General features: G+C 73.8%; 48 protein-coding genes and 3 tRNA genes (1 of these 51 only partly in view). 26 read left to right on the top strand and 25 right to left on the bottom strand.

Annotated elements, in window-relative coordinates:
• Positions 1–127: 127 nt before the first annotated feature.
• The 5 genes from ACFZBD_RS22705 to ACFZBD_RS22725 form a co-directional block, all read right to left on the bottom strand.
• Positions 128–871 (bottom strand): hypothetical protein, encoded by a 744-nt coding sequence (locus ACFZBD_RS22705; RefSeq protein ID WP_391142254.1) that lies wholly within the window; start codon positions 869–871, stop codon positions 128–130.
• Positions 868–2310: an ATP-binding protein gene (locus ACFZBD_RS22710; RefSeq protein WP_391142257.1), complete on the bottom strand. Its 1443-nt coding sequence runs from the start codon at positions 2308–2310 to the stop codon at positions 868–870. Before ACFZBD_RS22710 ends, ACFZBD_RS22705 begins: the two co-directional genes overlap by 4 nt.
• The gene (locus tag ACFZBD_RS22715; protein WP_391142259.1) at positions 2307–2990 is read right to left on the bottom strand and encodes a response regulator; all 684 of its coding nucleotides are present in this window, start codon (positions 2988–2990) and stop codon (positions 2307–2309) included. Before ACFZBD_RS22715 ends, ACFZBD_RS22710 begins: the two co-directional genes overlap by 4 nt.
• A 152-nt stretch (positions 2991–3142) precedes the next feature.
• Complete coding sequence (gene murJ, locus ACFZBD_RS22720) at positions 3143–4957, bottom strand: murein biosynthesis integral membrane protein MurJ (RefSeq protein ID WP_391142261.1); 1815 nt, start codon at positions 4955–4957, stop codon at positions 3143–3145.
• Entirely contained in the window at positions 4954–6126 is a 1173-nt protein-coding gene (locus ACFZBD_RS22725) for a peptidoglycan bridge formation glycyltransferase FemA/FemB family protein (protein WP_391142264.1), read from the bottom strand. Before ACFZBD_RS22725 ends, murJ begins: the two co-directional genes overlap by 4 nt.
• Positions 6127–6328: 202 nt before the next feature.
• Here ACFZBD_RS22725 and ACFZBD_RS22730 point away from each other — a divergent pair, with 202 nt between their 5' ends.
• Positions 6329–7513 carry an Ig-like domain-containing protein gene (locus tag ACFZBD_RS22730; RefSeq protein WP_391143304.1) on the top strand — a complete coding sequence of 395 codons (1185 nt, stop codon included), beginning with the start codon at positions 6329–6331 and terminating at the stop codon, positions 7511–7513.
• A gap of 150 nt (positions 7514–7663) precedes the next feature.
• On the opposite strand, the gene ACFZBD_RS22735 is transcribed toward ACFZBD_RS22730, so the two are convergent.
• Positions 7664–8320 carry a pirin family protein gene (locus ACFZBD_RS22735; RefSeq protein WP_391143307.1) on the bottom strand — a complete coding sequence of 219 codons (657 nt, stop codon included), beginning with the start codon at positions 8318–8320 and terminating at the stop codon, positions 7664–7666.
• A gap of 60 nt (positions 8321–8380) precedes the next feature.
• On the opposite strand from ACFZBD_RS22735, the gene ACFZBD_RS22740 reads away from it, so the two are divergent.
• The 5 genes from ACFZBD_RS22740 (at position 8381) to fabF (ending at position 13282) form a co-directional block, all read left to right on the top strand.
• On the top strand, positions 8381–9562 hold the full coding sequence (locus ACFZBD_RS22740) for a helix-turn-helix domain-containing protein (RefSeq protein ID WP_391142267.1): 1182 nt from the start codon (positions 8381–8383) through the stop codon (positions 9560–9562).
• A gap of 89 nt (positions 9563–9651) precedes the next feature.
• On the top strand, positions 9652–10587 hold the full coding sequence (locus tag ACFZBD_RS22745; protein WP_391142269.1) for an acyltransferase domain-containing protein: 936 nt from the start codon (positions 9652–9654) through the stop codon (positions 10585–10587).
• Positions 10588–10603: 16 nt separating this feature from the next.
• Complete coding sequence (locus ACFZBD_RS22750) at positions 10604–11635, top strand: beta-ketoacyl-ACP synthase 3 (RefSeq protein ID WP_391142271.1); 1032 nt, start codon at positions 10604–10606, stop codon at positions 11633–11635.
• Between the two features lie 57 nt (positions 11636–11692).
• Positions 11693–11941, top strand: a complete 249-nt coding sequence (locus ACFZBD_RS22755) for an acyl carrier protein (RefSeq protein ID WP_215067269.1) — start codon at positions 11693–11695, stop codon at positions 11939–11941.
• 78 nt (positions 11942–12019) lie between these two features.
• Positions 12020–13282, top strand: coding sequence for a beta-ketoacyl-ACP synthase II (fabF, locus tag ACFZBD_RS22760; protein ID WP_391142275.1), 1263 nt, complete (start codon positions 12020–12022; stop codon positions 13280–13282).
• Positions 13283–13376: 94 nt separating this feature from the next.
• Here the strand turns inward: fabF and ACFZBD_RS22765 are convergent, their stop codons facing one another.
• Positions 13377–13871, bottom strand: a complete 495-nt coding sequence (locus ACFZBD_RS22765; protein ID WP_391142278.1) for a DUF3145 family protein — start codon at positions 13869–13871, stop codon at positions 13377–13379.
• 271 nt (positions 13872–14142) lie between these two features.
• Between ACFZBD_RS22765 and ACFZBD_RS22770 the strand changes: the two genes are divergently transcribed.
• Together ACFZBD_RS22770 and ACFZBD_RS22775 are read left to right on the top strand one after the other, a co-directional pair.
• On the top strand, positions 14143–15045 hold the full coding sequence (locus tag ACFZBD_RS22770) for an SGNH/GDSL hydrolase family protein (protein WP_391142281.1): 903 nt from the start codon (positions 14143–14145) through the stop codon (positions 15043–15045).
• A gap of 10 nt (positions 15046–15055) precedes the next feature.
• On the top strand, positions 15056–15982 hold the full coding sequence (locus ACFZBD_RS22775; protein ID WP_391142284.1) for an aldose epimerase family protein: 927 nt from the start codon (positions 15056–15058) through the stop codon (positions 15980–15982).
• Between the two features lie 142 nt (positions 15983–16124).
• On the opposite strand, the gene ACFZBD_RS22780 is transcribed toward ACFZBD_RS22775, so the two are convergent.
• The gene (locus ACFZBD_RS22780; protein ID WP_391142286.1) at positions 16125–18587 is read right to left on the bottom strand and encodes a glycoside hydrolase family 3 C-terminal domain-containing protein; all 2463 of its coding nucleotides are present in this window, start codon (positions 18585–18587) and stop codon (positions 16125–16127) included.
• Positions 18588–18750: 163 nt separating this feature from the next.
• Between ACFZBD_RS22780 and ACFZBD_RS22785 the strand changes: the two genes are divergently transcribed.
• The 3 genes from ACFZBD_RS22785 to ACFZBD_RS22795 all read left to right on the top strand — a co-directional run bounded on the left by ACFZBD_RS22785 (position 18751) and on the right by ACFZBD_RS22795 (position 21549).
• Entirely contained in the window at positions 18751–19332 is a 582-nt protein-coding gene (locus tag ACFZBD_RS22785) for a TetR family transcriptional regulator (RefSeq protein WP_391142288.1), read from the top strand.
• A gap of 155 nt (positions 19333–19487) precedes the next feature.
• Complete coding sequence (locus ACFZBD_RS22790; protein ID WP_391142291.1) at positions 19488–20774, top strand: pyroglutamyl peptidase; 1287 nt, start codon at positions 19488–19490, stop codon at positions 20772–20774.
• Positions 20775–20814: 40 nt separating this feature from the next.
• Positions 20815–21549: a nitrilase-related carbon-nitrogen hydrolase gene (locus ACFZBD_RS22795; RefSeq protein WP_391142293.1), complete on the top strand. Its 735-nt coding sequence runs from the start codon at positions 20815–20817 to the stop codon at positions 21547–21549.
• Positions 21550–21689: 140 nt separating this feature from the next.
• Here ACFZBD_RS22795 and ACFZBD_RS22800 read toward each other — a convergent pair whose 3' ends face one another.
• From ACFZBD_RS22800 to ACFZBD_RS22810, 3 genes are all read right to left on the bottom strand, one after another.
• Positions 21690–22514: an EI24 domain-containing protein gene (locus ACFZBD_RS22800; protein WP_391142294.1), complete on the bottom strand. Its 825-nt coding sequence runs from the start codon at positions 22512–22514 to the stop codon at positions 21690–21692.
• A 116-nt stretch (positions 22515–22630) separates the two neighbouring features.
• Entirely contained in the window at positions 22631–23053 is a 423-nt protein-coding gene (locus ACFZBD_RS22805) for an Ohr family peroxiredoxin (RefSeq protein WP_391142296.1), read from the bottom strand.
• 63 nt (positions 23054–23116) lie between these two features.
• A complete protein-coding gene (locus ACFZBD_RS22810; RefSeq protein WP_391142298.1) occupies positions 23117–24136 on the bottom strand; it encodes a zinc-binding dehydrogenase in 1020 nt (339 codons plus the stop codon).
• Positions 24137–24258: 122 nt separating this feature from the next.
• Between ACFZBD_RS22810 and ACFZBD_RS22815 the strand changes: the two genes are divergently transcribed.
• Entirely contained in the window at positions 24259–24690 is a 432-nt protein-coding gene (locus ACFZBD_RS22815) for a MarR family transcriptional regulator (protein WP_391142300.1), read from the top strand.
• Between the two features lie 81 nt (positions 24691–24771).
• Here the strand turns inward: ACFZBD_RS22815 and ACFZBD_RS22820 are convergent, their stop codons facing one another.
• Entirely contained in the window at positions 24772–25857 is a 1086-nt protein-coding gene (locus ACFZBD_RS22820; RefSeq protein ID WP_391142302.1) for a hypothetical protein, read from the bottom strand.
• Between the two features lie 122 nt (positions 25858–25979).
• Between ACFZBD_RS22820 and ACFZBD_RS22825 the strand changes: the two genes are divergently transcribed.
• From ACFZBD_RS22825 to ACFZBD_RS22850, 6 genes are all read left to right on the top strand, one after another.
• Entirely contained in the window at positions 25980–26552 is a 573-nt protein-coding gene (locus ACFZBD_RS22825; protein ID WP_391142305.1) for a hypothetical protein, read from the top strand.
• Between the two features lie 204 nt (positions 26553–26756).
• Positions 26757–27812 carry a rod shape-determining protein MreB gene (locus ACFZBD_RS22830; protein WP_391142307.1) on the top strand — a complete coding sequence of 352 codons (1056 nt, stop codon included), beginning with the start codon at positions 26757–26759 and terminating at the stop codon, positions 27810–27812.
• A gap of 45 nt (positions 27813–27857) precedes the next feature.
• Positions 27858–29390 (top strand): GAF domain-containing protein, encoded by a 1533-nt coding sequence (locus ACFZBD_RS22835; RefSeq protein ID WP_391142310.1) that lies wholly within the window; start codon positions 27858–27860, stop codon positions 29388–29390.
• Positions 29391–29574: 184 nt separating this feature from the next.
• A complete protein-coding gene (locus tag ACFZBD_RS22840; RefSeq protein WP_391142312.1) occupies positions 29575–30810 on the top strand; it encodes an MFS transporter in 1236 nt (411 codons plus the stop codon).
• A 48-nt stretch (positions 30811–30858) separates the two neighbouring features.
• Positions 30859–32337, top strand: a complete 1479-nt coding sequence (locus ACFZBD_RS22845; RefSeq protein WP_391142315.1) for an AMP-binding protein — start codon at positions 30859–30861, stop codon at positions 32335–32337.
• Complete coding sequence (locus ACFZBD_RS22850) at positions 32330–33697, top strand: carboxyl transferase domain-containing protein (RefSeq protein WP_391142318.1); 1368 nt, start codon at positions 32330–32332, stop codon at positions 33695–33697. Before ACFZBD_RS22845 ends, ACFZBD_RS22850 begins: the two co-directional genes overlap by 8 nt.
• Positions 33698–33850: 153 nt before the next feature.
• Here ACFZBD_RS22850 and ACFZBD_RS22855 read toward each other — a convergent pair whose 3' ends face one another.
• From ACFZBD_RS22855 to ACFZBD_RS22870, 4 genes are all read right to left on the bottom strand, one after another.
• A complete protein-coding gene (locus tag ACFZBD_RS22855) occupies positions 33851–37516 on the bottom strand; it encodes a S8 family serine peptidase (protein ID WP_391142320.1) in 3666 nt (1221 codons plus the stop codon).
• A 126-nt stretch (positions 37517–37642) separates the two neighbouring features.
• A complete protein-coding gene (locus ACFZBD_RS22860) occupies positions 37643–38893 on the bottom strand; it encodes an MFS transporter (RefSeq protein WP_391142323.1) in 1251 nt (416 codons plus the stop codon).
• A complete protein-coding gene (locus ACFZBD_RS22865; protein ID WP_391142327.1) occupies positions 38890–39336 on the bottom strand; it encodes a GNAT family N-acetyltransferase in 447 nt (148 codons plus the stop codon). Before ACFZBD_RS22865 ends, ACFZBD_RS22860 begins: the two co-directional genes overlap by 4 nt.
• A gap of 35 nt (positions 39337–39371) precedes the next feature.
• On the bottom strand, positions 39372–39845 hold the full coding sequence (locus ACFZBD_RS22870; protein WP_391142330.1) for a MarR family transcriptional regulator: 474 nt from the start codon (positions 39843–39845) through the stop codon (positions 39372–39374).
• Positions 39846–39947: 102 nt separating this feature from the next.
• Here ACFZBD_RS22870 and ACFZBD_RS22875 point away from each other — a divergent pair, with 102 nt between their 5' ends.
• A complete protein-coding gene (locus ACFZBD_RS22875; protein WP_391142332.1) occupies positions 39948–40364 on the top strand; it encodes an Ohr family peroxiredoxin in 417 nt (138 codons plus the stop codon).
• A gap of 254 nt (positions 40365–40618) precedes the next feature.
• Here ACFZBD_RS22875 and ACFZBD_RS22880 read toward each other — a convergent pair.
• The 3 genes from ACFZBD_RS22880 to ACFZBD_RS22890 form a co-directional block, all read right to left on the bottom strand.
• A tRNA-Ile gene (locus ACFZBD_RS22880) sits at positions 40619–40692 on the bottom strand.
• Positions 40693–40858: 166 nt separating this feature from the next.
• A tRNA-Asn gene (locus ACFZBD_RS22885) sits at positions 40859–40931 on the bottom strand.
• 5 nt (positions 40932–40936) lie between these two features.
• Positions 40937–41009: transfer RNA gene (locus ACFZBD_RS22890), tRNA-Asn, on the bottom strand.
• A gap of 170 nt (positions 41010–41179) precedes the next feature.
• Between ACFZBD_RS22890 and ACFZBD_RS22895 the strand changes: the two genes are divergently transcribed.
• From ACFZBD_RS22895 to ACFZBD_RS22910, 4 genes are all read left to right on the top strand, one after another.
• Positions 41180–41494, top strand: a complete 315-nt coding sequence (locus tag ACFZBD_RS22895; RefSeq protein ID WP_391142335.1) for a YtxH domain-containing protein — start codon at positions 41180–41182, stop codon at positions 41492–41494.
• Between the two features lie 82 nt (positions 41495–41576).
• Positions 41577–43016, top strand: a complete 1440-nt coding sequence (locus tag ACFZBD_RS22900) for an FGGY family carbohydrate kinase (protein ID WP_391142338.1) — start codon at positions 41577–41579, stop codon at positions 43014–43016.
• Between the two features lie 54 nt (positions 43017–43070).
• Positions 43071–44804, top strand: coding sequence for an ABC transporter transmembrane domain-containing protein (locus ACFZBD_RS22905; protein ID WP_391142341.1), 1734 nt, complete (start codon positions 43071–43073; stop codon positions 44802–44804).
• Complete coding sequence (locus tag ACFZBD_RS22910; protein ID WP_391142343.1) at positions 44804–46732, top strand: ABC transporter transmembrane domain-containing protein; 1929 nt, start codon at positions 44804–44806, stop codon at positions 46730–46732. Before ACFZBD_RS22905 ends, ACFZBD_RS22910 begins: the two co-directional genes overlap by 1 nt.
• A gap of 50 nt (positions 46733–46782) precedes the next feature.
• Here ACFZBD_RS22910 and ACFZBD_RS22915 read toward each other — a convergent pair whose 3' ends face one another.
• From ACFZBD_RS22915 to ACFZBD_RS22940, 6 genes are all read right to left on the bottom strand, one after another.
• Complete coding sequence (locus ACFZBD_RS22915) at positions 46783–47952, bottom strand: sigma-70 family RNA polymerase sigma factor (RefSeq protein ID WP_391142345.1); 1170 nt, start codon at positions 47950–47952, stop codon at positions 46783–46785.
• Between the two features lie 104 nt (positions 47953–48056).
• A complete protein-coding gene (dnaG, locus tag ACFZBD_RS22920; RefSeq protein ID WP_391142348.1) occupies positions 48057–49949 on the bottom strand; it encodes a DNA primase in 1893 nt (630 codons plus the stop codon).
• Positions 49950–50055: 106 nt separating this feature from the next.
• Positions 50056–51315 (bottom strand): FAD-dependent oxidoreductase, encoded by a 1260-nt coding sequence (locus ACFZBD_RS22925; protein WP_391142350.1) that lies wholly within the window; start codon positions 51313–51315, stop codon positions 50056–50058.
• 162 nt (positions 51316–51477) lie between these two features.
• Positions 51478–52770 carry a deoxyguanosinetriphosphate triphosphohydrolase gene (locus ACFZBD_RS22930; protein ID WP_391142353.1) on the bottom strand — a complete coding sequence of 431 codons (1293 nt, stop codon included), beginning with the start codon at positions 52768–52770 and terminating at the stop codon, positions 51478–51480.
• A 37-nt stretch (positions 52771–52807) separates the two neighbouring features.
• On the bottom strand, positions 52808–53797 hold the full coding sequence (locus ACFZBD_RS22935) for a CbiX/SirB N-terminal domain-containing protein (RefSeq protein WP_391143310.1): 990 nt from the start codon (positions 53795–53797) through the stop codon (positions 52808–52810).
• Between the two features lie 245 nt (positions 53798–54042).
• Entirely contained in the window at positions 54043–54735 is a 693-nt protein-coding gene (locus ACFZBD_RS22940) for a hypothetical protein (RefSeq protein WP_391142355.1), read from the bottom strand.
• A 78-nt stretch (positions 54736–54813) separates the two neighbouring features.
• Here ACFZBD_RS22940 and ACFZBD_RS22945 point away from each other — a divergent pair, with 78 nt between their 5' ends.
• From ACFZBD_RS22945 to ACFZBD_RS22955, 3 genes are all read left to right on the top strand, one after another.
• Entirely contained in the window at positions 54814–55542 is a 729-nt protein-coding gene (locus ACFZBD_RS22945) for an aquaporin (RefSeq protein WP_391142357.1), read from the top strand.
• A 46-nt stretch (positions 55543–55588) separates the two neighbouring features.
• Positions 55589–56299, top strand: coding sequence for an ElyC/SanA/YdcF family protein (locus tag ACFZBD_RS22950; RefSeq protein ID WP_391142359.1), 711 nt, complete (start codon positions 55589–55591; stop codon positions 56297–56299).
• Between the two features lie 140 nt (positions 56300–56439).
• Positions 56440–56751 carry the beginning of a molybdopterin-dependent oxidoreductase gene (locus tag ACFZBD_RS22955; RefSeq protein ID WP_391142362.1) on the top strand. Its footprint extends 1818 nt past the window's final position, so the window shows 312 of its 2130 coding nt (coding positions 1–312); the start codon lies at positions 56440–56442; its stop codon lies off the right edge, out of view.

Genomic DNA, 56751 nt, shown 5'->3' on the forward strand with positions numbered 1-56751 from the left:
GGGGGCGTCTGGTGCGTGCGATCGCAAGGCGGAGGGAGGAGAGCGCAGCGGGCTGCGCCGACGACCGACAACGCAGCGAGCGTGCGTGCCAGGCGTTCCCGGCCAGACGGGACTTTCGAAACACGCCCTAGGGGTCAGGACGGGGACGGCTCGGGGCCGGGGGTGCCGAACCCGGGGCGGTTTCGCTTCCCCGCCGGTCGGCCGGGGTGGTCCCGGTGGTCTCCCCCGGGGTGTCCGGTTCCGGCTGGGACGGGGTGCCGACCTCGAAGTCGTCGCAGCGTTCGGCGGGGCGGGTGCTGCCCGGGCCGGACAGGACGACGGGAATCCGGCCGTCGGTCTCCTCCGCGTAGGCGGCCGTGCACACGAGCTGGCGGGCGGCCGTGCCGTCCAGGTCGCCCAGCGGGAAGTCGACGCTGACCCGCAGCGTGGGCTCCCCGTCCTCGCCGGGTTCCACGTTCACCAGGGGGCCGCGCTTGTCGTCGGTCCACTTCCGTCCGGGCTGGGGCAGCCGGGTCGACAGGCCGGCGGCGCGCTCGGCGGCCGTCGGGCCGCGGAGCAGCGCGGAGAGTGCCGGGCGGGCGGCGATGCCCATGCCGCGCGGGTACGTGGGCGGGACCTGGCCCTGCGCGAGCCGGTAGTCGTCTCCGAAGAGCGGGGGCAGCGAGCGGGCGGCCGGGGTCAGCCTGCCGTCGGCGTCGACGTAGAACAGCAGCATCCGGTTGCCCTCGCCGGGGGCGACGGCGATGGTGGCCGGCCCGCCGGCCTCCACCACGTCGCTCTGCTGGATGCCGCAGCCGGTCAGCGCGAGGGCGCCCGCGAGGAGGACGCCGAGGGCGTGCGGCAGGCGTCCCAGCCCGGTCCGGCGCCTCACCGCGGGATCCTCACCGTGAAGACGGCGCCGCCGTCGGGATGGTTGGCGGCCGTGACGGTGCCGCCGTGCAGCCGGACGTTCTCCAGGGTGATGGCGAGGCCGAGTCCGCTGCCGGCGGAGCGCGTACGGGCCTGGTCCGCCTTGAAGAAGCGGTCGAAGACGTGCGGCAGGACCTCGTCGGCGATGCCGGGGCCCCGGTCGGCGACCTCGATCACCAGCCAGTCGCCCTCGGCCCGCAGGCTCACCTTCACCGGCGCCTCGCCGTGCCGCAGCGCGTTGCCGACGAGGTTGGCGACGACGACGTCGAAGCGGCGCGGGTCGAGCCGGGCCCGCACCCCGGCGGGCAGGTCGGCGCGGACGGCCTCCGGGTCGGTCCAGTGCCGGCGCTGCAGGGACTTGCGCACGCTGTCGGCCGCGTCCACCTCGTCCACGTGCAGCTCCGCGGCGCGGGCGTCGAACCGGGAGATCTCCATCAGGTCCTCCACGAGGACGGCCAGCTTGCCGGTCTCGGCGCTGATGAGCCGTACCGCCCGGGCGGTGTCGCTGTCGAGGGTGGCCGCGTCCTCGTCGAGGAGTTCGGTGACGGCGAGCATCCCGGCGAGCGGGGTGCGCAGCTCGTGGGAGACGTCGGAGGCGAAGCGCCGGGCGCGGGCCTCGGCTTCGCGGAGCTCGACGACGGAGCGTTCCAGGGCAGCGGCGGAGGTGTTGAAGGTCCGTGCGAGGTCGGCGAGTTCGTCGCTGCCCTTGGCGTGGATCCGGGTGTCGAGTTCGCCGCGGCCCATGGAGTCGGCCGCCCGCCGCAGCTCCCGTACCGGCCGGAGCACGCTGCGGGCGGCGAGCAGGGCGGGGATGAGCGCGACGGCGAGCGCGGGCAGGGCGCCGTCGCGGGCGGCGAGGACCATCGCCTCGACGTTGGCCTCCTCGACGTCGAGGTCCATGACGGCGTAGAGCACGAGGCCGGTGCGGTGGACGGCTTTGGCCGGGGTGTGCGCCCGGAAGACGGCGGGGACGGCGACGGTCAGATAGGGCCGGCCGTCCTTGACGACCCGCTGGAAGGAGCCGTGGGCCGAGGCCCGGGCGCGGGAGCGCAGTTCGGGGGTGATGACGGTGGAGGCGGGGCGGTCGGCGGAGGAGACGCGGAGGGAGCCGTACTCGGCGTAGACCCGCCAGGGGCGCGGCTTGCCCTGGCGGGCGATCTGCTGGAGGTCGTAGCGGAGGGATTCCTTCTCGATCGGCAGCGAGACGTTGAGGACCTGGACGCGCTCGCGGAAGGCGGACACCGCGGTGTCCTGGGCCTGTTCGAGGACGGCGTTGCGGGCGGCGCGGTAGGTCAGCGCGGCGGTGGTGCCGCAGCCGACGGCGGCGACGAGGAGGAAGGCGAGGACGAGCCGGGTGCGCAGGCCGAAGGGGCGGCGGCGCTGGGCGCGGCGGGCGCTCACAGCGGGCCGAAGCGGTAGCCGAAGCCGCGCAGGGTCTGGATGTAGCGGGGGGCTCCGGCGGGGTCCTCGATCTTGGTGCGCAGCCGGCGGACGCAGGCGTCGACCAGGCGGGCGTCGCCGTGGTAGCTGTGCTCCCAGACGTGTTCGAGGAGCTGCTGGCGGCTGAAGACCTGCTCGGGGGCGGCGGTCAGGTGGAGGAGGAGCTTCAGCTCGGAGGGGGCGAGGGCGAGGCGTTCGCCGTTCTTGGCGACGGTGAGTCCGGCGCGGTCGACGGCGAGTTCGCCGTGGAACTCGACGGCGGGCCGGCCCGCGCCGGGCTCCTCGATCCGCCGCAGGACGGCGCGTATGCGGGCTTCGATGACTTCGGTACGGGCGGGCTTGACGATGTAGTCGTCGGCGCCGGCCTCCAGCCCGATGACGACGTCGAAGTCGTCGCCGCGGGCGGTGAGCATGATGATCGGGAGCTGGCTGGTCTCCCGGACCCGGCGGCAGACCTGGACCCCGTTCATGCCGGGGAGCATCAGGTCGAGGAGGAGCAGATCCGGCCGGAACTCCCCGAGCGCGGCGAGCCCCGCCTCTCCGGTGGCGGCGGTCCGCACCTCGTGGCCCCGGCGGCGCAGGCCGAGCTCGACCCCTTCGCGGACGGAGGGGTCGTCTTCTATGAGGAGCACGCGGGGCATGAGGTCGAGTATCCCAAGGTGTCGGGCGGACGATCGGGGCCGGGTGCCGGGGCCGCGGTGCCCCGGCCGGTCCTCGCGGGGCCGGGGGCGGCGCCCGGCCGGGTCCGGTGCGGCGGGGCAGGGGCGGCGGGGCGGGCGGGGCCCCCACCGGGTCAGGTGCGGCGGGTGAGGGTGCGAAGGCGGGCGGTGGCGCCGGTCAGCAGGGCCCGCACCTCCGTGAGCCGGAGCGGGCGGGCCAGCAGCGCGAAGACGCCGAGGATGCCCGCCGCGCCGGCGGCCGCGGCCGCCGGCGGGCCGGCGGGGGCGGTCGCGTCGGCGAGGAACAGCCCGAGGCCGGTCGCGGGGACGGCGGCGAGCAGGAGCCGTCCGAGCGCGCCCGCCGCCCCGGCGCGACCGGCGCCGTCCGTGCCTTCGGGGGCGGGCGTCGCGGGAGCCCCCGCCGACGCCCGGTCCGCGCCGCGCGTCAGGCGCCGGTGCAGGACGTACGCGGTGAGCGCCCAGCCCGCCCAGAGCGCCAGCGAGTACGCCGCCGCCATGCCCGCCACCGCCCAGGAGGCGGGGAGGACGACGTAGGCGGTCCAGGACAGGCCCGCGTTGAGGCCGGCGATCGCCAGGTTCAGCAGGAACGGGGTGCGGGTGTCGCGCAGCGCGTAGAAGGCGCGGGTGCAGACGTACTGGCCGGACAGGGCGATCAGGCCCGGCGCGAAGGCCGTCAGGATCCAGGACATCCGCCGGATGTCCTCGGCGTCGGTCCTGCCGTACTCGAAGACGAGGCCCATCACCGGCACCGCCAGCGCGAACAGCGCGCACGCCGCCGGGACGACCGCCGCCGTGCTCGTCCGCAGCGCGTACGAGACGTCCCGCCGCACCCCCGCCAGGTCGCCGTCGGCCGCCGCGCCGCTCATCCGGGGCAGCAGGGCGGTCATCAGGGAGACGGTCACGATGCCGTGCGGCACGGCCCACAGCAGATAGGCGTTGTTGTACGCGGCGAAGCCGACGCCCCCGTCGATGCCGAGGTCGGCCGCCCGCAGGCCGGCCGCCGTGGCGAGCCGGGTGGTCACCCAGTAGGCCGCCTGGTTGGTGAGGACGAGGAGCACCAGCCAGCCGGCCGACCGCAGCGGCGCGGTGAGTCCGCTGCCCCGCCAGTCGAAGCGGGGACGCCAGCGGAAGCCGGCCGCGCGCAGGGAGGGCACCAGCGCGAGGGCCTGGAGCGCGATCCCCGCCGTCGTGCCCCAGCCGAGCAGGGCCGTCTCGCCGGCGGTGAGGGTCCCGCCGCCGGTCGCCACCGTGGCCAGGTAGAGGCCGAACACGGCGATGACGACGATGTTGTTGAGGACGGGGGTCCACATCATCGCGCCGAACCGGCCGCGCGCGTTCAGGACCTGCCCGAGGAGGGTGAAGAGTCCCAGGAAGAAGATCTGCGGCAGGCAGTACCGCGCGAAGGCGACCGTCGTCGACAGCCGCTCGCCGGTGTAGTCGGTGTAGAGGTCGACGATCGCCGGCGCGGCGAGCACGGCGCCCGCCGTGAGGAGCAGCAGGCCCAGGACGCAGAGGGTGAGCAGCCGGTCGGTGTAGGCGACCCCGCCGTCCTCGTGCTCCTTGGCCGCCTTGACGAGCTCGGGGACGAAGACGGCGTTGAGGGCCCCGCCGAGGAGCAGCATGTAGACAATGGTGGGGACGGAGTTGCCGACCGCGTACCCGTCGGCGATCGGGCCGATGCCGAGCGCCGCCGCGACGACGGCGGAGCGGACGAATCCGGTGGCGCGGGAGACCAGCGACCCGCCGGCCATCAGCGCCCCGCTGCGCAGCACGGACGTCCGTCGCGCGGCGGGGCCGGGGACGGCCTCGGTGGCGGGCGCGGACGCCGGGCCGGGCACGGAGACGCGCACGGCCCCGCCGGGCCCGGCCCCGGGCGCCGGGCCGGGGCCCGGCGCGGGTTCGGGAGCGAGGGAGGCCGAAGGCGTCATCGGCGGGCCAGATAGGCCTGGAAGGCCCGGTACAGCGTGTGATTGGTCGTGCCGGCCAACGGTGTCTCCCACTCCCCCAGCGTCTCGACGGCCTGTCCGCCCGTGCCGAGCTTCCAGCGCAGCAGACCGTGGGCGCGGACGTCCGGATCAAGGGTGGAGGGTACCCCGCGCATGTCGTAGACGTCGGCGCCGAGCGCGTGGGCGTCGAGCAGCATCCGCCACTGCAGGGCGTTGGAGGGGCGGACCTCGCGCCGGTGGTCGGCGGAGGCGCCCGTCTGGTACCAGACCCGCTTCCCGACGGTGATCATGGTGTGGGCGGCGAGGGTCTCCCCCTCGTGGCGGGCGAGGTACAGCTTCATCCGGCCCGTTTCCTCGGCGTTGAGGACCGCGTACTGACGCTCGTAGTACGCGAGCGAGCGGCCGAGCCGGAAGCCGTCGCGCTCCTCGGTGATCCGCAGCAGCCGGTAGAAGTCCGGCAGGTCGGCGGCGGAGCCGACGACGACCTCCACACCGCGGGCGCGGGCCTTGCGGATGTTGCGCCGCCACTCCTGGTTGAGGCCGTTCCACAGGTCGTCGGAGGTGCGGCCGGCCAGCGGCACGCGGTAGACGAGCCGGGGCTGGGCGTCGGCGCCGTCGGAGTCCTGGGTGGAGTCCCCGCCGCAGCGGCGCCAGCCGCGGGAACGGAGCCGTTCGGCGACGGCGGTGCCGAGCGGGTCGACCTCGTCGGCGAGGACGTCGGCCAGGCGGCGGCCCGGCCCGGTGTGGGCCTTCAGGGTGGCGGCGTTCCAGCGGCGGAAGTCGGGCGAGGGCCCGATGCGTACGGCGAAGGCGCCGGCGGCCTTCAGGTGCCCGAGCAGCGGGGTGAGCCAGCCGTCGATGTCGGGGTCGGACCAGTCGGCGACGGGCCCTTCGGGGAGGTAGGCGAAGGACTTGCGGGTGCCGGGGAAGGTGCGCAGCAGGACGAGGGCGACTCCGGTGAGGTGTCCGTTCTCGGGACCCCAGCCGAGGAGCCGGTGGCTCCAGCCGTCCTTCACCCCGGCCCAGGAGGGAAGCTGGAGGAAGCCGGCGCCGGCGCCGCTCCTGGTGAGGAAGGCGCGGTACTCCTCGGCGGTGAGGGGCTGTACGCGCGTGGTGGGGTGGGGCGCGGCCGTCACGAGCAGAGCTGACACAACGGAAGCCTCCTTGTTCCGCCCCCTCGGTCGGGGGGCGCACAGGATGCTCACAGCCGTCCTTGACCGTGCCGCGCGTCGTGTGTGACGGGACGATGACCGTTCCGCCCCAGCCCTTGTCACACGGGGTCCGGGCCGTTCTCCGCGGCCTCTCGGCGGCCTACAGTCCGGGCATCCCACACGTTTTCCGGAGGCCTCCGTGATGCCCGCACGTACCCGTTCCCGCGCTCGCATACGTCCGCTGCTCGCGGCCGTGGCCCTCTGCGGCTCGCTGGCCGCCTGTTCGGCGGGTGCGGCGAGCGCGCCCCGGGCGGCGGAGGACGCGAAGCCGGCCGAGAACCCGGCGAAGGTGACCGTCGTGAGCCCGGCGGCCGGGCGGACCGTGACCGTCACCGCGACGGGCGGGGCGCTGACGGTGGTGAAGGTCGTCGACGCGGACGGCGGCGTGCTGGCGGGCCGTACCGGCGCCGGCGGGGCGTCCTGGGTCTCGGACCGGAAGGCGGCGCCGGGCACCTCGTACCGCGTGGAGGCGACGGCCCGCACGGCGGGCGGGAAGGAGACGACGACCCGGTCGACGTTCACCACGCCCGAGGCGACGCGGGTCAACAAGGTGACGCTGGCGCCCGGGAAGGACACGACGGTCGGTGTCGGGCAGCCGCTGTCGATCGTCTTCGACCGGCCGGTGACGCACAAGGCGGAGGTGGAACGGCAGCTCAAGGTCACCACGTCGAACGGCACCGTCGGGTCGTGGGGCTGGCTGAAGGACTGGTCGGGCAACGACCGGGTGGACTGGCGGCCGAAGGAGTACTGGAAGCCGGGCACCAAGATCACCCTCGACGCGACGCTGAACGGCACGGACTCGGGCGGGGGCTGGTTCGTGCGCGACTACCGCACCGGGTTCACGGTCGCGGGCGCGGCGCAGGTGGTGAAAGTCGACCTGGACCGCAAGAAGCTGGTGCTGGAGAGGGACGGGCGTCCGCTGCGCACGATTCCCGTGTCGGGCGGGACGCCCGGTGGCGACAAGCGGTCCTGGCGCGGGACGGCGGTGCTGATGGCGAAGGAGGGCACGATCAACATGAACTCCGAGACGGTCGGCCTCGGCGACGCCTACGACAAGATGGTCGACTTCTCGATGCGGCTGACCTGGTCGGGGATGTACGCGCACGCCGCCCCGTGGAACGCGGCGCACTTCGGCCGCGCCAACAGGAGTTCCGGCTGCATCGGCATGAGCGACGGCGACGCGGCGTGGTTCTACGGCCAGGTCCGGGCGGGGGATCCCTTCGAGATCCGGGGCGCGGACACGAAGGGGACGGTCGCGGAGGGGAACGGCTACGGCGCGTGGAACACGAGCTGGGAGCAGTGGAAGGCGAAGAGCGCACTCGCCTGAGGCGCGCCGCGCGACGAGCCGGGCCGTGCGACGAGCGGGGCCGTGCGACGGCGGGGGCTCAGCGGGGTCGCGCTCCGGCGGGCTCGGCGGGGTCGCGCTCCGGCGCGCGGCCTGGCGGAGGCGGGCCCCCGGCGCGCCCCCGGCCGGTGGTCAGTCGGCGCGCATCTCCCAGAGCAGGACCTCCGCGTCGGCCGTCGCGAGGAGCGCGAGGTCCCGGGTACCGGTGAGGCGGGCCGCGTCCCCGGCGGCCAGCTCCTCCCCTGCGAGGCGCACCGCGCCCCGGACCACGTGCGCGTACACGAGGCCGGCGTCGGGCACGGCGGTCCGTTCGCCCGCCTCCAGGCGCCGGACGTGCAGCATGGCGGCAGCCCGCGGGAGGGCGTACGGCGTCGAGTCGGCGATGCCCCGGACGATCTCGTACGACGGGTCGCCGCCCGGCTCCAGAGGGGCGAGCCACATCTGGACGAAGACCAGAGGCACGTCGGCGTCGTTGCGTTCCTCGTGCCGTACGCCCCCGGCGGAGCTGAGCCGCTGGACGTCGCCGGCGCGGACGACGGTGGTGTGCCCGGCCGAGTCGTGGTGGGTCAGCTCGCCCTCCACGACCCAGGTGACGATCTCGGTGTGGCTGTGCGGATGCTCCGCGAACCCTGCGCCGGGCGCGAGACGCTCCTCGTTGCAGGCGAGGAGCGCGCCGAAGCGGATGTTGTCCGGGTCGTAGTGCGCCCCGAAGGAGAAGGCGTGACGGGTGTCGATCCCGGCGTCCGGATCGCCCCCGTGGTAACGCGCCCCGGCGCGCTGAATCGTCATCACGCCCCAGACGGTAGCCCGACCCCGCACGCGGTCGGCCCGATAAGGCACCCTTGGTCCGTGCCTGAACCCACGAACGCCGCTCATCCGCATCCCGCGACCCTCAAGCGCCTCGAACAGTCCTCCGGGCGGCTCGCCGCCAACGCCATCGCGCGCATGGACGAGACGCTACCGTGGTACCGGGCGATGCCGCCCGAGAACCGGTCGTGGATCGGTCTGGTCGCCCAGGCCGGCATCGCCGCGTTCACCGAGTGGTTCCGGCACCCCGAGACCCCGCAGGCGATCTCCACCGACGTCTTCGGCACCGCGCCCCGCGAGCTGACCCGTGCCATCACGCTGCGGCAGACCGTCGAGATGGTGCGCACCACGATCGAGGTGATGGAGACCGCGATCGAGGAGGTCGCCGCCCCCGGCGACGAGTCCGTCCTCCGTGAGGCGCTGCTCGTCTACGCCCGTGAGATCGCCTTCGCGACCGCCCAGGTCTACGCCCAGGCCGCCGAGGCACGCGGCGCGTGGGACGCCCGGCTGGAATCCCTGGTCGTCAACGCGGTGCTCTCCGGCGAGGCCGACGAGGGCGCCGTCTCCCGCGCCGCCGCCCTCGGCTGGAACTCCCCCGACCACGTCTGCGTCGTCCTCGGCACCGCCCCCGACGGCGACAGCGAGCTGACCGTCGAGGCGATCCGCCGCGCCGCCCGGCACGCCAAGCTCCAGGTCCTCACCGGTGTCCTCGGCGACCGCCTCGTGGTCATCGCCGGCGGCAACGACAACCCCCTCCACGTCGCCAAGGCCCTGATCGGCCCGTACGCCGCCGGGCCGGTCGTCGCGGGCCCCGTCGTCCCCGACCTGCTCGCCGCGACCCGGTCCGCGCAGGCCGCCGCCGCCGGGCTCAAGGCCTGTTCGGCGTGGCAGGACGCCCCGCGGCCGGTCCTGGCGGACGATCTCCTTCCGGAGCGCGCGATCGCCTCGGACCCCTCGGCCCGCGACCAGTTGGTGGAGGAGATCTACAGACCGCTGGAGGAAGCCGGGTCGGCGCTGCTGGAAACGCTGAGCGTCTATCTGGAGCAGGCGAGCAGTCTGGAAGGCGCCGCCAGGATGCTCTTCGTCCACCCCAACACCGTGCGCTACCGGCTTCGACGTGTGACCGACGTCACCGGTTGGTCACCCTCCGATGTCCGTTCCGCCTTCACCCTGCGGATCGCGCTCATCCTGGGACGCTTGGCCGACGCCGATACGCAGTCCTAGACTTTTGTCGAACACCAACAATTCCCCCGACGGTTCTTCGTCCCTGTCCCCACGGGCGCCCGAGACCGTCCACAAGAGAGAGTGTGAGGGTGCTCGTACTCGTCGCTCCCGGCCAAGGCGCTCAGACGCCCGGCTTCCTGACCCCCTGGCTCGAACTGCCCGGCGCCGCCGACCGCGTCGACGCCTGGTCCGAGGCCATCGGACTCGACCTCGCCCACTACGGCACGAAGGCCGACGCGGACGAGATCCGTGACACCGCCGTGGCCCAGCCGCTGCTCGTCGCGGCCGGCCTGCTCTCCGCCGCCGCGCTCGGCGCGGGGACGTCCGCCGCTGACGCGGCCGGCGCCGTCGCCGGCCACAGCGTCGGCGAGTTCACCGCCGCCGCGTTCGCCGGCGTCCTCGACGACACCGCCGCCCTGCGTCTCGTACGGACGCGCGGGCTGGCGATGGCCGAGGCCGCCGCGATCACCCGGACCGGTATGTCCGCGCTGCTCGGCGGCGACCCCGAGGTGACCGTTCCCCACCTCGAGAAGCTCGGCCTGACCCCGGCCAACGTCAACGGCGCCGGCCAGATCGTGGCCGCCGGCACCCTGGAGCAGCTGGCGGCGCTCGCCGAGGACAAGCCCGAGGGCGTCCGCCGGGTCGTCCCGCTCCAGGTCGCCGGCGCGTTCCACACGCACCACATGGCTCCCGCGGTCGAGAAGCTGGAGGCCGCGGCACGGGAACTGACCGTCTCCGCTCCCTCCGTGCGGTACGTCTCGAACAAGGACGGCCGGATGGTCACCGAGGGCGCCGAGATCATCGCGCGTCTCGTCGGCCAGGTCGCCAACCCGGTCCGCTGGGACCTGTGCATGGAGACCTTCCAGGCCCTGGGCGCCACGGCGCTGATCGAGGTGTGCCCCGGCGGCACGCTGACCGGTCTCGCCAAGCGCGCGCTGCCGGGTGTCCGCACGGTGGCCCTGAAGACGCCCGACGACCTCGACGCGGCCCGCACGCTGATCGCCGAGACTGCAAGCGCAGCCTGAGAAGGAGCCGAGAAGCATGTCGAAGATCAAGCCCAGCAAGGGCGCCCCGTACGCGCGGATCCTGGGTGTCGGCGGCTACCGCCCCACCCGGGTCGTGCCCAACGAGGTGATCCTCGAGAAGATCGACTCGTCCGACGAGTGGATCCGCTCGCGCTCCGGTATCTCCACCCGCCACTGGGCCTCCCCCGAGGAGACCGTCGCCGCGATGTCGGTGGAGGCCTCGGGCAAGGCCATCGCCGACGCCGGGATCGACCCGGAGCAGATCGGCGCGGTGATCGTCTCGACGGTCTCCCACTTCAAGCAGACCCCGGCCGTGGCCACCGAGATCGCCGACAGGATCGGCGCCGGCAAGCCGGCCGCGTTCGACATCTCCGCCGGCTGCGCGGGCTTCGGCTACGGCCTGACGCTCGCCAAGGGCATGATCGTCGAGGGCTCGGCGGAGTACGTCCTCGTGATCGGCGTCGAGCGGCTGAGCGACCTGACCGACCTGGAGGACCGCGCGACGGCCTTCCTCTTCGGCGACGGCGCCGGCGCGGTCGTGGTCGGCCCCTCGGACGAGCCGCACATCGGCCCCTCGGTCTGGGGTTCGGAGGGCGACAAGTCCGAGACCATCAAGCAGACCGTGCCGTGGAACGAGTTCCACGTCGGCGACGTCTCGAAGCTGCCCCTCAACGAGCAGGGCGAGATCAAGTTCCCCGCCATCACGCAGGAGGGTCAGGCGGTCTTCCGCTGGGCCGTCTTCGAGATGGCGAAGGTCGCCCAGCAGGCCCTGGACGCCGCCGGCATCACGGCGGACGAACTGGACGTCTTCATCCCGCACCAGGCGAACATGCGGATCATCGACTCGATGGTGAAGACACTGAAGCTGCCGGAGCACGTGACGGTCGCCCGTGACGTCGAGACCACCGGCAACACCTCGGCCGCCTCGATTCCGCTCGCGATGGAGCGGCTCCTGGCGACCGGGAAGGCGAAGAGCGGCGACACCGCGCTCGTCATCGGCTTCGGGGCGGGTCTCGTCTACGCCGCGACGGTCGTTACCCTCCCCTAGGCACACCGGATCTTCCGGAAGCCCTTTTACCGAAGCAATCACAGAAGGAGCGCCAACATGGCCTTCACCCAGGAAGAGATCGTCGAAGGTCTCGCCGAGATCGTGAACGAGATCGCCGGCATCCCGGCCGAGGACGTCCAGCTGGACAAGTCCTTCACCGACGACCTGGACGTCGACTCGCTGTCCATGGTCGAGGTCGTTGTGGCCGCCGAAGAGCGCTTCGACGTCAAGATCCCGGACGAGGACGTCAAGAACCTGAAGACGGTCGGCGACGCGACCGACTACATCCTGAAGCACCAGGGCTGATTCGGCCCCTGCTGACTCGGTATGCCACCCGGCGGTGGCGCCGTCATTCGACCATCAACACGTGGAGAAAGAATTCCTGTGAACTCGACCAATCGCACCGTGGTCGTCACCGGTCTCGGCGCAACCACACCGCTGGGTGGCGACTCCGCATCGACCTGGGAAGGTCTGATCGCGGGACGCTCCGGCGTCAAGCCCCTCGAGGGCGACCGCTTCGCCGAACTGCCCGTGAAGATCGCCGCGCCCGCCGCGGTCGACCCGGGCGAGGTCCTGCCCCGCCCGCTGGCCCGCAAGCTGGACCGCTCGGCGCAGTTCGCGCTGATCGCGGCCCGCGAGGCGTGGGCCGACGCGGGCTACACCGCCCCGGCCGGTGAGGACGAGAAGATCGCGCCCGAGCGGCTCGGCTCCGTCATCGCCTCCGGCATCGGCGGTGTCACGACTCTGCTCGACCAGTACGACGTGCTGAAGGAGAAGGGCGTCCGCCGCGTCTCCCCGCACACCGTTCCCATGCTGATGCCGAACGGCCCCTCCGCCAACGTCGGTCTGGAGGTGAACGCCCAGGCGGGCGTGCACACTCCGGTCTCCGCGTGCGCGTCGGGCGCCGAGGCGATCGGCTACGCCGTCGAGATGATCCGTACCGGCCGGGCCGACGTGGTCGTGGCCGGCGGCACGGAGGCGGCGATCCACCCGCTCCCGATCGCGGCCTTCGCCAACATGATGGCGATGTCCAAGAACAACGACGAGCCGGCGAAGGCCTCGCGTCCGTACGACACCGCCCGGGACGGCTTCGTCCTCGGCGAGGGCGCGGGCGTGGTGATCCTCGAGTCCGAAGAGCACGCGAAGGCGCGCGGCGCGCGGATCTACTGCGAGGTGCTGGGGCAGGGCCTGTCGGCCGACAGCCACCACATCGCGCAGCCGGAGCCGACCGGCCGGGGCATCGCCGCCGCGATGCGCAACCTCCTGGAGTCGACGGACCTGAAGCCGTCCGAGGTGGTCCACCTCAACGCGCACGCCACGTCGACGCCGCAGGGCGATGTCGCCGAGATCAAGGCGCTGCGCCAGGTCCTGGGCGACGACCTGGACCATGTCGCGATCTCCGCGACGAAGTCGATGACGGGTCACCTGCTGGGTGGCGCGGGCGGCATCGAGACCGTCGCGACGGTCCTGGCGCTGCACCACCGCGTCGCCCCGCCGACGATCAACGTCGACGACCTGGACGAGAGCGTCGACGCCGACATCGTCCGCGACGAGCCGCGCGACCTGCCGCAGGGCACGATCGCCGCGATCAACAACTCGTTCGGCTTCGGCGGCCACAACGTGGTCCTGGCGTTCCGCACGGTCTGACCGGTACATCCCGCGCGGGAGGCCCGTCCCCGGAAGGGGGCGGGCCTTTCGCGTGCCGGTACGGGGGCGGTGCGGATCCGCCGCGAGCCGGGGGTCAGACGACCTGGTGGAGCCAGCGGACCGGGGCGCCCTCGCCCGCGTAGCGGAAGGGCTCCAGCTCGTCGTCCCAGGGCTTGCCGAGCAGCTTGGCGATCTCCGCCTCCAGCTGGGTCTCGCCCTGCGCCGAGCGGGCCAGGGCGGCGCGCAGGCGGTCCTCGGGGATGAGGATGTCACCGTGCATGCCGGTGACGGCGTGGAAGATGCCCAGCGCGGGGGTGGCGCTGTAGCGTTCGCCCTCGGCCGTGGCGCAGGGCTCCGCGGTGACCTCGAAGCGGAGCATCTGCCAGCCGCGCAGCGCGGAGGCGAGTTTGGAGGCGGTGCCGGTCTGGCCCTGCCAGGAGAACTCGGCTCTCCAGGTGCCGGGGGACGCCGGCTGGCGGATCCAGTCGAGCTGGACTCTCACACCGAGGACGCCCGCCACCGCCCATTCGACGTGCGGGCACAGCGCGCGCGGTGCGGAGTGAACGTACAGGACTCCACGTGTCGTCACCGGGACCTCCAGTGTGGGACGAGGTTCGCCTTTCCCAGCGGCCTCAGTAAACAGCATTGGGGGAGAAACTTCGCAAACCCCCGAAAAAGGGACAGTATGTGACGTGATGTAATTTACCGGAGCCGGTCGGCACGGGTGCCGCTGGTTCGACGGGGGAAAAGCTACCGTGCCGCACCGCCCTTGGGGTGACGTACGGTCGGTCCGAGGGCGGCTGGACACCAAGCTTTCACCCGCCAGGACGCCGAACGGAAGCCGCAGGAGGGATCGGGCCATGCGCGGCCGACATCGTTTTCGTACCGCGGTCGCCGCCGCGGCCGGGTTCCTGCTGTGCGGGGGCGTGCTGACGGGCTGTGACACCGCGGGGAGCGAAGCCGCGCCGGACTCCTCGGCGAAGCCCCGGCCCCGGCCGAAACCGGCGTTCGTCTGGGACCCCACCCCCGCCTCCCTCGCCGCCGTCGGCGACTCCATCACCCGCGCCTTCGACGCCTGTACGGTCCTGGCGGACTGCCCCGAGGCCTCCTGGGCGACCGGCACGGACGCCGCCGTCAACAGCCTCGCGCTGCGGCTGCTCGGCCCCGAACGAGTGGCCGGGCACAGCTGGAACCTGGCGCGGACCGGGGCGCGGATGGCCGAGCTGCCGGGGCAGATGGAGCAGGCCGCCGCCGCGCGGCCGGAGCTGGTGACGGTGATGATGGGCGCCAACGACGCCTGCCGCGACCGGACGGAACTGATGACGCCGGTCGAGGAGTTCCGGACCTCCTTCGCCTCGTCGCTGGCCGCCCTGCGCGCGGACGCGCCGAAGGCGCAGGTGTACGTGACGAGCGTGCCGGACCTGCGGCGGCTGTGGGCGACCGGGCGGGTCAGCGCCATGGGCCGCGAGGTGTGGAAGCTGGGGATCTGCGCCTCCATGCTGGCCGACCCGCTGGACGCGTCGCCGGCGGCCGAGCGGCGCCGCACGCTGGTGGCCGACCGGGTGGCGGCGTACAACACCGCCTTGAAGGAGGTCTGCGCGAAGGACGTGCGCTGCCGGTACGACGGCGGGGCGGTCTTCGCGTTCCCCTTCGGCGGGGCGCAGCTCAGCCCCTGGGACTGGTTCCATCCGAGCCGGGACGGACAGGCGCGGCTCGCGGAGATCGCCCACCGGCAGGTGACGGCGGTCGAGCCCCCCGCGTAGGGTCCGGATCATGAGGATCACGAGTGAGCCCTTCGGTTCGGTCGACGGTACGGACGTGCGGCGCTGGACGCTGGAGCGGGACGCCGTGCGGGTGCGGGTGCTGACCTACGGCGGCATCGTGCAGTCGGTCCTGACGCCGGACCGGGACGGCACACCGGGCGAAGCGGTCCTCGGCTTCCCGGACCTGGGCGGCTATCTGAAGCGCCCGGAGCCGTACTTCGGCGCTCTGGTGGGGCGTTACGCCAACCGGATCGCGGGCGGGGCCTTCACCCTGGACGGCCGGACGCACCGGCTGGCCCGCAACGGCGGCCCGCACAGCCTGCACGGCGGCGAGCGCGGCTTCGACAAGCACGTGTGGGACGCGGAGGAGGTCGAGGGCGGCGTCAGGCTGTCGCGGGTGAGCCCGGACGGCGAGGAGGGCTTCCCGGGCCGTCTGGACGTCTCCGTCACGTACGCGCTCGACGAGGACGGGCTGCGGATCTCCTACCGCGCGCGGACGGACGCCCCGACGGTGGTGGCGCTGACGAACCACGCGTACTGGGACCTGGGCGGCGCGCACGAACTGCGGGTGTCGGCCGGGCACTTCACTCCGATGGACGGGACGGGGGTGCCGACCGGGGAGATCACCCCGGTGGGCGGCACCCGGCTCGACTTCCGTACGCCGCGGCCGGCCGGCGTCGGCATCGACGACAACTTCGTGCTCGACACGGGCGCCGCGGACGCGTGCGAGCTGTACTCCCCGGTGACCGGGCGGGTGGTGACGGTGGTGACGAGCGAACCGGGGCTCCAGGTCTACGCGTCGGAGGCGCACACCGGGATCGCGCTGGAGACCCAGCGGTTCCCGGACTCGCCGAACCGGCCCGCGTTCCCGTCCTCGGTGCTGCGTCCGGGCGAGCTGTACGCCTCCGAGACGGGTTACCTCTTCTCGACGCGCTGATCCCGGCGGCGCGGGTCCCGGCAGAGGCGCGGGCAAGCCCCGGGGCGGATGTCAGGGTCCGCCCCGGGGCTCGTCTTCGGGGGTTCCGGCCGTCGGCGACGGCCGGTCCGGGTGGGCCGCTGACGGCCGGTCCGGCGGCCGGTCAGGCGTCCAGGACGGCCGTCCGGCGGGTGTCCGCCAGCGAGTGCGCGGCCCTGACCTCGTAGGTGCCGGGGACGAGGGACCAGGCGTGCTTCTCCTCGTCCCAGATCTCGAAGGCGCGGCGGGGCAGCGGGATCTCGACCTCCACGGACGCCCCGGGCTCCGCCTCCGCGCATCCGAATCCGGCGAGCCAGCGGGCCGGCCGCTCGACGGTGTCCGCGGTCGGCGCGAGGTAGATCTGGACGACCTCGCGACCGGCGCGGGTGCCGGTGTTGGTGAGGCGGACGGTGGCGCTGTCCGGGGTCACGTCCAGTGCGTCGTACGTCCAGGTGGTGTAGCCCAGGCCGTGGCCGAAGGCGTACGCGGGGACGGCGCCCGCCTTGTCCCAGGCGCGGTAGCCGATGAAGACGTCCTCGTCGTAGGAGAGGGCGCCGTCGGTCGGGGTGGTGGCGGTGACCGGGACGTCGGCGAGGGCGACGGGCCAGGTGGTGGGCAGGCGGCCGCCGGGCTCGGCGGCGCCGGTCAGGACGTCGGCGAGCGCGGCGCCCCCCTCCTGTCCGGGGAACCAGCCGAGGAGGACGGCGGCGACCTCGTCGCGCCAGGGCATCTCGACCGGGGAGCCGGCGTTGACGACGACGACCGTGCGGGGGTTGGCGGCGGCGACGGCCCGTACGAGGTCGTCCTGGCGGCCGGGGAGGGCGAGGTCCTTGCGGTCGAAGCCCTCGGACTCGACGCGTTCGGTGGTGGCGACGACCACGACGGCGGTGTCGGCGGCGCGGGCGGCCTCGACGGCTTCGGCGATCAGTTCGTCGGGGTCGCGGCGCGGCGCGAGGTGGACGAAGGAGAACATCACGGCCGGCAGCGGGGCGGCGAACTCCTTGTCGAGGACGTGGCGGAGCGACACCTCGACGCTCTCGCCCGCGGTGAGCGGGATCGAGGCGCGTTCGACGGGGGCGCCGAAGAACGCCTCGAAGGGGTCGGTCTCCGGTCCCATCGCCTGGACGCCGTCGAAGACGGTCTCGCCGGCGACGGTGAGGGTGAAGGCGCCGAGGCCGCGGGTGCCGAAGGAGTGGGCGCCGCTCTCCCGCGGGGTGAACGTGCCGACGACCTCGATGGAGGCGAGGGCCTCGTGGGTGACGCCGGCCGGGAGGTCGTCGCCGATCCACTGCACCTGGCCGTTGGGCAGGCTGCCCTCGCCGAGGACGGCGCCGGCGGCGTCACGGCAGACGGCACGGAGGGTGAACCCCTGCCCGGCGGGGACGAGTTCGTCGCTCGGGTCGGCGCCGACGGAGAAGGTGAGGGCGCCCTCGGGGAGGGCCGCGGTGAGGCCGTCCAGCGGGGAGACGGTGTGCGCGGGGAAGACCTGGGCGGAGCCGCCGCCGAGGATCCGGGCGTCGCGGGCGGCGGCGCCGGAGAGGGCGACGGTACGGCCGGCGGCGACCGGGAGGGCGCCGTTCTCGTTGCGGACGAGGACGAATCCGCGGTGGGCGATCTCCCGGGCCAGCGCGTCGCCGTCGACGGTCTCGGGGGTCTCGGTGACGGCCGGCGGGGCGCCCTCCAGGGCGCCGACCCGGGCGGCGAGCCGCAGGACGTTGCGGACGGCCGCGTCGACGGCCGTCTCCTCGACCTCGCCGGCGCGGACGGCGGCGGCGAGCGCCTCGCCGTAGACGGTGGTGGGTCCTGGCATGGCGACGTCCAGGCCGCCCTCGATGTCGCCCCGGGTGGAGCGGGCGGCCATCCAGTCGGAGACGTTGCAGCCGTCGAAGCCCCACTCGCCGCGCAGGACCTCGTTCACGAGCTGGTGGTGCTCGGTCATCGTGACGCCGTTGACCTGGTTGTACGCGGTCATGATGCCCCAGGGGCGGGCGTGGGTGACGATGGCCTCGAAGGGGGCGAGGTAGAGCTCCCGCAGCGGGCGGGGGGCGATCCTGTTGTCGACGGTGAAGCGGTCGGTCTCGGCGTCGTTGGCGACGAAGTGCTTGACCGTGGTGCCGACGCCGCCGTCCTGCACGCCCCGCACATAGCCGGTGCCGATCTCGCCGGTGAGGTACGGGTCCTCGCTGTACGCCTCGAAGTGACGGCCCCCGAGCGGGGTGCGGTGCAGGTTCACCGTGGGGGCGAGGACGACGTGGACGCCCTTGCGGCGGGCCTCCTGGGCGAGGAGACGGCCGGCGCGGCGGGCGAGGGAGGGGTCCCAGGAGGCGGCCAGCGCCGTCGGGGACGGCAGCGCGACCGACGGGTCGTCGGCCGTCCAGCGGACCCCGCGGACGCCGACCGGCCCGTCGGACATGACCAGGGAGGCGAGCCCGATCTCGGGCAGGGCCGGGAGCGACCACATGTCCTGCCCGGCGAGCAGCCGGGCCTTGGTGTCCAGGTCGAGCCGGGCGAGCGCTGCCTCGACGGCCCGCTCACGGGCCGCGTCCGCGCCCGTACCCGCACCGGTCTCCGCACTGATCTCTGCCACGGCGTTCCTCCTCGTCGAGTGGTGTGGCAGCCATGGTGGCCCGGTTACCTGTAGAGCGGTAGGTTACGTTATGCCTTCGTTATCTTCGGATGGCGTACGGTCCTCTCGGACAGGACGTCCGCCCACGTCCGTGGCGGACCCCCGACGAGGAAGGGGCCGGGCGATGGTGCGGGCCAGGAGCGAGGAGCGGCGCGCGGACATCGTGCGGGCGGCCCTCGAGGTGATCGCGGAGCGCGGCTACCGCGGCGCCTCGCTGGGCTCCGTCGCCGAGCGGGTCGGCCTGACCCAGCAGGGGCTGCTGCACTACTTCCCGACGAAGGAGGCCCTGCTCGTCGCGGTCCTGGAGGAGCGCGACCGGTGGGACACCAGCGGCGGCCGGGACCGCGAGGGCTGGCGGATCGACCTGCTCGACTCGCTGGTGGAGTACAACGCGATGCGCCCCGGGATCGTGCAGACCTTCTCCGCCCTGCTCGGCGAGAGCGTGACCGACGGCCACCCGGCGCGGGAGTTCTTCACCGAGCGGTACGCCCAGGTCCGCGGGGAGATGGCGAAGGTCCTGCGCCTGGAGTTCGGCGAGCGGCTGCCCGGCGGCCTGACCCCGGAGCGCGCCGCGCCGCTGCTCACGGCGGTGATGGACGGCCTCCAGTACCAGTGGCTGCTCGACCCGGGCTCGGTGGACATGCCGGGGGCCTTCCGCGACTTCCTGACGCTGCTGCGCGGGGACGGGGAGACGGACGGGGCCTGACGGCCGGGAGGGGGACACCGGGGCGGCCGGGCGGGCTGTTTCCGGACGCCCGGCGCGTGGGGCGGCCGGGGCAAGCGGATGCGCCGTAGCGGGAGTTGCGGGTGGGGCGGGATACTTCCCGGGCCCGCCACCGGCCCCGTAAGGAAGGCTCGACCGTGCCCCGGATACGCACCGCCCCGCTCGGACTCGCCCTCGTCGCCACCGCCCTCGCCCTCGTCCCACCACCGGCCTCGGCCGTCCCGAGCGGCGGCGCGGGCGGCGGGGCCGCCGTCGGTGCCGGGGACGGCGTCCGGGCCGGCACGGTCGAGGAGGCCAGGCTGGACCGGGCGGTGCCCCAGGAGATCCTGCGCCGCAGCGGCTTCGACACCGTGGCGGCCGGCTTCGGCCGCGCCCTGGCGGCCGCCGGCTCCCACCGCGAGGCCGAGCGGACCGTCGACCGGGAGGGCGCGCGTCTGTGGCGGCGCGCGGTCGACCGCGCCCAGGGCCGGGGGCCGGTGCGAGGGGACCTCAGCCGGGACGACGACCGGCCGCTGTACTGGGCGCGGCTCGGCATGACCCGCGAACTGCGCTCCTGGAGCCCGGGGTTCGCCCTCGACGACACCGCGCGGACCCGGCTCCTCGACCGCCTCGAACGCTCCTCGCGCGGCCAGGACTCGATCCTCCACCCCGCCGGCAAGGGCTTCAAGAAGGTCCTGCTGACCGGCTTCGACCCCTTCACGCTCGACCGGGACGTCCGCATCGGCAACCCGTCAGGGGCGACCGCGCTGGCCCTGGACGGCACCTGGATCCGCACGGCGGACGGCGGGCTCGCCCGGGTCGAGACGGCCGTCTTCCCGGTCCGCTGGGCGGACTTCACCGACGGCACGGTCGAGCGGACCCTGCGCGACCGGCTGCCGCACGTGGACCTCTTCACCACCGTGAGCCAGGGCCGGGTCGGCCGCTTCGACCTCGAACGGTTCAACGGCGCCTGGCGGGGCGGCTTCCCGGACAACGAGAACCTCTCCCGTACGGAGACGGTTCCGGTCACCGACCCGGCCGGCCGGCCGCAGTGGACGACGACCACCCTCCCGTACCGCGCGATCGTCGCCGCGGGCACCGGGCCCTTCCCGGTCTACGACAACACGACGGTGACCGAGATCCCCGCCGGGGCGACGGCCCCGGTGACCCGCCCGGAGGGGCCGACGGCCGGCTCCACCGCCCGGGCCGGGGGCGGCGGCGACTACCTCTCCAACGAGATCGCCTACCGCGCCACCCTGCTCCGCGACCGGCTCGGCCTGTCCACGCTGCCCGGCGGCCATGTCCACACCCCTGTCCTCCGGTTCGGCGCGGGCAACACGGACCCGGCGACGGGCGCGGTCACCGACCCCGAGTTCGACCGCGAACGGCTCGCCATCATCGCGCAGGTGCGGGCGATCCTCGCGGTGGCCGCCGGCTCCTCCTGAAGGGTTCCGCCGGGGCCGGGACGGCGGGGATGATGGGCACATGATCATCGCAGCGGCGCAGTTCACCCCGGCCCCCGGGGACATCGAGGCCAACGTCCGGACCATGGCGGCGCTGATCCGGTCGGCCGGCGCCGACGGCGCGCGGCTCGTCGTCTTCCCCGAGCTGGCGCTGACCGGGTACGAGCCGACGCTCGTCCACCGCGACCCGGGGCTCCGGCTCGCCGAGGACGACGAGCGCCTGGCGCCGCTGCGGGAAGCCTGCCGTTCCGTGGCGGCGGCCGCCGTCGTCAACGGCCCGGTGCGGACGCCCGAGGGGCGGCCCGGGGTCACCTCGCTCGTCCTCGGCCCCGACGGCGGCCTGCTCACCCGCTACGACAAGCGGTGGCTGTACGGGGTCGAGCGGGAGGTCTTCTCGGCGGGCGACCGGGACGGCCGGTTCGTCCTCGACGGCGTCCGGTTCGCCCTGGCCACCTGCTACGACAACCGCTTCCCGGAGCTCGCCGAGCGGGCCGCCGCCGACGGCTGCCGGGTCTATCTCGCCAGTTCGGTCCTCACCCTCGACAACGACTCCTTCGAGAAGGTCTATCCCGTACGCGCCCGGGACTTCGGGCTCCACGTGGTGCTGGCGAACGTCCTGGGCCGGAGCGAAGCGGGCGAGTGCGGAGGCGCGAGCGGTGCCTGGGGGCCGGACGGCGAGCGGACCGCGGACGCGGGGACGGCCGACCCGGGGTACGTCCTCGTCGCGGTCGGGGATCACGAGGCCGGGGCTCGATGAGGAGCCGCGGCTGAGCGGCGGCGCGCCAGGCCGGTGGGGCGGCGGCCCTGCGCGGGAGGCGTACGGCGGCTCGCGGGGGCGCGGGGGGCGTTCAGCGGCGCAGGTGCTGCGTCTCCTGAGGCGTACAGCGGCTCGGGGGCTCAGCGGCGCAGGTGCTGCGTCTCCTTACCGCCCGCGGTGGAGGGGTTCCCGGGCGCCGGGACGGCGTCGCCCTCGTCGTCGCGGGCCGCCTCCCCGGTCAGTTCACGGGCCATCAGGGTGGCCCCGGCGACCGCGCCGGGCATCAGGAACACCGCGAGGAAGGGGACGAGGAACGAGAGCGTCAGCGGAACGCCGAAGCCCAGCGTCAGCATCCGGCGCCCGCGCAGCATCCGCAGCCGCTCCTTCTGCTCGACGTTCCGGCGCTGGAGGGCGACCGACGTCAGCTCGTGGGCGAGGAAGAAGCCGGAGACGCAGAAGCCGAGGACCGGCACCACCGTCTGGCCCAGCACCGGGATGAAGCCGGCGGCGAAGAGCAGCACGCCGTAGAGCGCGACCCGGAGCAGGATCCGCACACTGTCGCGCGCCGAGATCCACAGCTCGCGCCAGAGCGGCAGGCCGGACTCGGGGACGTCACCGCCCTCGGTGCGGTCGACCTGCTCGGAGAGCGACTCGTAGAACGGCTGGCCGACCAGGAGCGTCACCGCGGTGAAGGTGATGACCGCGAGGAAGAGCCCGAAGACGAAGACGAGGGCGGTGAGGAAGCCGCGGACGAGTCCCTGCCAGGGCGAGGTCCAGTCGTCGGCGAACGGGGTGGCCCAGGCCGCCAGGCCGTCGGCGCCGTAGCCGAGACCGATGAGGGCGCCGACGTACAGCACGAGGGTGACGAGCCCCGGCAGCAGGCCGAACCCGAGCCATCGCCCGTGCCGGCCGACCCACTTCTGACCTTGCAGCAGATAACCGAATCCGGCCCCGAAATCACGCATGCCGATCACCCTATCGGGCGCGCGCCCGCGGCTTCCTTGACGTCCGGTCCACGGCGAAGAGAAGAGGCCGCACCCCGGTCGGTCGGGGTGCGGCCTCTCACCAGCTTACGCGCAACTCAGACGGCCAGCTCGACCGTGATGTTGCCGCGGGTGGCCTTGGAGTACGGGCAGACCTGGTGGGCCTTCTCGAGAAGGCTCTTCGCGGTCTCCGCGTCCACGTTCGGGATGGTCGCCGAGATCTTGACGATGATGCCGAAGCCGTCGTCGTTCTTGCCGATGCCGACCTCGGCGGTGACCGTCGAACCCGATATGTCGGCCTTCTCGTTGCGGGCCACGACGCCCAGCGCACCCTGGAAGCAGGCGCTGTAACCGGCGGCGAAGAGCTGCTCGGGGTTGGTGCCGGCGCCGGAGCCGCCCATGGCCTTCGGCGGGTTGACGACGACGTCGAGCTGACCGTCGTCGGTGGCGACACGGCCGTCGCGCCCGTTCTCGGCGGTGGCGACGGCGGTGTACAGGACGTCGGACTGCTGGATGGACATCTGTCTCTTCCTTCTGCTGGTTCGCCGCGACTCGCGCCCACGATCGCGACGGCTGAGGAGAGACTAGCCGGTCACCGAAACGATCATCTTCCCGGTGTTGTCGCCGCGGAGCAGACCGAGGAAGGCCTCCGTGCCGTTCTCGATGCCCTCGACGAAGGTCTCGCGGTACTTCAGCTCGCCGGAGCGCAGCCAGCCGCCGACCTCTCGCACGAACTGTTCCTGCAGGTCGTAGTGGTCGCCGACGAGGACGCCCTGGAGGCGCAGCCGCTTGCCGATGATCATGGCCATGTTGCGCGGTCCCGGCACCGGCTCGGTGTCGTTGTACTGCGCGATCATGCCGCAGATGGTGGCGCGGCCGTGCACGTTGAGCGAGGAGATCGCGGCTTCGAGGTGGTCCCCGCCGACGTTGTCGAAGTAGACGTCGATGCCGTCGGGAGCGGCCTCGCGGAGCTGCTGCTTGACCGGGCCGTTCTTGTAGTTGAAGGCGGCGTCGAAGCCGTACTCCTCGACCAAGAGCTTGACCTTCTCGTCCGAGCCGGCGGAGCCGATGACCCGGGAGGCGCCCCGGAGCCTGGCCATCTGGCCGACCTGGCTGCCGACGGCGCCGGCCGCGCCGGAGACGAAGACGGCGTCGCCCTCCTTGAAGGAGGCGACCTCGAAGAGGCCGGCGTAGGCCGTCAGGCCGGTCATGCCGAGCACGCCGAGGTAGCTGGAGAGGGGGGCGAGGTCCGGGTCGACCTTGGTGGCGTGCTCGGCCGGGACGTCGGCGTACTCGCGCCAGCCGAGACCGTGCAGGACGTGGTCGCCGACGGCGAAGCCCTCGGCGTTCGAGGCGATGACCTCGCCGACCGCGCCGCCGTCCATGGGCTTGTCGAGCCGGAACGGGGGAATGTACGACTTCACGTCGTTCATCCGGCCGCGCATGTACGGGTCGACGGAGAAGTGCAGGTTGCGCACGAGGACGCGGCCTTCGCCGGGCGCACTGACGGGCGCCTCGCGGAGGGCGAAGTCGGCGGGGGTGGGCCAGCCGTGCGGGCGGGCGACGAGGTGCCACTCACGGCTGGACGCGGGAAGTACGGACATCTGCACGGCCTCCTGGGAAAGCTTCACATCGAGAAAACTTCAGGCTGTGGATACTTCACAACCTCAAACAACCATGCTCCTGGATATTTCATGTTGTCAAGTATCTGGGTACGATGAACCCCATGGCCTCACCCACAGATCCCGTGACCCGCGAAGTCGTCGAACTGATCGGCGCGGTCGTCTCGCGGTACTACGCGGAGTACGAGCAGGCGGCCGCGCAGCACTCCCTCACCGGGGCGCAGGCCCGGGTCCTCGGGCTGCTCTCCATGGAGCCCGTGCCGATGCGCAAGATCGCGCAGAAGCTCAGGTGCGAGCCGTCGAACGTCACCGGGATCGTCGACCGGCTGGAGACGCGCGGCCTGGTGGAGCGGCGCCCCGACCCGGCCGACCGCCGGGTCAAGCTCGCGGCGCCCACCCCGGCGGGGCTGGAGACGGCGGGCAGGCTCCGGGACTCGCTGGACTTCGCCCGCGAGCCGCTCGGACAGCTCACCGAGGTCGAGCGCACCCTGCTGCGGGACCTGCTGAAGCGGATGCTGGGCCAGGAAGCGGAGTAGGCCCGCGGCCGGACGCGGCCGGGCCGGTCGGCGGCCGTCAGGGGCGCGAGCGGCCCGTCCGCACGGACACCGGGCCGCCCTTCACCAGCACCAGAAGAGGACGCAGGTCGTCTTGCTGGGAGCCGGGGGCGGTGGAGGCGGAGCGGGCGTCGTCGGCGCGCCGGGTCCCGGAGGCCCGGTCGGCGTGGTGCCGGGGGTGGGCGTGCTCTCCCCCGGAGAGGGCTCCCCCGCCGGGGGTGACGCGGACGGCGGGGCGGACGGCGGGGCGTCGCCCGGCGGTCCCGCCGGGTCCCCGCCGGAGCCCTGCGTGTCGCCGCCCGAGCCCCCGGCGCCCGCGCCGTCGCCACCGGAACCGCCGGAACCTCCCGAGGCGCCACCGGAGTAGCCGCCGGACGAACCGTCCGGGGACGGCTCCCGCGAAGCCGTCGCGGAGACCGAGGCGGGCACGTCGACCGCGCTCGGCCCGTCCGAGGGGTCCGCGCTCCGCGAGGGCAGCGGAGGCAGCGAGGCCTCGACGACGTCTTCCTCCTCCACGGCGACGGCGGCGCCGCCCTCACCGGGCGGCTCCAGGGCCAGCTTCGCCAGGCTCAGCGTTCCCGCCGCCAGGACGATCCCGAGGGTGCCCACCAGGACGTTGCGCCCCTTGCGGCCGCGCGCCCGCCGGCCCTTGCGCGAGGCGCCCCGCCCGGGCGCGCCGGGAGCCGCCCCGGCACCCCGGCGCGCGCCCCGACGGCCCGAGGGCCCGGGGCGTGGCGGCTCGACCACGTCCAGTTCGTAGACGTGCTCCCCCTCGGGGGCAGGCTCGGCGACACGGTCCGGCGACTCGGCGGCACCCGGCTGCGGCTCGACGGTCCGGTACGACGCCTCGGCGGTCCCGTACGGCGCCTCGGCAGGGCGGTACGGCGACTCGGCGGCGCGGTACGGATCCTCGGGCGCGTACCCGGCCGCGCCGTACGCGGCCTCGGCACCGGTCCCGTACCCGGCCGCGCCGTAGGGAGCCCCGGCCGCGCGCCCCGGGAGGGGCTGTCCGGCGTCGGGCGCGTACCCGGTGGCGCGCTGCTCGGGGGCGCGGGGAGTGTCGTACCGCAGCTCCTCGACGGGGGTCCCGCACCCGGCACAGGCGAGGGCGCCGTTGAGATGCCGTCGGCACCGGTGGCAGTAGTCCATGGCGCCCGCAGGCTATGCGCACCCCGCACCACGCAGGTAGCCATGGACGTGAGGATCTTGTGTGGAAACCCCAGGTCCACGGCGTGCCGTCACCAATCTCCCGCTTCGGGCAGGATGGGCACATGCAGCCGTCCGCACCGACCGGGCCCTTCGGACCGCGCGAGTTCCAGCTCGTCCTGCTGCGCCGGATGGCCGACCACCAGCCGGACCTGGCCGAGGAAGCGCGGCTCGCCCTCGGCGCGAGCCGGACCGAGATGCGCGAGGCCAACCGGCGCTGGCAGGCCTGGGCCCACGCCCGGCGCGGAGCAGCCGAACTCCACCGCTACCGCTCGGCCCTCGGCGAACCGGAGTCCCGCCGGGTCGTCGGGGAGTACTCCTCCGAGATCCTGCGGTGGCGGCTGCCGCTCTGGCCCGAGCTGCGCTGGGAGGTCATGGCCGGCCCGCTCGGCCGCCGCACGCCGGAGGTGTGGGGCCGGGGCCTGGTCCGCGCGCCTGGCGCGCCCTCCCCCGAGCTGCGTACGGAGGCCGATCTGCGCCCGTGGGGCTGCACCCTGGGCGAGGTCGGGAACGCCTTCCCGCCCGCCCGGGTCCGCGACGGCAGCGCCCCCACGCGGCTGCGGCTCGACTTCACCCTGCCCGACGGCTCACCGCGGTCCGCCGAGTTCACCTGGGGCCTGCTGCAACGCCTCCTCTGACCTGCCCCTCGCGATCCACGGCACGGACGCCGCTCCCCGACCCGGTCCGAGCGACACGACACCCCCTCGAGCGGCCGCACACCCCCGGGCGGCGCAGCCCAGCGCGCGCCGGGCCCGCCGGAAACGCACGATGCGAACAGGACGCCGAAGCACCATCGCGTAGCACCTCGCCCCGTGCCAGCACCGCACTCCGGAGGATCTGCCGTGACCGTCAGCCTTGACCAGCTGCGCCGTTGCCATGTCGCCGTCGACCTGGGGGCGGCCCGTACCCGGGTCTTCGTCAAGGGCGCCGGCCTCGTCGTCGACGAGCCCAGCGTCGCCGCCGTGAACACCCGTACCGGCGCGCTGATCGCCGTCGGCGCGCTGGCCGAGAAGATGACCGGCCGCACACCCGACTACATCCGGGTCGTACGGCCCGTCTCCGGCGGCACCGTCGTCGACATCGACATGGCCCAGCGGATGCTGCGCCACCTCCTCGGCGAGAAGCTCCGCCGCCAGCTGCGCCGCAAGCCCCGGCTGCGCGCCGCCGCCTGCACCCCGCACGACAGCGACCCGCTCGCCCAGCGCGCGGCCGTGGAGACCCTGGTCGGCCTGGGGGCGCGCCGGGTGGAGCTGGTCGACACGCTGATCGCTGCGGCCGTGGGGTGCGGGCTCCCCGTCGAGCAGCCCACCGCCACCATGATCATGGTGTGCGGCGCGGCGACCACCCAGGTCGCGGTGCTCTCGCTGGGCTCGATCGTGACGGCCCAGCGCATCCCGGTCGGCGGCGACGCGATCGACCACGCCGTCATCCAGCACCTGCGCCACCAGCACGAGCTGATGCTGCCGAGCCAGTCCGTCCGGCCGCTGCAGCTCGCCCTCCGGGGCAACGGCCTGACCCTCCAGGGCCCGACCTCCACCGAGATCCACGGACGGGACGTGGCCACCGGCCTGGCCCGCTCGGTGACGGTCGACACCGCCGCCGTGCGGGACGCCATCCACACCCCGCTGACCGCCGTCCTCGACGGCATCGGCAAGATCCTGCGCGAGTGCCCGCCCGACCTGGTGGCCGACCTCGCCGAGCGCGGCATCATGATGGTCGGCGGCAGCGCGCTGCTCCCCGGCCTCGACGAGATGCTGCGCGAGGCGACGGGCATGCCGGTGCACATCGCCGAGCGGCCCGACGTGTGCGCGATCCTCGGGCTCGGCGCGATGCTGGAGGGCAAGATCCAGCCCATGGTCCTGGACGCGGACCCGCTGGTCGAGGCGGGCGTGGAGTGACCGACCCGGCCGCCCGTCTCCTCTCGCCCGTACGACAATGAACCCATGCCGATCATGGACGCGGACGAACCGGCCGAACCGGCCCCCCGCCTGCCGGCCCTGCTGGAAGCGGTCCTCAGCGTCGGCAGCGACCTCGAACTGCGGGCCACGCTCCAGCACATCGTGGACTCCGCGGCCGAGCTGACGGGGGCGCGCTACGGTGCGCTCGGGGTGGTCGACCCCGAGCGCCACCGGGTCACCGAGTTGTTCACGACCGGGCTGACGGAGGCCGAGCGGGAGCGCATCGGCCGCCTCCCCGACGGCCACTCCGGCGTCATCGGCCTGCTGCTGGAGGACCCGCGGCCGCTGCGGCTCGACGATCTGACGAGCCATCCGCGCTCCAGTGGGGTCCCGGAGGGGCACCCCGCGATGCGTTCCTTCCTCGGTGCCCCGATCCGGGTGCACACCGAGGTGTTCGGCGATCTCTACCTGACCGAGAAGCGGGGCGGCCCCTTCACCGACGAGGACCTGGCGCTGCTGCGGGTCCTCGCCTCGCAGGCGGGGATCGCGATCGGCAACGCCCGGCTGTACGAGACCGCCCGGCAGCGCGAACGCTGGATCGAGGGCGCGGCGGCGGTGACGACGGCCCTGCTCACCGGCGAGCCGGCCGAAGGCGCGCTGCGGACGGTCGCCGAGCAGGCGCGGCTGCTCGCGGACGCCTCCGCCGGGGTCGTCCTGCAGCCGACCGAGGAGGGCGGCATGGAGATCGTGGCGGCCTCGACGGTCGGCGACCCCGGTGATCTGGTCGGGACGACGATCGCGCCGGGGTCCGACGTCCTCGCGCAGCTGCTCGGCGGCGAGCCGGTGTTCGTGGAGGACTCGGCGACCGATCCGCGGATGACGACGCACGTACGGTCGCGGTACGGCCCCTCGATGATGCTGCCGCTGCAGAGCGGCGGGCAGCTCATCGGCACCCTCGCCCTGCCCCGGCGGCGCGGGGGGCGGCCGTACACGGCGGTGGACCGGCTGCTGGCCTCGCAGTTCGCCTCCCAGGCGGCGCTGGCGCTGGTCCTCGCGGACGCGCGGCACAACAGGGAACGGCTGGCGGTGTACGAGGACCGCGACCGGATCGCACGCGACCTGCACGACCTCGTCGTCCAGCGGCTCTTCGCCACCGAGATGATGCTGGAGTCGACCCGGCGGCGGGCGGCGGAGTCCTCCGCCGAGAACACGCTGCTCGGGCGGGCGGTGGACGAGCTGGACTCCACGATCCAGGAGGTGCGGACGGCCATCTTCGCGCTCCAGCAGCCCCCGGCGGACGCGCCGACCTCCTTCCGGGGGCGGGTGCTGCGGGAGACGGGCGGCGCGGCCGTCCTGTTGGGGTTCCCGCCCTCGGTCCACTTCTCGGGGGCCGTCGACACCCTCATCGGCGAGGCGGACGCGGACCGGCTCCTCGCCGCCCTGCGCGGGGCGCTTGCGGCGGCCCACCGCCGTCCGGGCGTCACCGCGATCACGGTCGGGGTGTCGGCGCCGCCGGACGGACCGCGGCTGACGGTGACGGACGACGCGGAACCGCCGACGACGGTGACCTGGCCGTGACCCGGCGCCCGGCCCCTCCCCCGGCCCCACCGCCCTAGGTCCTGTCCGTGAAGTCCCGCCCGGCCCTAGGCTTCCCCGCCCCTCCCCCGGCCGCCCGGCCTTAGGCTTCCCGCCCCTCCCCGACCGCCCCCCGGACGGCGCAGTTCCGCGCGACCCGCGCAGGGAGCCGACCTTGACTGGTGGGGTGGACACCGACGCGAAGCCCTCCCCGGCCGCCTACCGCAACCTGGCGCTGGCCACCCTCGGTTTCACGCTCACCTTCTGGGCGTGGGACCTGATCGCCCCGCTCGGCAGCTGGTACGGCGACCGGCTCGCCCTGAGCTCCTTCCAGCAGTCGCTGCTGGTCGCCGTCCCCGTGCTGGTCGGCTCGCTCGGCCGGATCCCGGTCGGCGCGCTCACCGACAAGTACGGCGCGAAGGTGATGTTCCCGCTCGTCTCGGCGTTCACCATCGTGCCCGTGCTGCTGCTGATCCCGGCGAAGCACTCGTACGGCGCGATGCTCGCCGTCGGTTTCCTCCTCGGTCTTGGCGGCACGACGTTCGCCATCGGCATCCCGCTCGTCAACTCCTGGTTCCCGCCGGCCAAGCGGGGGTTCGCCCTCGGCGTCTTCGGCATGGGCATGGGCGGGGTGGCGCTCTCCGGTTACTTCACCCCGCGCATCGCCGAGCACGGCGAGGACCTGCCGTTCCTGGTCGTCGCGGTCGCCCTCGCCGCCTACGCCGTCCTCGCGTTCCTCCTCATCACCGACCGCCCCGACCGGCCGGTCCCCACCGCCTCCCTCGGCGCCCGGCTGGGCAAGGCGGGGCGGCTGCGGGTGACGTGGGAGCTGTCGGCGCTGTACGCGATCGGCTTCGGTGGGATCGTCGCGTTCGGCGTCTACCTCCCCACGTACCTGAAGACCTGGTACGCGCTCGACCCGACCGACGCCGGTACCAAGGCGGCCGGGTTCGCCCTGGTGACGGTCGTCTTCCGGCCGATCGGCGGCTGGCTCTCCGACCGGGTCCACCCGGCCCTCGTCACCGCGGGCGCGCTCGGCTTCGTCGCCCTCCTCGCGATCGTCCAGGCGTTCGACCCGGCGCTGGATCCGGGCGGCACGATCGCCCTGCTGTGCATGGCCGCCGGGCTCGGCACCGCCAGCGGATCGGTCTTCGCGCTGGTCTCCCAGGTCACCCCCCAGCCACAGGTCGGCAGCGTCACCGGCATCGTCGGCGCGATGGGCGGACTCGGCGGCTTCGTGCCGCCGCTGGTGATGGGCGCGATCTACAGCGCCAAGGACTCGTACTCCATCGGCTTCATGCTCCTCTCCGACCTGGCGCTCGCGGGCTGCGTCTACGCGTACGGCCGGATGCGGACGATCCGCCCCACCGGGGAGGACAGCGGCTCCCCGGAGGTGAGCAAGGTCGCAGCGCGCCCCTCCTGATACCGGAGAAGAATGCCTCTCGCATCCCCTACGCGAGGAGGACGACCGTTGAGCGCGCTCTTCCCGGCCCTGTGGGCCGACCCGGACCGGCCCGCACTCCGCTTCGGCGCGGACGCCCTGACCTACGGGGAACTGGCCGGGGCCGCCGGGGCCCTGGCCGCACGGATCGGGGGCGCGGGACGCGTCGCGGTCTGGGCCACGCCCACCGCCCGGACGACGGTCGCCGTGGTCGCCGCGCTGCTGGCCGGCATACCGGCGATCCCGGTCAACCCGCGCACCGGGGAGCGGGAGCTGGCGCACATCCTCGGCGACAGCGCTCCGAGCATGGTCCTGGCGGGGCCGGAGGACGTCCTGCCGGCGGCGTTCGCCGAACTGCCCCGCATCGACGTCGAGACGCAGGCCGCCCACCTCGGCCCGGTCCCGGCGGCCTTCGCCCACGGCGGCGTGCCGGACGACTCCGAGGCGCCCGCCCTGATCGTCTACACCTCCGGCACCACCGGCCCGCCCAAGGGCGTGGTCCTCTCCCACCGCGCGATCGCCGCCTCCCTGGACGCCCTGGAGGAGGCGTGGGCGTGGACGGCGGACGACGTGCTCGTCCACGCGCTGCCGCTCTTCCACGTCCACGGGCTGATCCTGGGGATCCTCGGCCCGCTGCGGCGCGGCGGGTCGGTGCGCCACCTCGGCGGCTTCTCCGTCGAGGGCGTAGCGCGGGAGCTGGGTGCGGGCGGCACGATGCTGTTCGGGGTGCCGACGATGTACCACCGGCTCGCGGACGCGGTCGGCTCCGACCCGGCCCTGGTACGGGCCCTGGCGGGGGCGCGGCTGCTGGTGTCGGGCTCGGCGGCGCTCCCCCTCCACGACCACGAGCGGCTCACGGCGGCGACGGGCCGTCAGGTCGTCGAGCGGTACGGGATGACCGAGACGCTCATGCTGACGAGCGTGCGCGTCGGCTCCGGCCCGCGGCCCGGCTCGGTGGGCCTGCCGCTGCGGGGCGTGGACCTGCGGCTGGTGGAGGAGGACGGGAAGGAGATCGGGGCGTCCGACGGGGAGAGCGTCGGCGAGATCCAGGTCCGCGGCCCGAACCTCTTCAGCGCGTACCTCAATCGGCCCGACGCGACGGCGGCCGCGTTCGACGGGGAGTGGTTCCGTACCGGCGACATGGCGGTCCGGGACGCGGACGGTTCCCTACGGATCGTGGGCCGCAAGGCGACCGACCTGATCAAGAGCGGCGGCTACAAGATCGGCGCGGGCGAGATCGAGAACGCGCTCCTCGACCACCCGGAGGTCCGCGAGGCGGCGGTGACCGGCGAACCGGACGCGGACCTGGGCGAACGGATCGTGGCCTGGATCGTCCCCGCCGACCCGGACGGGCCCCCGGCGGCCGCCGACCTGACCGCGCACGTGGCGGCGCTCCTCGCCCCGCACAAACGCCCACGGACGGTGCGCTTCCTGCCGGCCCTTCCGCGCAACGACATGGGCAAGGTCCTGAAGAAGGCGCTGCCGGGGGCGGCGACGCCCGATGCGTGAGCGACCGACGGCGCGCGAGGTGATCGCGCTGGTGACGGACGACTTCGCGGCGGCGGCCGGCCCGGGAGCCTCGGGAGTGGGAGCCGCTCCGGCCGCCGGGCCGGACGGGCCGCTCGGCTGGGCGGGTTACGGCTCCGCGCGGGCGCGGGCCCGCGAGCGGACCGGCGAGGAGGAGTCCGTCCTCCACGGCACGGCGACGGTCGGGGGCCGGCCCGTCGTCCTGGTGGCCTTCGAGTTCGGCTTCCTGGGCGGATCGCTCGGGCGGGCTGCCGGTGACCGGCTGGTCGCCGCCTACGACCTGGCGCGGGAGCGGCGGGTCCCCATGGTGTCGCTGGTCGCGACCGGCGGCAGCCGGATGCAGGAGGGCATGGTCGCCCTCACCCAGCTCCAGCGGGTCGCGGCGGCGACGGTCCGGCTGCGCGCCTCCGGCGTCCCCCATGTGGCGGTGCTCCGCGACCCGTCCACGGGCGGCGGCTGGGCCACCGTCGGCGCGGGGGCGGACGTCGTCCTCGCGCTTCCCGCCGCCCAGGTGGCCTTCGCGGGCTCCCGGGTCCGCCCGCCGGACGCCGACCCGGCGGCCACCACCGCCGAGGGCCAGTGGAGCAGCGGTCATGTGGACGCGGTCGTCCCGCCGCGGGAGCTGCGGGAGACCCTGGCCCGGTGGGTACGCCTGCTGAGCGGCGCGCCCGGTCCCGCGCCGGAGCCCGCGCCGGTCCCCCGCGCGCTGGTGGCGGTCGGCCCGCCCGGGACGGGATGGGTCGCCGTCGGCCGGGCCCGCGATCCGCGCCGGCCGCGGGCCGGGGCCTATCTGGACGCCTACTTCGACGAGCGGGCGACCGTGCGCGGCGATCGGGCCGGCGGGGTGGACCCCGGGATGGAGTGCGGTTTCGGACTCCGCGCCGGGCGGGTCGTGGCGTACGCCGCGCAGGACGGCTCCGCGACCCGGCCCGCGGGGTTCCGGACGGCGGCCCGTCTCGTCCGCCTCGCCGACCGGCTGGGGTTCCCCGTGCTGACCCTGATCGACACCCCGGGCGCGGCCAACGACGCGGAGGCGGAGCGGGCGGGCGCGGGGCCGGCCATCGCGGAGGCGTTCGCCGCGATCGCCGGAGCCCGGGTGCCGGTGACCTCGCTCCTGATCGGCGAGGGCGGCTCCGGCGGGGCGCTCGCCCTGGCCGCCGCCGGTTCGACCTGGGCCACGCCCGACAGCTACTTCTCCGTCATCGCGCCCGAACTCGCCGCGGCGATCCTCAAACGGCCGCCCGACCGGACCCCCGCCACCGCCGACCAACTGCGCCTGCGCCCCCAGGACCTCGTGGACCTGGGCGTGGTGCGCGGAATCGTCACCCCCGGCGACGACTGACGATCGGCGACGCCTGACGCTCGGGGACGACTGACGCTCGGGGACGACTGACGCTCGGCGGCGCCGGACGCCCCGTGGCGCCTGACGTCCCGTCACGGAAGGGCCCGGTACGGCGGCGCGCCGTACCGGGCCCTTCCGGATCGGTGGGTCGGTCTACCTCACCCCCACCGCCCGGATGATCTCCTGCTTCACCGAGCCGCCGCGGTCGTCGCTCGCGCCGGCGCGCAGCGACACGGACGCCGCCGCGTGCGGGACCCGCACGTCACCGGCCCAGCCGCCCCGCACCGAGGGCTTCAGCGCGACCTTCGACCAGGTCGTGCCCTCGTCGTACGAGACCTCCAGCGTCCCGCCGCCGATCCGGCCGGTGTCCGCCGCGCCCTCGACGTACTCGGCGAAGATCCGCACCGGCAGCCGCTGCCCGGCGCGCACGTCGCCCTTCAGATCGGTGTCCACGTCGAAGCCGAGGTTGATCAGCGGCAGGTACGTCCTCCGGTCGGCCGGGGTCTCAGCGGAGCGGAAGGTCCACTCGGCGTGGCCGCGCGTGGAGAGCCGCCAGCGCGCCGGGTCGAGCGTGGTGTCGGTGACGACCTTGTACTCCGCCTCCTCGGCGGGGGCGTCCCAGGCGTACGCGGCGGAGCTGGTCTTGCGATCGACGCGTACGCCGTCGACGTACACCTCGGTGAACTGGGTCATCGAGTCGTCGCTCCACACGTTGCCGAAGCCGGTGTGGTCGGGGCCGGAGTCGCCCCAGCCGGGGGTGTTGAAGCTCAGGGAGTTCCCGGTGCGCTCCTGGCCCCAGCCGAGCCCGGTGCCGAGCCAGGGGTGCCAGACCGGCGCGAACCAGTCGAGGGTCCGGTGGCTGCCGCCCCGGTAGGAGTTGACGCCGCCGCGCTGCTCCAGCGCGTCCCCCAGGTCGACCGACTCGTGCCAGCCCTGCCCGGTGCCGGTGGAGACGTACTCGGTGCGCTCCACCGGGAAGGCGATCCACTCCTTGAACCCGAAGCCGATCGGGAAGGTGTCGGTGATCGAGTAGCGGAACTCGCCGCCGAGCTCCTTGCGGCCCGTGGGCATGTGGAAGGAGGAGCGGACGGTGGCCAGTTCGTGCCTGCCGGGCCGGAAGACGAGGTCCGTGCCGATCGCGCCCGGGTGCCCCTCGGAGAGGTCGTAGGTGAACGGGGTGTAGCGGGTGCCGGTCAGGTCGACGCGCGTGCCGCGCTTCGCCGCCTGCGCGAGCCGTGCGGCGTCGGCGGAGTTGACGGTGGAGACGGGCAGCGGCCGGTCCTGGTAGTCCTCCGTGCCGAACCAGGACATCAGCCGGCCGGGCTCGTCGTCGGTGACGAAGAGCGCCGCGACGCCCGCGTCCTGCGCGTCCTGCGCCATCCGCGCGGTGTCGGCGCCGGGCGCGCGGCGGACGAGGACGGCCTTGCCGCGGGCGTTCCTCCCGGCGTACTCGGCGGCGGTGCCGGTGCCCGCGTCGACGACGCCGAGGCGGTGGCGGCCTTCGAGGAGGGCGGATCCGGCCTGCGGGGTGGCGTCGGAGAGCCGCTGCCCGTCGGTGCTCGCCTCCAGGAGCGGCTTGCCGAGCCGCCACACCGTGCGGTACTCGAAGGTGCCGGTGGCGGGCTTGCGGGTGGGGGCGGCGAAGATGGAGTCGTACTTCGGCGGCACCTGGACGGCCCCGCCGTAGGAGACACCGCCCGCGTCCCGGTCGAACTCCATGAGGAGCTGGCGGGTCTCGGTCCGCTGCTCGACCTCGGCTCGGATCTCGCGCAACCGCCGTCCGTCGAGGGTGATCTCGCGGTCCCGGTCGAGGACGATCTCCGGCTCGGTGAGGAAGCCGAGGCCGAGGGAGTCCTCGCCCTTGCTGCCCCGGACGTCGAGGAAGGTGTCGACGGTGTACGTGCCGGGCTGCAGGCGCAGCCGAAGCGTGCCGGACTCGCCGACCGTCTCCGGGAACGGGTCGTGGCCCTCGGCGAGCCGCTGGACGCCCAGGTGGGCGGGGGCCGGGGCGCCCGCGCGGTCCTTGACGTGGACGGTGAGGGTGTGGCGCTCCCCCTCCTTGACCATGCCGACCGCGGTGTGCGCGAGGATCGCTTCGCCGGCGGAGGCGGTGATCCGGCCGAAGGACTGGCCGACGGGGGCCTTGGTGCCGTCGCCGGTGACGGTGGTCGCCGCGGTGCCGTGGGCGGGCACGGTGAGCGTGGTGTCGGCGAGGGTGGCGACGCCCGCCGGGACGCCCTCGACGGCGAGGCTCAACTCGACCGGTGAGGCGGTGTGGTTGGTGTAGGTGACGGTGCGGGTGACCGGCTCGTTCTCCTCGTACGGCCAGGAGACGAAGCCGAGGTCGGCGGAGCCGGTCGCGGTGACCTGCGCGGCGACGGCGGCGCCGACGTCGACCCGGCCGGCGCCGAGGGCGTACGGGGAGTCGGCGAGCGGCTTCGACGAGGACATCAGGGCGTTCTTGAGCTGCGCGCCGGTCCAGTCGGGGTGCTGCTCGGCGAGCAGGGCGGCGACGCCCGCGACGTGCGGGGTGGCCATCGACGTCCCGCTCATGGCGGTGTAGAGGCCGCTGCCCTCGGCGAGTTGGGAGCGGGCGGCGAGGATCTCCACGCCGGGCGCGGAGAGGTCGGGCTTGAGGGCCTGGTCGCCGTGGCGGGGGCCCTGGCTGGTGAAGGAGGCCGGGGCGTCGGCGGAGTCGACGGCGCCGATGGTGAGCGCGGAGCCGGCGGCGCCGGGCGAGCCGATGGAGCCGGGGGCGCCGCTGTTGCCGGCGGCGATGACGAAGAGCGCGCCGGTCTCGGCGGAGAGCGCGTCGACGGCCTGGGCCATCGGGTCGGTGCCGTCGCTCGGCTCGGGCGAACCGAGGCTCATCGAGACGACCTTGGCGTCGATGTCCCGGGCGGCCCACTCCATGCCGGCGATGATCTGCGACTCGGTGCCGGAGCCCTCGTCGCTGAGGACCTTGCCGACGGCGAGGGTCGCGCCGGGGGCGACGCCCTTCTCCTTGCCGTCCGAACCGGCGCCGCTGCCGCCGACGGTGGAGGTGACGTGGGTGCCGTGGCCGTCGCGGTCGGCGACCTCCTGGCCCTCGATGAAGGAGGCGGACTCGGCGACCCGGCCGACGAGGTCGGGGTGGGTCAGGTCGGCGCCGGTGTCGAGGACCGCGACCTTGACGCCCTTGCCGGTGTAGCCGGCGTCCCAGGCCCGGGCGGTGCCGATCTGGGCGTTGGAATCGGCCATGGCCGCCTCGACCCGTCCGTCGAGCCAGACCCTGCCGAGGCCGGCGGAGCGGGCGCCGGGGCCGGTGAAGCCGCGCCAGAAAGCGGCCGGGTCCTTCGCCTCGACCGCGGCGCCGCCGATGCTGGGCAGGGCGCGGACGGTCTCGGTGCCGCGCGGGGTGGCCGCGCGGGCGCCCTTGCCGTACGTGACGATCAGCGGAAGGGCGTCGGTGACGCCCTGTTCGACGAGGCCGCTGACGTCGAAGAGCCGCGGGTCGAGGACGCCGGAGTCGAGGTAGGGGCGGGCCTCGTCGGGGACGACGGTGACCCGGCCGTCGGTGATCCGGCTGCGGACGGCCCCGGTGGCGCCCTTGGCGCGTTCGACGGTGACCGTCTTCTCGCCGGCGCCGAGGTCGGTGACGGTGACGCGGTCGCCGGTGACGAGGGTGACGGTGGTGCTGCCGCCGCGGGAGGGGGCGAAGGTGTCCGGCACGGGGGCGGCGGCGTTCCCGGCGGCGGCGGTCTGCCCGGCCGAGAGCATCACGAGGGAGAGGCCGGCGGCGAGCAGCCCCGCTCTCCCTCTGGCGGATGATCTGGTCATCGACGCAACTCCTCGCACACCCGGGGGAAGGGGTGGTTCCGGGTGGTGCGACGAGTCTCGGGCGTACGGCGGTGGTTGGGCCCCGAGCCGCCTGGCGACTATGCGCCGTGGCGGTCAACCGCCAGGTCAGGCCGTGGGATTGCGGGCGTCATACCGGCGGAATCCCCGCCCGTACAGGGCAAGCACGGCAACCGCGAGAACGCAGGCGATACCCCCACCGGTGATCGCGACGGCGGGTGAGGTAAGGTCGGCGACCGACCCGGCGAGGAAGTCGCCGAGCCGCGGCCCGCCCGCCACGACGACGATGAAGACGCCCTGGAGCCGGCCGCGCATCTCGTCCGGGGCGGCGACCTGCATCATCGTGTTGCGGAAGATCATGGAGACGGTGTCGGAGTATCCGGCGAGGGCGAGGAGGAGCAGCCCGAGCCAGAGGTTCCGGGTGAGTCCGAAGACGGCGATGGCGGTGCCCCAGCAGGCGACGGCGAGCAGGATGGCCTGGCCGTGGTGGTGGATGCGGCCCTGCCAGCCGGAGAGGACGCCGCCGAGGAGCGCGCCGGCCGCGGGGGCGGCGGCGAGCAGGCCGGTGGTGCGGGCGTCGCCGTCGTACCAGAGGACGGCGACGACGGGGAACAGCGCGCGGGGGTGGGCGAGGATCATCGCGCAGAAGTCGGAGAAGAACGTCATCCGCAGATTGGGGCGGGTGGCGAGGAAGCGCAGCCCGTCGAGGACGGAGGCCCGCTTGGCGCCGGTCCGTTCGGGGAGCATGGGAGGCAGCCGCCACATCGCGTAGAGGGCGGCGGAGAAGGCGACGGCGTCGACGAGGTACGCGGTCTGGAAGCCGCCGACGCCGACGAGGAGACCGCCGAGGCTCGGGCCGACGAGCGTGCCGAACGTCATCGTCATGGAGTTGAGCGCGTTGGCCGCGCGCAGCTGATCGGGCGGCAGGAGCCGGGGGATCATCGAGGTGCGGGCGGGCGAGTTGAGCGCGGCGCAGACGGACTGCAGGGCGACGACGGCGTACAGGAAGAGGACGTCGTGGAAGCCGGCGAAGGCGGCGGTGGCGAGCGCGGCGGAGAGCGCGGCGGAGCCGGTGGCGCTGAACAGGCCGAGCCTGCGGCGGTCGACGGTGTCGGCGACGGCGCCGCCGTACAGCCCGAAGACGACCAGCGGGACGAGGGAGCAGAGGCCCACGAGTCCGACGGAGAACGGCGAGCGGGTGATCTCGTAGACCTGGAGCGAGACCGCGAGGGCGGTCATGCCCTGGCCGACCCAGGAGATGGTGTTGCCGAACCAGAGGCGGCGGTAGTGCACGGAGGTACGCAGCGGGGTGAGGTCCGCGAGGACCCGGCGGCGGTCCTCCTGCCCGGTGGCGCTCACGCGACGTCGTAGCGCAGCTCGGGGCGGGCCCAGTGGATCGAGCCGGCGGGCGGGACCGTGCCGGTGCGGCGGGCGCCGGTACGGAGGTAGAAGTCCTCGGCGGGCGGGTGCGCGACCACCCGCACGGAGGCGAGCCCGGCGGCGCCGGCCTGCGCGGTCATGTGCTCCATCAGCATCCGCCCGATGCCGAGGCCCTGCGCCTCGTCGGCGACGAAGGCGAGATCGAGCTCGGCCTCGTCGAGGAGGAGGGCGTAGAACCCGACGATCCGCTGCCGGTCGTCGACGGCGACGAAGACGGGGTGGTGCTCGATGTACGACCCTCCGACGACATAGCCGTCGACCATGGCGGCGTAGCCGTCGCGGTAGGCGCGCGAGGTGCGGACGAGGCGGGTGAGCCGCTTGGAATCGTCGGCGGTGGCGCGGCGGAGGGTGACGGAGGGCATGGAGGGAGTATAGGGACGGGCGGGGATACGGGTCCTTACAGGAGGTCCGTCGGGTCGACGGCGTCGAGGCGGGCGGCGAGCGCCGTGAGCTGGTCGCGCAGTCCGCGGATCTCCTCCAGCGACATCCCGGTCGCGGAGGCGATGCGCCGGGGCACACCGAGGGCCTTCTCCCGCAGCGCGGCCCCGGCCTCGGTGACCCGGGCGGTGACCGAGCGCTCGTCCTCGGCGCTGCGCCGGCGCTCGACGAAGCCGGCCGCCTCCAGCCGCTTGAGCAGCGGCGAGAGGGTCCCCGAGTCGAGGCGCAGGTGCTCGCCGATCCGCTTGACCGGCAGCTCCCCGTGCTCCCAGAGCACCAGCAGGACGAGGTACTGGGGGTAGGTGACCCCGAGGTCCTTGAGCGCGCCGCGGTAGACGCCGTTGAAGGCGCGGGTCGCGGCGTGCAGCGAGAAGCAGATCTGGTGGTCGAGCCGGAGGAAGTCCGCGTCCGGGGTCGAGTCGAGCGTCTCCATGGCTCCAGGGTACGGGACACCCCTCACGAACGATTGAGTTGTGCACAACTGAATTGCGCGCTACAGTCGCTGCACACCCCACCGAACGGAAACGAGGACCCCATGAACGCGATCTACACCGCTGTCGCCACCGCCAACGGCCGCGAGGGCCGCGCCATCAGCTCCGACGGCCACATCGACCTCCCCCTCGCGCACCCCCAGGCCCTCGGCGGCAACGGCCAGGGCACCAACCCGGAGCAGCTCTTCGCCGCCGGCTACGCGGCCTGCTTCGCCAGCGCCATGGGTGTGATCGCCCGCCAGGAGAAGATCGACATCGCGGACGTCTCGGTCACCGCCGAGGTCTCCATCGGCAAGGACGAGGCGGACAACGGCTTCGGCCTCGCGGTCGTCATGCGCGCCGAGTTCCCCGACCATCTCCAGGGCGAGCCCGGCCGCGAGCTCCTGGAGAAGACCCACGCGTTCTGCCCGTACTCCAAGGCGACCCGCGGCAACATCGCGGTGGACCTCGTCATCGAGTAGTGGTCGCCCCGCACCACAGGGTGGAACGAGGTGCGGCGGGGGGCGTCGGGATGCGCGAGCGCCCCTTCCGCGCGCCTCCCCGCTCGGCTCGTGCGCACCCCCTGAACCGGAGAGCTGTTCGACTCGAACTCCCCGCCCCGCCCGGGCGGGCAGGGGGCGAGCGGACGGCCCCGGAGACGCGGAAAAGGCCCTCTCCACGGAGAGGGCCTTCCTGTCGCAGCAGGTCAAACGGGTGAACCTGCGGCGTGTCCCGGTGGGGCGGGTGGGACTCGAACCCACGGCCGACGGATTATGAGTCCGCTGCTCTAACCGGCTGAGCTACCGCCCCGGAGCGTGTGGCGCGTACATGTGTGCGCGCCGTCTGCCGCAGCATAGCCGCTCATACGATCTCTCGCTGTGGATGGTCGGCAACGCACGACCATGAGGACTTCCGTCGGAGCGGCGCGGTTCCCGGAGACAAGAAAAAGGACCCCGAAGGGTCCTCTTCCTCTCTGCTCCCCCGGCTGGACTCGAACCAGCAACCCTCCGGTTAACAGCCGAATGCTCTGCCAATTGAGCTACAGGGGATCGCGCTCCCCCGACTGGACTCGAACCAGTAACCTGCCGGTTAACAGCCGGCTGCTCTGCCAATTGAGCTACAGGGGATTGCTGCGGTTGCACCGAACGTACCCACCTCGGGTGTCTCCGAGCGGCGCTCGTTCGCTGCGACACATACATTAGCGCAATCAGGGGGGTGCTCCGCCAATCGGTATGCCGCGCCCCGTCGCGGGCACCAGTGAGGCATCAGCGAAGCTCCAGGGAAGGGTGGTGCCGCCGTGCGGTACAAGCTGACGTTCGTCGTGGGAGTGGCCCTCGGTTACGTCATCGGCACACGAGCCGGGCGCGAGCGCTACGAACAGTTGAAGAAGTCCGCGCGGGACCTCTCGCGGAACCCGGCCGTGCGCAACGCCGCCGAGTCCGCCGCCCAGACCGGGCGTGAGGTCGCGGGCAAGGCGATGCACGTGGTGAGCGACAAGGTCGGGGACAAGTTGCCCCCCTCGGTCACCGACCGGGTGCACGCCCTGCGCGGACACAACGGGCAGGTCAGGGGCTCCGGGACCGATGACGACTGGGGCACCAGCAACACCTGAGGGCGCGGGGGCGGGCCGCCCGGACGGGCGTGCCGCCCCCGCTCGCTCCCCCCGCCCCGCCGCGTGCGGCAGAATCTCCCGTATGGGGATAGTCGCCGGTCTGGACAGTTCTGCTGAGTTCACCCGCATCGTCGTCTGCGACGCGGACACGGGTGCCGTGCTGCGGCAGGGCCATGCCCCGCACCCGGGTGAGCCGAAGGCCGCCGACGTCGACCCGCAGAGCTGGCTGCTCTCGCTCGGCGAGGCCGCGGCCGGCGGGCTGCTCGAAGGCGTCCAGGCGATCGGCGTCTCCGCCCAGCAGCACGGGCTCGTCCCGCTCGACGCGCAGGGCGGCCTGGTGCGCGCCGCGCTGGTCGGCAACGACCGGCGGGCCCAGGTGGCCGCCGCCGATCTCGTCGAGGCCTTCGGCGGACGGCAGGCGTGGGCCGAGGCCGTCGGCTCCGTCCCGCAGGCCGGTCTGCCCGTCGCCAAGCTCCGCTGGCTGGCCCGCACCGAGCCGGAGAACGCCCGGCGGGTCGCGATGGTCCTCCAGCCGCACGACTGGCTGGTCTGGCAGCTGCTCGGCCGGCCCCTCCGGCGTACGACCGACCGGGGCGCCGCCTCGGCGACCGGCTACTGGTCCGCCGCCACCGGCTCCTACCGCCCCGACCTCGTCGAGCTGGCCCTCGGCCACCAGGCGGTGCTGCCCGAGGTGCTCGGCCCCGCCGAGGCCGCCGGAACCACCCCCGAGGGGCTGCTGATCTCCGCCGGCACGGGCGAGACCATGGCCGCCGCCTTCGGGCTCGGCGTCCGCACCGGGGACGCGGTCGTCTCCCTCGGCGCCTCCGGCTCCGTGATGGCCGTCCACCACCAGGCGCTCGCCGACCCGCACGGAATGATCACCTCCTTCGCCGACGCGACCGGCATGCACCTGCCCGTCGTGCACGTCTCCAACGCGGTACGGGCGCTGCGCGGCAGCGCCGAGATGCTCGGCGTGGAGAGCCTGGAGGAGCTGTCGGCGCTCGCCCTGAAGTCCACGCCCGGCGCCTCCGGTCTCGTCCTGCTCCCCTATCTGGAGGGCGAGCGCACCCCCCGGCTCCCGCACACCGCGGGCACCCTGAGCGGTCTGCGCCGGGAGTCGATGAAGCCCGAGCACTTCGCGCGGGCCGCCTTCGAGGGCATGCTCTGCTCGCTCGCCGACGCCATGGACGTGCTGCGCGGGCGGGGCGTGGAGGTGCGCCGGGTCTTCCTGCTCGGCGCGGCGGCCGAACTGCCCGCCGTCCAGGCGCTGGCGCCCGCGGTCTTCGGCGCCCAGGTGGTCGTCCCCCAGCCGGCGGACTACACCGCGCTCGGCGCGGCCCGTCAGGCCGCGTGGGCCCTCGGGGTGGCCCACGGAACCCTCTCGCCCTCCGCTCCCCCCGCCTGGCAGGGCGCCGCGGCCCAGGTCTTCGAGCCGGGCGAGGAGCTGGCGGTGGGCCAGGCGGTACGCCAGCAGTACGCCGCGACCCGGGACCAGATCCACCCGGGGGCCTTCGGCGCCTGAACACGCGCCAAAACGAGTCGTCACGTCCCGGGGGCACGGGCGATAGTAGAAGCCGTGCTCATAAGACTTCTCCGGACCCACCTCCGACCGTACAAGAAACCCATCGCCCTGCTGGTGTTCCTGCAGCTGCTGCAGACCTCCGCCTCGCTCTACCTGCCGACCCTCAACGCCGACATCATCGACAACGGTGTCGTCGACGGGGACACCGGCTACATCCTGCGCTTCGGCGCGCTGATGATCGCGGTCTCCGTGCTGCAGGTCGTCTGCAACATCGGAGCGGTCTACTACGGAGCACGGACCGCCTCCGCCCTCGGCCGTGACGTGCGCGCGGCGGTCTTCGAGCGGGTGCAGTCGTTCTCCGCCCGGGAGGTCGGGCAGTTCGGCGCGCCCTCGCTGATCACCCGTACCACCAATGACGTCCAGCAGGTCCAGATGCTGGTCCTGATGGGGTTCACGCTGATGGTCTCCGCGCCCATCATGTGCGTCGGCGGCATCGTCATGGCGCTGGGGCAGGACGTACCGCTGTCGGCGGTGCTGCTGGCCGTGGTGCCGGTCCTCGGGATCGCGGTGTCGCTCATCGTGAAGCGGATGCGGCCCCTCTTCCGGACCATGCAGGAGCGGCTGGACACGGTGAACCGGGTGCTGCGCGAGCAGATCACCGGCAACCGCGTGATCCGGGCGTTCGTGAAGGACGGCTACGAGCGCGAGCGGTTCAAGGGGTCGAACACCGAGCTGACCGACGTGTCGATGGCGACCGGACGGCTGATGGCGCTGATGTTCCCGACCGTGATGACGGTCGTGAACGTCTCCAGCGTCGCCGTGGTCTGGTTCGGTGCCCACCGCATCGACAGCGGCGGGATGCAGATCGGCGCGCTGACCGCGTTCCTGGCCTATCTGATGCAGATCGTGATGGCCGTGATGATGGCCACCTTCATGTTCATGATGGTGCCGCGGGCCGAGGTGTGCGCCGAGCGCATCGAGGAGGTGCTGTCCACCGAGAGCAGCGTCGTGCCGCCCGCCGAGCCGGTGCGCGCGCTGCGCGGCCGGGGGCACCTGGAGGTGCGGAGCGCGGACTTCCGCTATCCGGGTGCCGAGGAGTCGGTGCTTCGGGAGGTCGAGCTGGTCGCCCGTCCGGGCGAGACGACCGCGATCATCGGCTCGACGGGCAGCGGGAAGTCGACGCTGCTCGGGCTGGTGCCGCGGCTCTTCGACGTCACGGGCGGCGAGGTCCTCGTCGACGGTGTGGACGTCCGGACGCTCGACCCGGCGCTGATGGCGCGGACGGTCGGTCTCGTCCCGCAGAAGCCGTACCTCTTCTCGGGGACGGTCGCGACCAACCTGCGGTACGGGAACCCCGACGCGACCGACGAGGAGCTGTGGCACGCGCTGGAGGTCGCGCAGGCGGCCGCGTTCGTGAGGCAGCTGGACGCCGGTCTCGACGCGCCGATCGCGCAGGGCGGCACCAATGTGTCCGGCGGACAGCGGCAGCGTCTCGCGATCGCGCGGACGCTGGTGCAGCGGCCGGAGATCTACCTCTTCGACGACTCGTTCTCGGCGCTCGACTACGAGACGGACGCCCTGCTGCGGGCCGCGCTGGCGGCGGAGACGGCGGACTCGACCGTCGTGATCGTCGCCCAGCGGGTGTCGACCATCCGGGACGCCGACCGGATCGTCGTCCTCGACGAGGGTCGGGTCGTGGGCTCCGGACGCCATCGCGAACTGATGGCGGGCAATGAGACGTACCGGGAGATCGTGCTCTCCCAGCTGACCGAGGCGGAGGCAGCCTGATGGCCGGTCCAGGCGGACGGATGATGGCCGGCGGCGGCCCCGACCAGCGGTCCATGGACTTCAAGGGGTCGGGCAAGCGGCTGCTGAAGTCCTTGGCTCCCGAGCGGGGCGCGCTGTGGCTGATGCTCCTTACCGGTGTGCTGAGCGTGGCGGGCTCGGTGGTCGGGCCGCTGATCCTCGGCAAGGCGACCGACCTGATCTTCGCGGGGGTCGTCGGACGGCAGACGACCGACGGCACCACCAAGGCGCAGGCGATCGAGGCGCTGCGGGCCGCGGGCGACGGCGGAATGGCCGACATGCTGTCCGGGGTCGACTTCACGCCCGGGCAGGGCATCGACTTCGCGGCGGTCTCCACGGTGCTGCTGTGGGTGCTGGCGGTCTATGTGGCGGCCGGGCTGCTGATGCTGGTCTCCACCCGGATGTCGATCAAGGTGATCAACCGGACGGTCTACCGGATGCGGGAGGACGTCCAGGCGAAGCTGGCGCGGCTGCCGCTGTCGTACTTCGACAAGGCCAAGCGCGGTGAGGTGCTCAGCCGGGCGACCAACGACATCGACAACATCTCGCAGACGCTCCAGCAGTCCATGGGACAGCTGATCAACTCGCTGCTCACCATCGTCGGCGTGCTGGTGATGATGTTCTGGATCTCCCCGCTGCTCGCCCTGGTGGCGCTAGTGACGGTGCCGGTGTCGGTGGTCGTGGCGACGCGGATCGGCAAGCGGTCGCAGCCGCACTTCGTGCAGCAGTGGAAGTCCACGGGCGCGCTCAACGCCCATGTGGAGGAGATGTACAGCGGTCACGCGCTGGTGAAGGTCTTCGGGCGGCAGGACGAGTCGGCGGCCGGTTTCCGCGAGCAGAACGAGGCGCTGTACGAGGCCGGGTTCAAGGCGCAGTTCAACAGCGGTGTCATGCAGCCGGTCATGTTCTTCATCTCGAACATCAACTACGTCCTGGTGGCCGTCGTCGGCGGTCTGCGGGTGGCGTCGGGCACGCTGTCGATCGGCGACGTCCAGGCGTTCATCCAGTACTCCCGGCAGTTCTCGATGCCGCTGACGCAGGTGGCGTCGATGGCGAACCTGGTGCAGTCGGGTGTCGCCTCGGCCGAGCGGATCTTCGAGCTCCTCGACGCGGAGGAGCAGGAGCCGGACTCTCCGGTGAGCGAGCACCCCACCGGAGTGAAGGGGAAGGTCGCCCTGGAGTCGGTCTCCTTCCGCTACGAGCCGGACAGGCCGCTGATCGAGGATCTGTCGCTGACGGTGGAGCCGGGGCAGACGGTCGCGATCGTCGGCCCGACCGGCGCCGGGAAGACGACGCTGGTGAACCTGCTGATGCGGTTCTACGAAGTGACCGGCGGCCGGATCACCCTCGACGGTGTCGACGTGGCCCGCATGTCCCGGGACGAGCTGCGCTCCGGGATCGGCATGGTCCTCCAGGACACCTGGCTCTTCGGCGGGACCATCGCCGACAACATCGCCTACGGCGCGTCGGGCGAGGTCACCCGGGAACGGATCGAGGAGGCGGCGCGGGCGGCCCATGCCGACCGGTTCATCCGGACCCTCCCCGACGGTTACGACACGGTCATCGACGACGACGGGGCCGGGGTCAGCGCGGGTGAGAAGCAGTTGATCACCATCGCGCGGGCGTTCCTGTCGGATCCGGTGATCCTGGTCCTGGACGAGGCGACCAGCTCCGTGGACACCCGTACGGAGGTCCTGATCCAGAAGGCGATGGCGCGGCTGGCCCACGGGCGGACGAGCTTCGTCATCGCGCACCGGCTCTCCACCATCCGGGACGCGGACGTGATCCTGGTGATGGAGGACGGCTCGATCGTCGAACAGGGCACCCACACCGAGCTGCTGGCCGGGGCCGGCGCCTACGCCCGCTTGTACGCCGCGCAGTTCGCCCAGGCGGTCGCCGAGGTGGACTGAGCGGCACGGGACGCCTCGCCCCCGGCCGGGCGGGGCTCTCGGAACACCTCTCAGTCGAGGTAGCCGCGGAGCTGGTCGGCGAAGGCGTGGTCCCGCAGCTTGCCGAGGGTCTTGGACTCGATCTGGCGGATGCGTTCGCGGGTCACGCCGAAGAGGCGTCCTATCTCCTCCAGGGTGCGGGGCCGGCCGTCGTCGAGGCCGTAGCGGAGCTGGACGACCTTGCGTTCCCGCTCGCCGAGGGTGGAGAGGACCGCCTCCAGGTGCTCGCGGAGCAGGAGGAAGGCGGCGGACTCGACGGGGGACGCGGCGTCGCCGTCCTCGATGAGGTCGCCGAGGGCGACGTCGTCCTCCTCGCCGACCGGGGCGTGCAGGGAGACCGGTTCCTGCGCGAGGCGCAGCACTTCGCCGACCCGTTCGGGGGCCAGGTCGAGCTGGGCGCCGACCTCTTCGGGGGTGGGTTCGTAGCCGCGTTCCTGGAGCATCCGGCGCTGGACGCGGACGACGCGGTTGATCAGTTCGACGACGTGGACGGGGACGCGGATGGTCCTGGCCTGGTCGGCGAGGGCCCGGGACATAGCCTGGCGGATCCACCAGGTGGCGTACGTCGAGAATTTGTAGCCGCGGGCGTAGTCGAACTTCTCGACGGCCCGGATGAGGCCCAGGTTGCCCTCCTGGACCAGGTCGAGCATGGTCAGGCCGCGTCCGACGTACCGCTTGGCGACGGAGACGACGAGCCGCAGGTTGGCCTCGATGAGCCGGCGCTTGGCCATCCGGCCCAGGACGACGAGCCGGTCCAGGTCGAGGGCGAGCTGGGAGTCCAGGTCGGCGGCGGTGGCGAGTCTCTCCTCGGCGAAGAGGCCGGCTTCGACCCGGCGGGCCAGCTCGACCTCCTCGGCCGCGGAGAGCAGGGGTATGCGGCCTATCTCGCGCAGGTACTGGCGGAACAGGTCGGAGGAGGGCCCGCCGGCGCCGGCGTCGGCCCGCCGGGGGGTGGCCTCCGGTTCGGGCGCCTCGTCCGCGAAGTCGGCGGTCTCGGACGGCTCGGAGGGCTCCGGCGCTTCGGAGGTCTCCGACGCCTCGGGGCGGGGGGCGGCCGGGCGCCCCTCGGACACGGCGTCCGTCGGGGACAGGGTCTGGGTCTGCACGGGGGCGACCTCCAGGTGATCGCTGCCGGTGCTCCGGGGGCTCAGGCACCGCCCCCAGTGTGGGGTACGACACATCACCGCCACGAGGGGCGTGCGGTGACTTTTTGAGTTCGACGGGTCACCGAACGTCAGAGGAGGCCGGTGGGGCGGCGCGGCCCCGGCGCGATCGGCCGGACACCTCAGAGGGCCGCGGCTCCGTTGTTGCGGAGCGAGCGGCCGTACTGGGTGAGGATCCACAGCTCGTTCTGGACGGCCGCGAGGCGCTCCGGGTCGCCGTGGGCGCCGAGGCGGGCGAGGGTGCCCTGGATGTCGCGGATGCGGCGGTCGACGGCGCGCAGCCGGACCGTGACGAGCTGGTCGCCGGCGTAGGCCTCATCCACGATCTTGGCGAAGATCGCCTCGACGGCGAGTTCGGTGACGAGGGCGCGGACGGTGTCGTCGGGCGCGGCCTCGCGGACGGCGGCGAGGTAGTCGGCGGGGGCGCCGGTGGCGCCGCCCGCGTCCTGGATGCACTGGCGCACGGCGGCGTAGGGCGGGGCGGTGAACTCGTCGGCGCCGTACGCGTCGAAGGCCGGGGAGACCAGCTCGGGGCGCTGGAGGGCCAGTTTGAGCAGCTCGCGTTCGGTGCGGTGGGCGGGGCTGCGCAGGTTGAGGGCCGGGCCTGCCTGGGCGGCGGGGGCCTGGATCGGGGAGGGGGCCTGGCGGGTGCCGGGGGCGGGCGCCGGGCCGCGGCCGCCCCGGTCCCGGGCCCAGCGGGCGATCTGGGCGACGCGGCGGACGACGAACTGGGTGTCGAGGATGCCGAGCATGCCGGCGAGCTGGACGGCGACCTCGTGCTGGGAGGCGACGTTCTTGATGCGGGCGACGATCGGGGCGGCCTCGTCGAGGGCGGCGGCGCGGCCCGCCGGGGTCTCCAGGTCGTAGCGGCTGACGATCTGGCGCAGGGCGAACTCGAAGAGCGGGGTGCGGGGCTCGACGAGGTCGGAGACGGCCTGGTCGCCCTTGGCGAGGCGCAGATCGCAGGGGTCCATGCCGTCGGGGGCGATCGCGATGTAGGTCTCGGCGGCGAACTTCTGGTCGTCCTCGAAGGCCCGCAGGGCGGCCTTCTGGCCGGCCGCGTCGCCGTCGAAAGTGAAGATCACGCGGGCCGAGCCGTTGTCCATCAGGAGTCGGCGCAGGATCTTGATGTGGTCGCCGCCGAAGGCGGTGCCGCAGGTGGCGATGGCGGTGGTGACGCCGGCGAGATGGCAGGCCATGACGTCGGTGTAGCCCTCGACGACGACGGCCCGGCTGACCTTGGCGATGTCCTTCTTGGCCAGGTCGATGCCGTAGAGGACCTGGGACTTCTTGTAGATCGGCGTCTCGGGCGTGTTGAGGTACTTGGGGCCGTTGTCGTCGTCGCGCAGCTTGCGGGCGCCGAAGCCGACGACCTCGCCGCCGATGTCGCGGATCGGCCACATCAGGCGGCCGCGGAAGCGGTCGATGGGGCCGCGGCGGCCGTCCTGGGAGAGTCCGGAGAGGATCAGCTCCTTGTCGGAGAAGCCCTTGCCGCGCAGGAAGCGGGTGAGGTGGTCCCAGCCGGCCGGGGAGTAGCCGACGCCGAAGTGTTCGGCGGCGGCCTGGTCGAAGCCGCGCTCGGCGAGGAACTTCCGGCCGATCTCGGCTTCGGCTCCGCCGAGTTGATCGGCATAGAACCGGGCGGCGGCCTGGTGGGCCTCGACCAGGCGGATCCGCTCGCCGCGCTGGTGGCCGGGGTTGTAGCCGCCTTCTTCGTACCGCAGGGTGATGCCGGCCTTGGCGGCGAGGCGCTCGACCGTCTCCGAGAAGGAGAGGTGGTCGATCTTCATCACGAAGGCGATGGTGTCGCCGCCCTCCTGGCAGCCGAAGCAGTGGAACAGGCCCTTGCTCGGGCTGACCTGGAAGGAGGGGGACTTCTCGTCGTGGAAGGGGCACAGCCCCTTGAGGTTGCCGCCGCCGGCGTTGCGCAGCTGGAGGTACTCGGACACGACGGCGTCGATCGGGACCGCGTCCCGTACCGCCTTCACGTCGTCATCGTTGATCCTGCCTGCCACGCGTGAAGTCTACGGCGGGTCGGGGCGGTCGCCCCCCGGGCGGCGCCGCCGCCGGCGGGGCGGTCGCCCCCCCGGGCGGCGCCGCCGCCGGCGGGCGGGCGGCGGGTCAGGCGAGGCTCTCCAGGGGCACGGAGGGGTCGGCGAGGGCGTCCGGGTCCAGCCGGGCGCCGGATCGGATGAGCCGCTGGATGTCGTCTGTGACGTCCCACACATTCACGTTCATTCCGGCGAGGACCCGGCGGTCCTTCAGCCAGAAGGCGATGAACTGCCGCTTGCCGGCGTCGCCGCGGAGGACGACCTGGTCGTACGAGCCGGGCGGGGCCCAGCCGGAGTACTCCATGCCCAGGTCGTACTGGTCGGAGAAGAAGTACGGGACGCGGTCGTAGGAGACCGGGCGGCCGAGCATGGCGCGGGCGGCGGCGGGGCCGCCGTTGAGGGCGTTGGCCCAGTGCTCGACGCGCAGCCGGGTGTGCAGCAGCGGGTGGTGGGCGGCGGCGACGTCGCCGGCCGCGAAGATCTCCGGGTCGGAGGTGCGCAGCGACTCGTCGACGGCGATGCCGCCGCCGTGGGCGCGGTCGACGAGGGCGAGGCCGGCGGCTTCGGCGAGGGCGGTGCGGGGGGCCGCCCCGATGGCGGCGAGGACGGCGTGGGCGGGGTGCTCCTCGCCGTCGTCGGTGCGGACGGCGAGGACCATGCCGTCCTGGCCGACGATCTCGGTGAGCCGGGCGCCGAAGTGGAAGCGGACGCCGTGCTCGGCGTGCACGTCGGCGAAGAGCTGGCCGAGTTCGGGGCCGAGGACGTGGTGGAGCGGGGTGGGCTCGGACTCGACGACGGTGACCTCGGCGCCGTAGCCGCGGGCGGCGGCGGCGACCTCCAGGCCGATCCAGCCGGCGCCGGCGATGACCAGGTGGCCGTTGTCGCGGCCGAGGGCGGCCAGGACCTGGCGGAGCCGGTCGGCGTGGGCGAGCCGGCGCAGGTGGTGGACGCCGGCGAGCGCGGTGCCGGGGATGTCGAGGCGGCGGGGCTCGGCGCCGGTGGCGAGGAGGAGCCGGTCGTAGCCGATGGTGGTGCCGTCGCCGAGGCGTACGGTGCGGGCCTCGCGGTCGACGGCGGTGACCGGCTGGCCGAGGTGGAGCTCGATGTCGTGCGCGGCGTACCAGGCGGGTTCGTGGACGAAGACGGTGTCCCGCTCCTCCTTGCCGGTGAGATAGCCCTTGGAGAGCGGTGGGCGTTCGTAGGGGTGGTCGCGTTCGTCGCCGATGAGGATGACCCGGCCGTTGTACCCCTCCGACCGGAGCGTCTGTGCCGCCTTGGCTCCGGCGAGCCCTCCGCCGACGATGACGAAGGTCTGATCTGCGTCGACCACGTTGATGCCTCCTCGTTGCGACCGGTTCCACGCTACGCCTCCGGGCGTTCGGCGAGCCGTACCGCCCCGGGCCCCCGGACGAGCGTCCCGTACGCACGGTGATGACGGAAGGGGGCGAACGGCCGGTGGGGCGCCGGGCCCGGGGGCGCCCGGGGCGCGGTCTCAGGCGGGGCGGGGGCGGAGGCGGGCGTGGAGGGCGCGGGCGGAGGCGTCGGTCAGGGAGGAGATCTGGTCGACGATCACCCGCTTGCGCGCGCGGTCGTCAGCGGCGGCGTCGAACAGGGCGCGGAACTGCGGGTCGAGGCCCTCGGGAGCGCGGGCGGTGAGCCCCTCGGCGAGTTCCGCGAGGACGACGCGCTGGTCGGCGCGGAGGACCTCCTGCTCGGCGCGCTGCATGACGTACCGGTCGGCGACGGCCTTGAGGACGGCGCATTCGTGGCGGGCCTCGCGGGGGACGACCAGTTCGGCGGCGTACCGGGTGAGGCGTCCGGTGCCGTACCGCTCGCGGGTGGCGCCCTCGGCGGCGAGGCAGAAGCGGCCGATGAGCTGGCTGGTGGCGTCCTTGAGGCGGGCCTGGGCGACGGCCGATCCGTCGTAGCCGTGCGGCCACCAGTCCTGCTCGACGAGCCGGTCGAGGGCGGCGGCGAGCTCCTGCGGGTCGGTGTCGGACGGGACGTACCGCCCGATGGCGACGCTCCAGATGTCGGCGCGCTCGGGTTCGGAGAAGAGCATGTTCGGGTCGATGTGGCCGGCGTGCAGGCCGTCCTCGAAGTCGTGGACGGAATAGGCCACGTCGTCGGACCAGTCCATGACCTGGGCCTCGAAGCACTTGCGGTGGGCGGGGGCGCCCTGCCGGGCCCACTCGAAGACGGGCAGGTCGTCCTCGTACACGCCGAACTTGGGCGAGTGGGGGTCGTCGGGGTGACCGCCGCGCGCCCAGGGGTACTTGGTGGCGGCGTCGAGGGCGGCGCGGGTGAGGTTGAGGCCGACGCTGACGACGTCGCCGCCGTCGGTCTCGACGAACCGCTTGGGCTCGATGCGGGTGAGCAGGCGGAGCGACTGGGCGTTGCCCTCGAAGCCGCCGCAGTCCTTGGCGAAGTCGTTGAGGGCCTGTTCGCCGTTGTGCCCGAAGGGCGGGTGGCCCATGTCGTGGGAGAGGCAGGCGGCTTCGACGAGGTCGGGGTCGCAGCCGAGGGCGGCGCCCAGCTCGCGGCCGACCTGGGCGCACTCCAGGGAGTGGGTGAGCCGCGTGCGGGGGCTGGCGTCCCAGGCCTGGCTGCGGGTGCCGGGGGTGACGACCTGAGTCTTGCCGGCGAGGCGGCGCAGGGCACTGGAGTGCAGCACGCGTGCGCGGTCCCGCTGGAAGGCGGTGCGTCCGGGCCGTTTGTCGGGCTCGCCGGCCCAGCGTTCGGTGGCGGTGTCGTCGTAGCCGGGGGTGTCCGTGATGCCTTCCATGCACCGAAGGTAACCGCCGGGACCGACAGCCATGCCCTCAGGCGGAGGCGAGTTCCCAGGGGAGGGCGGCGAGGACGGCGGGCGCGGGCGCGGCGAGGGCCCGGTCGTAGCGGTGCAGGACCAGCCGGGCGAGGGCGGGATGGGCGCCGAGGGGGGCGGCGGCCGTCCAGGGCGCGGCGGCGGCGGTGCGGGTGGCGAAGAGGCCGGGGGCGGTGAAGCAGGAGGCGACGGCGACCCGGTGGCGGCCGCGGGCGGCGAGGAGGCGGACGGCGTCCGGGACGGTGGGGGTGGCGGCGGAGGCGTAGGCGGGGACGACGGGGACTCCGCCGAGGCGTTCGCCGAGGAGCGCGGCGGTACGGCGGATGCCGGCGAGGGATTCGGGGTCGCGGGAGCCGGCGGCGGCGAGGACGACGGCGGCGGAGCGCGAGGCGCTGTCGGCGGGGGTCCAGCCCGCTTCGGCGAGCCGGTCGGCGAGGGCCTCGACGAGCAGCGGGTGCGGGCCGAGGGGGGCGGCGATCCGGGTGCGCACGGCGGGTGCGGCGCCGGCGGCGGCGGGCAGGTCGTGCTTCACGTGGTAGCCGCGGCCGAAGAGGAGCGGGACGAGCACGGCCTCGCGTCCGCCCTCCGCGCCGAGCGCGGTGAGGGTGTCGGCGAGGAGCGGGGCGTTCAGCTCGACGTGGGCGAGCCGGACGTCGAGCGAGGGACGCAGCTCCCTGACCCGGTCGAGCAGCAGGGCGAGCGTCTCGCGCGCCCTCGGGTCGCGGCTGCCGTGCCCGACGGCGACCAAGGCGGGGGCCGGGGGGCGGGAAGGACGGACGAGGGCGGGGGCGCAGGCGCGGGCGGGGGCTGGAGCCGGTGCGGACGTGCCTTCGGGCGCAGGGGTGTCTTCGGGCGCGGAGGTGCCGTCGACCGCGGGGACGCCTTCGGGCGTGAGGGCGCCTTCGGGCACGAGGGCGAGGGCCGGGGCGGCCAGGGGGTTCCCCGGCGCGGGGGCGGTTCCCGGCGCGGGGGCGGTTCGGTCGGTCATGGGCGGGGGCGTTTCGTCGGGGTGCTCGGGGGCCTCGCCCATGATTCGGCCGGGGCGCCCGACCGGATGCACCCGGCTCAGCCGTTCGCCGAGCCGGGCCGTGATCCGGCCGAGCAGCTCGGCCGTGCTGTCGAAGGTGCAGTCGGGCTCCGTCATGGACCGATCCTGACCCCGGCACGTTGCCTGCCCGTTGCGCGGACGTCACGGGTGTTTACACGGCCCTCACCCGCGCCCCGGCCGCCGTGTCAGGCGCCGGCGTCGAGCCAGACGCGCAGGGTGCCGGTCTCCCGGAAGCCGAGGGAGAGGGCCGGGGGCAGATCGTCACCGGATTCGTAGCCGACGACGGGCCGGGCGGCGTCGAGGAGGGAGAGGCAGCCGGCCCACGCCTCGGCCGGGTCGGCGCCGTCCACGGCGAAGAGGTTGGAGACGCCGGTCACCGGGCCGCTGTCGCTGAGCACCGCGCCGCCGACGATCCGCCGGTCCGTGCCGTATCCGGCGACGATCGTGGTGGCGGGGTCGGCGAGCAGTCCGGGCCGGAAGAGAGCCGCCTCGTCCGGGTCGCCGCCGCTCCAGGCGGCCGCCCAGTCGGCGAGCTCCGCCGGGGTGCGGACCGGGCGCCACGCCGCCTCGGCCGGGGGCACGGGGAGGCCGGCCGGGCGGTGGATCCACCGGGCCTCGAAGAGGAGCCGGAAGCCCTCGCCCGCCAGGTCGAGGCGGGCGAAGGCGTCCTTGACCGAGGCACCGGGAGCGGTCCGGTCGATGCCGTCGAGCACATCGCGTACGGAGGCGTCCTCGGTGAGCGTCACGGCGTCGGGGTAATACAGCGGCGTGCGGCGGCCGTTGGTCCAGGCGCGGGGCCCGAAGGTGCCGGGGCGGCCGTGGGCACGGCACATCGCCTCGCACCACTCGGCGTTGTTGCGGACGGCTTCCTTGATCATGTGCGGATCGTACGGGTCCGCACCTCTACCCCGCCTCCCCCTTTCCATGCTTCCACAGTGCGAAATATATTTTCCGCTATGAGAATGTCCCCGTCGCCCGTCCCCGGGCTCCCCCGGCGCGTCGCCGCCGAACTCGTGGGCACCGCCGCCCTGGTCGCCGTCATCATCGGCTCCGGTATCCGCGCCGACTCCCTCAGCCAGGACATCGCCGTACGGCTGCTGGCCAACTCGCTCGCCTCCGCCGTCGGGCTCGGCGTCCTCATCGCGCTCCTCGGGCCCCTCTCCGGCGCCCACTTCAACCCCGTCGTCACCCTCTCCGAGTGGTGGGCCCGCCGTGGCGAGGACGGGGCGCCCGACGCGCGCGAGGTCGGGCTCTACCTCTCCGCCCAGCTCGCCGGGGCCGTCGCCGGCGCGCTGCTCGCCGAGGCGATGTTCGGGCGGTCGCCGGGCGGCTGGGCGACCCAGGTGCGTTCGGACACCCCGCTCCTGCTCGGCGAGACGGTGGCCACCGCCGGGCTCGTCCTGGTCGTCCAGGGCCTGCGCCGCATCGGCCGCCCCTCCCTCGCGCCGGTCGCGGTGGCCGCCTACATCGGGGCCGCCATCTGGTTCACCTCCTCGGGCTCCTTCGCCAACCCGGCGGCCACAGTGGGCCGGGCCTTCAGCGACTCCTTCACCGGCATCGCCCCCGGATCGCTGCCCGGTTTCATCGGCGCCCAGCTCCTCGGGGCCCTGGTCGGCATCACCCTCGCCACGGTTCTGTACGGCTCCGACGAACCGAAGGGCCCCGTTCTGCGTCGAACGGGGTGACGGCGCGGGCATGATCCGCGCAGGCGGGATCCACGGAGGTTCGTCCATGCCACGCGTACGCATACCCACCCGGCCCCGGCGGGCCGCCCGGTGGGCGCTCCCCCGCACCACGCGGGCACGCCGCCGCACGGTCCAGGCCCTGATGCTCGGGGCCGTCCTCGCGCTCGCGCCGGCGACCTGGATGCACGCCGCCGCCGACGGCCGGCTGCGCACCGCCGCCGACGTGCCCGCCCAGGACGTCGCCGTCGTCTTCGGCGCCGGCCTGTGGAAGGGCCGCCCCACGCCGTACCTCGCGCACCGGCTCGACACCGCCGCCGAGCTCTACCGCGCGGGCAAGGTCAAGGTCGTCCTCGTCACCGGCGACAACAGCCGTGTCGAGTACGACGAACCCGACGCCATGCGCGCCTACCTCGCCGGACGCGGCGTGCCCGACGGCCGGATCGTCAGCGACTACGCCGGATTCGACACCTGGGACTCCTGCGTCCGCGCCAAGAGGATCTTCGGCGTGGACCGGGCGGTCCTGGTGACCCAGGACTTCCACATCGAGCGGGCCGTGGCCCTGTGCGGGGCCGCCGGGGTCGAGTCGTACGGCGTCGGGGTCGCCGAACCGCACGACGCCACCTGGTACTACGGCGGCACCCGCGAGCTGTTCGCGGCCGGCAAGGCGGCCCTGGACGCCGCGCTCCGGCCCGACCCGCACTTCCTCGGCGAGCGCGAGCGGGGCGTGACGGAGGCGCTGGCCGCCGCCCACCCGTGATCCACGCCGCCCACCGTGACCCGCGCCGCCGCCCGCTCCCCGGCCCTCACCTCCGCCGGCCCGCGCGGCTGAGCACGCCGCACCGTCGCCGTAATGCGGGGCGCCCCCGGACGTAACACGGCCGTCGCACGCTTCTCTCCATGTCCGAGGTCGTCACCACCCCCACGCACTGCCCCTACTGCGCCCTCCAGTGCGGTATGTCGCTCCGCCCGGCCACCACGACGGCCGAGGCCGACGGGTGGCCGGTCGAGGTGGTCGACCGCACCGACTTCCCCGTCAACCGGGGCGCGCTCTGCGGCAAGGGCCGCACCGCCCCGGCCGTACTCTCCTCCCGGGTCAGGCTGACCGAGCCCCTGGTCCGATGCCCTGACACGGGTGCTCTGCGTCCGGCCACCTGGGAGGAGGCCCTCGCCGCCGTCGCCGACGGGCTGCGCCGGACCCGCGCCGCGCAC

It is taken from the genome of Streptomyces sp. NPDC008121 (assembly GCF_042957155.1).
Classification (GTDB): domain Bacteria; phylum Actinomycetota; class Actinomycetes; order Streptomycetales; family Streptomycetaceae; genus Streptomyces.

What these genes read in the sequence shown, in the direction of transcription:
- ACFZBD_RS22715 (WP_391142259.1), bottom strand. Translation starts at nt 2,990, where the DNA reads ATGCCCCGCGTGCTCCTCATAGAAGACGACCCCTCCGTCCGCGAAGGG.
- murJ (WP_391142261.1), bottom strand. Translation starts at nt 4,957, where the DNA reads ATGACGCCTTCGGCCTCCCTCGCTCCCGAACCCGCGCCGGGCCCCGGC.
- ACFZBD_RS22730 (WP_391143304.1), top strand. Translation starts at nt 6,329, where the DNA reads ATGCCCGCACGTACCCGTTCCCGCGCTCGCATACGTCCGCTGCTCGCG.
- ACFZBD_RS22735 (WP_391143307.1), bottom strand. Translation starts at nt 8,320, where the DNA reads ATGACGATTCAGCGCGCCGGGGCGCGTTACCACGGGGGCGATCCGGAC.
- ACFZBD_RS22750 (WP_391142271.1), top strand. Translation starts at nt 10,604, where the DNA reads ATGTCGAAGATCAAGCCCAGCAAGGGCGCCCCGTACGCGCGGATCCTG.
- ACFZBD_RS22755 (WP_215067269.1), top strand. Translation starts at nt 11,693, where the DNA reads ATGGCCTTCACCCAGGAAGAGATCGTCGAAGGTCTCGCCGAGATCGTG.
- ACFZBD_RS22770 (WP_391142281.1), top strand. Translation starts at nt 14,143, where the DNA reads ATGCGCGGCCGACATCGTTTTCGTACCGCGGTCGCCGCCGCGGCCGGG.
- ACFZBD_RS22775 (WP_391142284.1), top strand. Translation starts at nt 15,056, where the DNA reads ATGAGGATCACGAGTGAGCCCTTCGGTTCGGTCGACGGTACGGACGTG.
- ACFZBD_RS22785 (WP_391142288.1), top strand. Translation starts at nt 18,751, where the DNA reads ATGGTGCGGGCCAGGAGCGAGGAGCGGCGCGCGGACATCGTGCGGGCG.
- ACFZBD_RS22795 (WP_391142293.1), top strand. Translation starts at nt 20,815, where the DNA reads ATGATCATCGCAGCGGCGCAGTTCACCCCGGCCCCCGGGGACATCGAG.
- ACFZBD_RS22800 (WP_391142294.1), bottom strand. Translation starts at nt 22,514, where the DNA reads ATGCGTGATTTCGGGGCCGGATTCGGTTATCTGCTGCAAGGTCAGAAG.
- ACFZBD_RS22805 (WP_391142296.1), bottom strand. Translation starts at nt 23,053, where the DNA reads ATGTCCATCCAGCAGTCCGACGTCCTGTACACCGCCGTCGCCACCGCC.
- ACFZBD_RS22810 (WP_391142298.1), bottom strand. Translation starts at nt 24,136, where the DNA reads ATGTCCGTACTTCCCGCGTCCAGCCGTGAGTGGCACCTCGTCGCCCGC.
- ACFZBD_RS22815 (WP_391142300.1), top strand. Translation starts at nt 24,259, where the DNA reads ATGGCCTCACCCACAGATCCCGTGACCCGCGAAGTCGTCGAACTGATC.
- ACFZBD_RS22820 (WP_391142302.1), bottom strand. Translation starts at nt 25,857, where the DNA reads ATGGACTACTGCCACCGGTGCCGACGGCATCTCAACGGCGCCCTCGCC.
- ACFZBD_RS22825 (WP_391142305.1), top strand. Translation starts at nt 25,980, where the DNA reads ATGCAGCCGTCCGCACCGACCGGGCCCTTCGGACCGCGCGAGTTCCAG.
- ACFZBD_RS22835 (WP_391142310.1), top strand. Translation starts at nt 27,858, where the DNA reads ATGCCGATCATGGACGCGGACGAACCGGCCGAACCGGCCCCCCGCCTG.
- ACFZBD_RS22850 (WP_391142318.1), top strand. Translation starts at nt 32,330, where the DNA reads ATGCGTGAGCGACCGACGGCGCGCGAGGTGATCGCGCTGGTGACGGAC.
- ACFZBD_RS22855 (WP_391142320.1), bottom strand. Translation starts at nt 37,516, where the DNA reads ATGACCAGATCATCCGCCAGAGGGAGAGCGGGGCTGCTCGCCGCCGGC.
- ACFZBD_RS22865 (WP_391142327.1), bottom strand. Translation starts at nt 39,336, where the DNA reads ATGCCCTCCGTCACCCTCCGCCGCGCCACCGCCGACGATTCCAAGCGG.
- ACFZBD_RS22870 (WP_391142330.1), bottom strand. Translation starts at nt 39,845, where the DNA reads ATGGAGACGCTCGACTCGACCCCGGACGCGGACTTCCTCCGGCTCGAC.
- ACFZBD_RS22875 (WP_391142332.1), top strand. Translation starts at nt 39,948, where the DNA reads ATGAACGCGATCTACACCGCTGTCGCCACCGCCAACGGCCGCGAGGGC.
- ACFZBD_RS22900 (WP_391142338.1), top strand. Translation starts at nt 41,577, where the DNA reads ATGGGGATAGTCGCCGGTCTGGACAGTTCTGCTGAGTTCACCCGCATC.
- ACFZBD_RS22910 (WP_391142343.1), top strand. Translation starts at nt 44,804, where the DNA reads ATGGCCGGTCCAGGCGGACGGATGATGGCCGGCGGCGGCCCCGACCAG.
- ACFZBD_RS22915 (WP_391142345.1), bottom strand. Translation starts at nt 47,952, where the DNA reads ATGTGTCGTACCCCACACTGGGGGCGGTGCCTGAGCCCCCGGAGCACC.
- ACFZBD_RS22930 (WP_391142353.1), bottom strand. Translation starts at nt 52,770, where the DNA reads ATGGAAGGCATCACGGACACCCCCGGCTACGACGACACCGCCACCGAA.
- ACFZBD_RS22935 (WP_391143310.1), bottom strand. Translation starts at nt 53,797, where the DNA reads ATGACCGACCGAACCGCCCCCGCGCCGGGAACCGCCCCCGCGCCGGGG.
- ACFZBD_RS22940 (WP_391142355.1), bottom strand. Translation starts at nt 54,735, where the DNA reads ATGATCAAGGAAGCCGTCCGCAACAACGCCGAGTGGTGCGAGGCGATG.
- ACFZBD_RS22945 (WP_391142357.1), top strand. Translation starts at nt 54,814, where the DNA reads ATGAGAATGTCCCCGTCGCCCGTCCCCGGGCTCCCCCGGCGCGTCGCC.
- ACFZBD_RS22950 (WP_391142359.1), top strand. Translation starts at nt 55,589, where the DNA reads ATGCCACGCGTACGCATACCCACCCGGCCCCGGCGGGCCGCCCGGTGG.